The 54,893-nt window shown below is 63.0% G+C and carries 56 protein-coding genes and 1 pseudogene (1 of these 57 running past the window's edge); 32 read left to right on the forward strand and 25 right to left on the reverse strand.

Annotated features, from left to right (window positions below):
• Positions 1–223: 223 nt before the first annotated feature.
• Both queD and norR read right to left on the reverse strand, forming a co-directional pair.
• A complete protein-coding gene (gene queD, locus MnOB_RS20860; RefSeq protein WP_036997744.1) occupies positions 224–580 on the reverse strand; it encodes a 6-carboxytetrahydropterin synthase QueD in 357 nt (118 codons plus the stop codon).
• A gap of 117 nt (positions 581–697) precedes the next feature.
• Positions 698–2,248 (reverse strand): nitric oxide reductase transcriptional regulator NorR, encoded by a 1,551-nt coding sequence (norR, locus tag MnOB_RS20865; RefSeq protein WP_077526133.1) that lies wholly within the window; start codon positions 2,246–2,248, stop codon positions 698–700.
• A gap of 150 nt (positions 2,249–2,398) precedes the next feature.
• On the opposite strand from norR, the gene hmpA reads away from it, so the two are divergent.
• Genes hmpA through MnOB_RS20880 form a run of 3 tightly spaced genes read left to right on the forward strand, consistent with a single transcriptional unit; the run spans position 2,399 to position 5,071 of the window.
• A complete protein-coding gene (gene hmpA, locus MnOB_RS20870; RefSeq protein ID WP_077526134.1) occupies positions 2,399–3,580 on the forward strand; it encodes an NO-inducible flavohemoprotein in 1,182 nt (393 codons plus the stop codon).
• 56 nt (positions 3,581–3,636) lie between these two features.
• Positions 3,637–3,894 (forward strand): transmembrane sensor/regulator PpyR, encoded by a 258-nt coding sequence (locus tag MnOB_RS20875; RefSeq protein ID WP_077526135.1) that lies wholly within the window; start codon positions 3,637–3,639, stop codon positions 3,892–3,894.
• On the forward strand, positions 3,881–5,071 hold the full coding sequence (locus MnOB_RS20880) for an NnrS family protein (RefSeq protein WP_077526136.1): 1,191 nt from the start codon (positions 3,881–3,883) through the stop codon (positions 5,069–5,071). The genes MnOB_RS20875 and MnOB_RS20880 overlap by 14 nt, the downstream gene beginning before the upstream one ends.
• Here MnOB_RS20880 and MnOB_RS20885 read toward each other — a convergent pair.
• Together MnOB_RS20885 and MnOB_RS20890 are read right to left on the reverse strand one after the other, a co-directional pair.
• Positions 5,023–5,919: a hypothetical protein gene (locus MnOB_RS20885; protein WP_077526137.1), complete on the reverse strand. Its 897-nt coding sequence runs from the start codon at positions 5,917–5,919 to the stop codon at positions 5,023–5,025. The genes MnOB_RS20880 and MnOB_RS20885 overlap by 49 nt on opposite strands.
• 32 nt (positions 5,920–5,951) lie before the next feature.
• Positions 5,952–7,031: a patatin-like phospholipase domain-containing protein gene (locus MnOB_RS20890; RefSeq protein WP_077526138.1), complete on the reverse strand. Its 1,080-nt coding sequence runs from the start codon at positions 7,029–7,031 to the stop codon at positions 5,952–5,954.
• A gap of 170 nt (positions 7,032–7,201) precedes the next feature.
• On the opposite strand from MnOB_RS20890, the gene MnOB_RS20895 reads away from it, so the two are divergent.
• The 4 genes from MnOB_RS20895 to MnOB_RS20910 are packed head-to-tail and all read left to right on the forward strand — an operon-like array spanning position 7,202 to position 9,811.
• Positions 7,202–7,510, forward strand: a complete 309-nt coding sequence (locus MnOB_RS20895; RefSeq protein WP_077526139.1) for a PepSY domain-containing protein — start codon at positions 7,202–7,204, stop codon at positions 7,508–7,510.
• Positions 7,510–7,824, forward strand: coding sequence for a PepSY domain-containing protein (locus tag MnOB_RS20900; protein WP_077526140.1), 315 nt, complete (start codon positions 7,510–7,512; stop codon positions 7,822–7,824). Before MnOB_RS20895 ends, MnOB_RS20900 begins: the two co-directional genes overlap by 1 nt.
• On the forward strand, positions 7,824–8,492 hold the full coding sequence (locus MnOB_RS20905; protein ID WP_077526141.1) for a response regulator transcription factor: 669 nt from the start codon (positions 7,824–7,826) through the stop codon (positions 8,490–8,492). The genes MnOB_RS20900 and MnOB_RS20905 overlap by 1 nt, the downstream gene beginning before the upstream one ends.
• A complete protein-coding gene (locus MnOB_RS20910; protein ID WP_077526142.1) occupies positions 8,489–9,811 on the forward strand; it encodes a sensor histidine kinase in 1,323 nt (440 codons plus the stop codon). Before MnOB_RS20905 ends, MnOB_RS20910 begins: the two co-directional genes overlap by 4 nt.
• Positions 9,812–9,958: 147 nt before the next feature.
• On the opposite strand, the gene MnOB_RS20915 is transcribed toward MnOB_RS20910, so the two are convergent.
• Positions 9,959–11,593 (reverse strand): methyl-accepting chemotaxis protein, encoded by a 1,635-nt coding sequence (locus MnOB_RS20915; RefSeq protein WP_077526143.1) that lies wholly within the window; start codon positions 11,591–11,593, stop codon positions 9,959–9,961.
• Between the two features lie 273 nt (positions 11,594–11,866).
• On the opposite strand from MnOB_RS20915, the gene MnOB_RS20920 reads away from it, so the two are divergent.
• Positions 11,867–12,697, forward strand: coding sequence for an undecaprenyl-diphosphate phosphatase (locus MnOB_RS20920; RefSeq protein ID WP_077526144.1), 831 nt, complete (start codon positions 11,867–11,869; stop codon positions 12,695–12,697).
• A gap of 49 nt (positions 12,698–12,746) precedes the next feature.
• On the opposite strand, the gene MnOB_RS20925 is transcribed toward MnOB_RS20920, so the two are convergent.
• Together MnOB_RS20925 and MnOB_RS20930 are read right to left on the reverse strand one after the other, a co-directional pair.
• Positions 12,747–14,099 carry a heavy metal sensor histidine kinase gene (locus tag MnOB_RS20925; RefSeq protein WP_077526145.1) on the reverse strand — a complete coding sequence of 451 codons (1,353 nt, stop codon included), beginning with the start codon at positions 14,097–14,099 and terminating at the stop codon, positions 12,747–12,749.
• Positions 14,099–14,779: a heavy metal response regulator transcription factor gene (locus MnOB_RS20930; protein ID WP_077526146.1), complete on the reverse strand. Its 681-nt coding sequence runs from the start codon at positions 14,777–14,779 to the stop codon at positions 14,099–14,101. Before MnOB_RS20930 ends, MnOB_RS20925 begins: the two co-directional genes overlap by 1 nt.
• A 164-nt stretch (positions 14,780–14,943) precedes the next feature.
• On the opposite strand from MnOB_RS20930, the gene queF reads away from it, so the two are divergent.
• Positions 14,944–15,777, forward strand: coding sequence for an NADPH-dependent 7-cyano-7-deazaguanine reductase QueF (gene queF, locus MnOB_RS20935; protein ID WP_077526147.1), 834 nt, complete (start codon positions 14,944–14,946; stop codon positions 15,775–15,777).
• Between the two features lie 43 nt (positions 15,778–15,820).
• Here queF and MnOB_RS20940 read toward each other — a convergent pair whose 3' ends face one another.
• The 3 genes from MnOB_RS20940 to MnOB_RS20950 all read right to left on the reverse strand — a co-directional run bounded on the left by MnOB_RS20940 (position 15,821) and on the right by MnOB_RS20950 (position 17,432).
• Positions 15,821–16,084 carry a DUF4404 family protein gene (locus MnOB_RS20940; protein ID WP_077526148.1) on the reverse strand — a complete coding sequence of 88 codons (264 nt, stop codon included), beginning with the start codon at positions 16,082–16,084 and terminating at the stop codon, positions 15,821–15,823.
• Between the two features lie 132 nt (positions 16,085–16,216).
• Positions 16,217–16,957, reverse strand: coding sequence for an HAD superfamily inactivated hydrolase PcrP (locus MnOB_RS20945; protein WP_077526149.1), 741 nt, complete (start codon positions 16,955–16,957; stop codon positions 16,217–16,219).
• Positions 16,958–17,012: 55 nt separating this feature from the next.
• Entirely contained in the window at positions 17,013–17,432 is a 420-nt protein-coding gene (locus tag MnOB_RS20950; RefSeq protein ID WP_077526150.1) for an acyl-CoA thioesterase, read from the reverse strand.
• Between the two features lie 105 nt (positions 17,433–17,537).
• Here MnOB_RS20950 and MnOB_RS20955 point away from each other — a divergent pair, with 105 nt between their 5' ends.
• Positions 17,538–18,239, forward strand: a complete 702-nt coding sequence (locus MnOB_RS20955) for an MlaA family lipoprotein (protein ID WP_077526151.1) — start codon at positions 17,538–17,540, stop codon at positions 18,237–18,239.
• A gap of 70 nt (positions 18,240–18,309) precedes the next feature.
• Here MnOB_RS20955 and MnOB_RS20960 read toward each other — a convergent pair whose 3' ends face one another.
• Positions 18,310–18,609, reverse strand: coding sequence for a PilZ domain-containing protein (locus MnOB_RS20960; RefSeq protein ID WP_077526152.1), 300 nt, complete (start codon positions 18,607–18,609; stop codon positions 18,310–18,312).
• 216 nt (positions 18,610–18,825) lie between these two features.
• Here MnOB_RS20960 and rssB point away from each other — a divergent pair, with 216 nt between their 5' ends.
• Together rssB and rssC are read left to right on the forward strand one after the other, a co-directional pair.
• On the forward strand, positions 18,826–20,010 hold the full coding sequence (gene rssB / locus MnOB_RS20965) for a two-component system response regulator RssB (RefSeq protein WP_077526153.1): 1,185 nt from the start codon (positions 18,826–18,828) through the stop codon (positions 20,008–20,010).
• Positions 20,007–20,489 carry an anti-sigma factor antagonist RssC gene (rssC, locus tag MnOB_RS20970; protein ID WP_077526154.1) on the forward strand — a complete coding sequence of 161 codons (483 nt, stop codon included), beginning with the start codon at positions 20,007–20,009 and terminating at the stop codon, positions 20,487–20,489. The genes rssB and rssC overlap by 4 nt, the downstream gene beginning before the upstream one ends.
• 65 nt (positions 20,490–20,554) lie before the next feature.
• Here rssC and tal read toward each other — a convergent pair whose 3' ends face one another.
• On the reverse strand, positions 20,555–21,481 hold the full coding sequence (gene tal, locus MnOB_RS20975) for a transaldolase (protein ID WP_077526155.1): 927 nt from the start codon (positions 21,479–21,481) through the stop codon (positions 20,555–20,557).
• 285 nt (positions 21,482–21,766) lie between these two features.
• Between tal and MnOB_RS20980 the strand changes: the two genes are divergently transcribed.
• Positions 21,767–22,153 (forward strand): helix-turn-helix domain-containing protein, encoded by a 387-nt coding sequence (locus MnOB_RS20980; RefSeq protein ID WP_077526230.1) that lies wholly within the window; start codon positions 21,767–21,769, stop codon positions 22,151–22,153.
• On the opposite strand, the gene dusA is transcribed toward MnOB_RS20980, so the two are convergent.
• From dusA to MnOB_RS28905, 3 genes are all read right to left on the reverse strand, one after another.
• Entirely contained in the window at positions 22,123–23,133 is a 1,011-nt protein-coding gene (gene dusA / locus MnOB_RS20985; RefSeq protein ID WP_077526156.1) for a tRNA dihydrouridine(20/20a) synthase DusA, read from the reverse strand. The genes MnOB_RS20980 and dusA overlap by 31 nt on opposite strands.
• A 296-nt stretch (positions 23,134–23,429) precedes the next feature.
• On the reverse strand, positions 23,430–23,618 hold the full coding sequence (locus MnOB_RS28660; protein WP_107504112.1) for a YgiT-type zinc finger protein: 189 nt from the start codon (positions 23,616–23,618) through the stop codon (positions 23,430–23,432).
• Positions 23,584–23,760 carry a helix-turn-helix domain-containing protein gene (locus tag MnOB_RS28905; protein ID WP_158713840.1) on the reverse strand — a complete coding sequence of 59 codons (177 nt, stop codon included), beginning with the start codon at positions 23,758–23,760 and terminating at the stop codon, positions 23,584–23,586. Before MnOB_RS28905 ends, MnOB_RS28660 begins: the two co-directional genes overlap by 35 nt.
• Before the next feature lie 875 nt (positions 23,761–24,635).
• Between MnOB_RS28905 and MnOB_RS28910 the strand changes: the two genes are divergently transcribed.
• From MnOB_RS28910 to MnOB_RS21020, 5 genes are all read left to right on the forward strand, one after another.
• The gene (locus tag MnOB_RS28910) at positions 24,636–25,988 is read left to right on the forward strand and encodes a YncE family protein (RefSeq protein WP_158713841.1); all 1,353 of its coding nucleotides are present in this window, start codon (positions 24,636–24,638) and stop codon (positions 25,986–25,988) included.
• Positions 25,989–26,529: 541 nt separating this feature from the next.
• Positions 26,530–27,459, forward strand: a complete 930-nt coding sequence (locus tag MnOB_RS21005; RefSeq protein ID WP_077526161.1) for a malate dehydrogenase — start codon at positions 26,530–26,532, stop codon at positions 27,457–27,459.
• Between the two features lie 22 nt (positions 27,460–27,481).
• Positions 27,482–27,823: a YciI family protein gene (locus MnOB_RS21010; protein WP_077526162.1), complete on the forward strand. Its 342-nt coding sequence runs from the start codon at positions 27,482–27,484 to the stop codon at positions 27,821–27,823.
• Positions 27,824–28,096: 273 nt separating this feature from the next.
• Positions 28,097–28,846, forward strand: coding sequence for a tetratricopeptide repeat protein (locus MnOB_RS21015; RefSeq protein WP_077526163.1), 750 nt, complete (start codon positions 28,097–28,099; stop codon positions 28,844–28,846).
• A gap of 98 nt (positions 28,847–28,944) precedes the next feature.
• On the forward strand, positions 28,945–29,553 hold the full coding sequence (locus tag MnOB_RS21020) for a flavin reductase family protein (RefSeq protein ID WP_077526164.1): 609 nt from the start codon (positions 28,945–28,947) through the stop codon (positions 29,551–29,553).
• 128 nt (positions 29,554–29,681) lie between these two features.
• Here MnOB_RS21020 and MnOB_RS21025 read toward each other — a convergent pair whose 3' ends face one another.
• On the reverse strand, positions 29,682–32,369 hold the full coding sequence (locus MnOB_RS21025) for a cation-transporting P-type ATPase (protein ID WP_077526165.1): 2,688 nt from the start codon (positions 32,367–32,369) through the stop codon (positions 29,682–29,684).
• A 261-nt stretch (positions 32,370–32,630) separates the two neighbouring features.
• Between MnOB_RS21025 and MnOB_RS29825 the strand changes: the two genes are divergently transcribed.
• From MnOB_RS29825 to MnOB_RS21070, 8 genes are all read left to right on the forward strand, one after another.
• Positions 32,631–34,595 carry a HAMP domain-containing methyl-accepting chemotaxis protein gene (locus tag MnOB_RS29825; protein ID WP_077526167.1) on the forward strand — a complete coding sequence of 655 codons (1,965 nt, stop codon included), beginning with the start codon at positions 32,631–32,633 and terminating at the stop codon, positions 34,593–34,595.
• A 90-nt stretch (positions 34,596–34,685) separates the two neighbouring features.
• Complete coding sequence (locus tag MnOB_RS21040) at positions 34,686–35,306, forward strand: glutathione S-transferase family protein (RefSeq protein WP_077526168.1); 621 nt, start codon at positions 34,686–34,688, stop codon at positions 35,304–35,306.
• Between the two features lie 114 nt (positions 35,307–35,420).
• Positions 35,421–36,353: an ABC transporter ATP-binding protein gene (locus tag MnOB_RS21045; RefSeq protein WP_077526169.1), complete on the forward strand. Its 933-nt coding sequence runs from the start codon at positions 35,421–35,423 to the stop codon at positions 36,351–36,353.
• Entirely contained in the window at positions 36,350–37,129 is a 780-nt protein-coding gene (locus MnOB_RS21050) for an ABC transporter permease (protein WP_077526170.1), read from the forward strand. The genes MnOB_RS21045 and MnOB_RS21050 overlap by 4 nt, the downstream gene beginning before the upstream one ends.
• Before the next feature lie 115 nt (positions 37,130–37,244).
• On the forward strand, positions 37,245–38,261 hold the full coding sequence (locus MnOB_RS21055) for an efflux RND transporter periplasmic adaptor subunit (protein WP_077526171.1): 1,017 nt from the start codon (positions 37,245–37,247) through the stop codon (positions 38,259–38,261).
• Complete coding sequence (locus MnOB_RS21060; RefSeq protein ID WP_077526172.1) at positions 38,258–41,317, forward strand: efflux RND transporter permease subunit; 3,060 nt, start codon at positions 38,258–38,260, stop codon at positions 41,315–41,317. The genes MnOB_RS21055 and MnOB_RS21060 overlap by 4 nt, the downstream gene beginning before the upstream one ends.
• Before the next feature lie 366 nt (positions 41,318–41,683).
• A complete protein-coding gene (locus MnOB_RS21065) occupies positions 41,684–42,616 on the forward strand; it encodes an esterase/lipase family protein (protein ID WP_199824577.1) in 933 nt (310 codons plus the stop codon).
• A 15-nt stretch (positions 42,617–42,631) separates the two neighbouring features.
• Positions 42,632–43,468: a lipase secretion chaperone gene (locus MnOB_RS21070; protein ID WP_077526174.1), complete on the forward strand. Its 837-nt coding sequence runs from the start codon at positions 42,632–42,634 to the stop codon at positions 43,466–43,468.
• A 200-nt stretch (positions 43,469–43,668) separates the two neighbouring features.
• Here the strand turns inward: MnOB_RS21070 and MnOB_RS21075 are convergent, their stop codons facing one another.
• The 5 genes from MnOB_RS21075 to MnOB_RS21095 form a co-directional block, all read right to left on the reverse strand.
• Positions 43,669–44,226 carry a putative glycolipid-binding domain-containing protein gene (locus tag MnOB_RS21075; RefSeq protein WP_077526175.1) on the reverse strand — a complete coding sequence of 186 codons (558 nt, stop codon included), beginning with the start codon at positions 44,224–44,226 and terminating at the stop codon, positions 43,669–43,671.
• Between the two features lie 4 nt (positions 44,227–44,230).
• Positions 44,231–44,542 (reverse strand): DUF2834 domain-containing protein, encoded by a 312-nt coding sequence (locus tag MnOB_RS21080; protein WP_077526176.1) that lies wholly within the window; start codon positions 44,540–44,542, stop codon positions 44,231–44,233.
• Between the two features lie 27 nt (positions 44,543–44,569).
• On the reverse strand, positions 44,570–44,917 hold the full coding sequence (locus tag MnOB_RS21085) for an MmcQ/YjbR family DNA-binding protein (RefSeq protein WP_077526177.1): 348 nt from the start codon (positions 44,915–44,917) through the stop codon (positions 44,570–44,572).
• Positions 44,918–44,931: 14 nt separating this feature from the next.
• Complete coding sequence (locus MnOB_RS21090; protein WP_077526178.1) at positions 44,932–46,113, reverse strand: MFS transporter; 1,182 nt, start codon at positions 46,111–46,113, stop codon at positions 44,932–44,934.
• A 98-nt stretch (positions 46,114–46,211) separates the two neighbouring features.
• A complete protein-coding gene (locus MnOB_RS21095; protein WP_077526179.1) occupies positions 46,212–47,120 on the reverse strand; it encodes a LysR substrate-binding domain-containing protein in 909 nt (302 codons plus the stop codon).
• Between the two features lie 211 nt (positions 47,121–47,331).
• On the opposite strand from MnOB_RS21095, the gene MnOB_RS21100 reads away from it, so the two are divergent.
• Together MnOB_RS21100 and MnOB_RS21105 are read left to right on the forward strand one after the other, a co-directional pair.
• The gene (locus MnOB_RS21100) at positions 47,332–47,838 is read left to right on the forward strand and encodes a DUF1993 domain-containing protein (RefSeq protein ID WP_077526180.1); all 507 of its coding nucleotides are present in this window, start codon (positions 47,332–47,334) and stop codon (positions 47,836–47,838) included.
• 229 nt (positions 47,839–48,067) lie between these two features.
• A complete protein-coding gene (locus MnOB_RS21105; protein WP_077526181.1) occupies positions 48,068–48,676 on the forward strand; it encodes an FMN-dependent NADH-azoreductase in 609 nt (202 codons plus the stop codon).
• Positions 48,677–48,872: 196 nt separating this feature from the next.
• Here the strand turns inward: MnOB_RS21105 and MnOB_RS21110 are convergent, their stop codons facing one another.
• Positions 48,873–50,462, reverse strand: coding sequence for an ABC-F family ATPase (locus MnOB_RS21110; RefSeq protein ID WP_077526182.1), 1,590 nt, complete (start codon positions 50,460–50,462; stop codon positions 48,873–48,875).
• A gap of 20 nt (positions 50,463–50,482) precedes the next feature.
• A pseudogene (locus tag MnOB_RS29320) lies at positions 50,483–50,692 on the reverse strand (site-specific integrase); the annotation flags it as partial.
• Positions 50,693–50,963: 271 nt separating this feature from the next.
• On the opposite strand from MnOB_RS29320, the gene MnOB_RS21120 reads away from it, so the two are divergent.
• Both MnOB_RS21120 and MnOB_RS21125 read left to right on the forward strand, forming a co-directional pair.
• Positions 50,964–51,149 (forward strand): hypothetical protein, encoded by a 186-nt coding sequence (locus tag MnOB_RS21120; RefSeq protein ID WP_077526183.1) that lies wholly within the window; start codon positions 50,964–50,966, stop codon positions 51,147–51,149.
• A gap of 86 nt (positions 51,150–51,235) precedes the next feature.
• The gene (locus MnOB_RS21125) at positions 51,236–51,535 is read left to right on the forward strand and encodes a hypothetical protein (protein WP_077526184.1); all 300 of its coding nucleotides are present in this window, start codon (positions 51,236–51,238) and stop codon (positions 51,533–51,535) included.
• A gap of 77 nt (positions 51,536–51,612) precedes the next feature.
• On the opposite strand, the gene MnOB_RS21130 is transcribed toward MnOB_RS21125, so the two are convergent.
• Complete coding sequence (locus tag MnOB_RS21130; RefSeq protein WP_028627186.1) at positions 51,613–51,891, reverse strand: peptidylprolyl isomerase; 279 nt, start codon at positions 51,889–51,891, stop codon at positions 51,613–51,615.
• Positions 51,892–52,007: 116 nt separating this feature from the next.
• Here MnOB_RS21130 and MnOB_RS21135 point away from each other — a divergent pair, with 116 nt between their 5' ends.
• Complete coding sequence (locus tag MnOB_RS21135) at positions 52,008–53,213, forward strand: PilT/PilU family type 4a pilus ATPase (RefSeq protein WP_199824573.1); 1,206 nt, start codon at positions 52,008–52,010, stop codon at positions 53,211–53,213.
• A 219-nt stretch (positions 53,214–53,432) separates the two neighbouring features.
• Positions 53,433–54,029 (forward strand): DJ-1/PfpI family protein, encoded by a 597-nt coding sequence (locus MnOB_RS21140; protein ID WP_077526185.1) that lies wholly within the window; start codon positions 53,433–53,435, stop codon positions 54,027–54,029.
• A 171-nt stretch (positions 54,030–54,200) separates the two neighbouring features.
• Here the strand turns inward: MnOB_RS21140 and MnOB_RS21145 are convergent, their stop codons facing one another.
• Positions 54,201–54,893, reverse strand: the end of a protein-coding gene (locus tag MnOB_RS21145) for an acetoacetate--CoA ligase (protein WP_077526186.1). Its footprint extends 1,263 nt past the window's final position; 693 of the gene's 1,956 nt are visible here — the last part of the coding sequence; its start codon lies off the right edge, out of view; it ends in the stop codon at positions 54,201–54,203.

Consider the following 54,893-nt stretch of genomic DNA (forward strand, 5'->3'; position numbering starts at 1 on the left):
ATCGCCGATGGTAGTGTGGAGCTTCTCCATGTGAGAGTAGGTCATCGTCAAGCTTCTATCCCAAACCCCCGAATCGTGAAAACGGTTCGGGGGTTTGTCTTTGTACGCGGGAATTATCGAGGCGTGTCCAAGCGAGCCACTCGAGCCGCTTGAAGCAAAAGCACGAAATACACGCCCATGAAAAAGGCCACCTATAAGGTGGCCTTTTTGCATTCTGGATCAGTCAGTCGCCGCGGTACTCGCAGCCACTGGTGCAGGTCTCATGGATGCGAATGCGGGAGAGTTCCGGCAGCAGGGGCTTCAGTTCCTGCCAGATCCACTTGGCGAGAACTTCGCTAGTGGGGTTTTCCAGGCCGGGGATTTCATTGAGGTAGTTGTGATCGAGCTGCTCGTAGAGCGGCTTGAAGATTGCCTTGAGCTCGGAGAAGTCACGAATCCAGCCGGTGTAGGGATCGGGCTCGCCTTCGATATAGATAGCCACACGGAAAGAGTGGCCGTGAAGGCGACCGCACTTGTGGCCAGCGGGCACGTGAGGAAGCCGGTGCGCGGCTTCGAATATGAATTCCTTGAAAATTTCCACAGAAGTAACGCTCTTGAAGTGACGGCCAGAGACCTGGCCAAAGCAGGAAAGCCTCGATTTTAACAGCTCTCCGACCACCTGACCGAAAAGACAGGCGCTGTCGGACGAGCTAGCCCTTCATTTGATTCCCAGCCGCTTGGCTAGGCGCAGCAGGTTGGCTCGATCCAGCCCCAGTTCGCGGGCTGCCGCGGCCCAGTTCTGCTGTTGGCTCTCCAGGCTGGCCATGATCAGCCGACGTTGGTACTGATCAACCGCTTCGCGCAGATCGCCTACCGCTGCAATGGCGGGGGCTTCTACCGCGTTGCTGGCCACAATCGGCTGGCTGCTCGGCAGTGCGAGATCGCTGGCCGTCAGAGTGAGGATGCGTGGTCGCTCGACGCAAGCGGCCAGCGCCTTGAGGGCGGCGCGTCCGATCAGGTGCTCAAGCTCTCGCACGTTTCCGGGCCAGTCATAACCAAGCAAGGCTGCCTGGGCATCCTGGCTCAGGCGCAGGCTGCGCAGCCCCAGCCTCGCGCGATTCTCTTCGAGGAAGAAACCTGTCAGCAGCAGCACATCGCGACCACGCTCGCGAAGCGGAGGGACGCGTAAGGGATAGACGCTGAGCCGGTGATAGAGGTCGGCCCGGAAACGACCGGCGCGCACTTCCTCCGCCAGGTCGCGATTGGTGGCGGCAATGACGCGCACGTTGACTCGGTGCTCCCTGTCCGAGCCCACGCGTTGCAACTGTCCGCTCTGCAGCACGCGCAGCAGCTTGGCCTGGATCGCCAAGGGCAGTTCGCCCACCTCATCGAGGAACAGCGTGCCTTCGTCGGCCAGTTCGAACTTGCCCTTGCGATCATTCACCGCGCCGGAGAACGCGCCGCGAACATGGCCGAAGAGTTCGCTCTCCACCAGGGTGTCGGGTAGGGCCGCGCAGTTGAGGCTGATCAGCGGATGTCGGGAGCGCAGTGAGCGACCGTGGATGGACTGGGCCACCAGCTCCTTGCCGACACCGGTTTCGCCGCTGATCAGCACCGTGAGTTCGCTGCCGCCCACCAGCTTGATCTCTTCTACCAGGGCCTTGTGTGCCGCGCTCTGGCCGATCATTTCCTGCGAGCGGACCTGGCCAGCCGCCTGGCGATAGACCTCCGCCAGCTGTTGTTCGTCCTGGGCGCGGCGGGTGAGGGTTTCCATGCGCTCGGTGGCTTTCACCGTTGCAGCGGCCAGACTGGCGAAGCCTTCGAGCACTTCCAGATCCTGCCCGTCGAACCGCGATGGGTCCATGGCATCCAGAGTCAGCACACCCCAAGGGCGGTCATCCAGGTAAAGCGGGCAGCCCATGCAATCGTGGACTTCCAGATGCTCCTGATGCCCCTCCACCAGACCGTCGTAGGGATCGGGCAGGCCGCAGTCAGCGGCGAAGCGGGTAACGCCGCGGTTATCCATCAGAGCCTGTAGACGAGGGTGCTCGGAAACTTTGAAGCGTCGCCCCAGGGTGTCCTGGCTGAGGCCGTCCACCGCCATTGGTACCAATTGATCACCGTCCAGGCGGAGCAGGGCAGTGGCGTCACAAGGCAACAGTCCGCGCAGGGCTTCGAGGAGGCGTCGATAGCGTTCGCGCTCGGGAAGCTCCCGGGACAGATCGCTGACGAGGGGAATCAGCGTCTGTAGGAAAGGATGGGTTGTCATTATGACTCCTGCATGTCGATATGACTCGTCTGGAAGTGTAGTCAAAAAAACACATAAAAATATAACTTATTGATTTTAAAGGGTTAAAAAGTTGGCACGAAAGCTGGAATAGGAAAGGCAGAAAGACACAACCCAGATAGCGGAGTCCATATGCTCACCAGCCAACAACGTGCCATCGTCAAATCCACCGTTCCCCTGCTGGAGACTGGCGGAGAAGCGCTCACCAGTCACTTCTACAAGATCATGCTGGGTGAGTTCTCTGAAGTGCGCCCGCTGTTCAACCAGGCGCATCAGGCCAGCGGTGATCAACCGCGCGCACTCGCCAACGGCGTGCTGATGTATGCCCGTCACATCGACCAGCTCGAGGCACTCGGCCCGCTGGTAGGCAAGATCATCAACAAGCACGTGGCCCTGCAGGTGCTGCCGGAGCATTATCCGATCGTGGGTAGCTGCCTGCTGCGCGCCATCCGTGAGGTACTCGGCGCCGAAGTGGCGACTGATGAAGTCATCGAAGCCTGGGCCGCTGCTTACCAGCAACTGGCCGACCTGCTGATCGGTGCCGAAGAGGAAATCTACTCCGCCAGCGAAGCCGCCCCCGGTGGCTGGCGTGGCGCCCGCTGGTTCCGCCTGGCACGCAAGGAAGCGGAAAGCGCAGAAATCACTTCCTTCTACTTCGCCCCGGAAGATGGCGGCGAGCTGATGGAGTTCATCCCCGGCCAGTACATCGGCCTGCGCCTCAATCTGGATGGCGAAGAAGTGCGCCGCAACTACTCGCTGTCCGCTCTCGGCAACGGCCGCGAGTACCGCATCAGCGTCAAGCGCGAGCAGGGTGGCCGGGTGTCCAACTATCTGCACGACCAGTTCCACGTGGGTGACCGCATCGAACTGTTCGCCCCGGCTGGCGACTTCGTCCTTCGCCCGAGCAGCAAGCCGCTGGTGCTGATCACCGCCGGCGTGGGCATTACCCCGGCACTGGCCATGCTGGAAGCTGCAGAGGAAAGCGGCCGGCCGATTCATTTCATCCACTGCGCACGCAATGGCGCCGTGCATGCCTTCCGCGACTGGATTGACGCGAAGGTAGCCGCCATCCCGCAGCTCAACCGCTTCTTCTGCTACAGCGAGCCCCATGCTGCTGACCAGCCCGATGCGACCGGCTTCCTCAGCCGCGAGCAACTGGGTGACTGGCTGCCTGCCGAGCGCGACGTGGATGCGTACTTCCTTGGGCCGAAAGGTTTCATGACCCAGGTGAAGAAGCACCTGCGCGATCTGGGCGTACCCGAGCGCCAATGCCACTACGAGTTCTTTGGACCGGCTGGCGCCCTGGAGGCCTGACCCCAGCCGCCCGGCGCCAAGGCGGCGCCGGGCCTTCAACCGAGGAGTGCAAGATCATGATCAGTCTGTTCGGATGCCCCCCGCGTTTGCTGCAACTGTCTCATCTGTTCCTCTGGGCCGGCTTGCTCCAACTCGTGCTGGGCATCGCCGGCGCTTACTACCTCGAGGCTCACCTCGGGCTGCTGACGCTCCTAGGCGCCCACGGAATGGTCATTCTCGGGCCGACCCTGATCAAGCTCGGCTACGTCATGCGCCTGACCGCGCAATATCAAATGCGCAAGGAAGAGCGAGGGCTGGCCTATGCAATTGCTTGATGCTTCCCGCGAACTGGCGATCCGGCCGCTCTGGCGCCTCGGCTTCCGCCCCTTCTTTCTCTTCGGTACGGCTTTCGCCCTGGTGGCCGTGCTTATCTGGCTCCTGGCGCTCCATGGCCAGACCCACGCATGGCAGCCAACCGGCGGCTGGCTCGCCTGGCACCGGCACGAAATGGTGTTCGGTTTTGGTGGCGCCATCATCGCGGGCTTCCTGCTGACCGCCGTACAGAACTGGACCGGTAATCCCGGTTTGCGCGGGCCTGCCCTGGCCGCCTTGGCGATGCTCTGGTTGGCCGCGCGACTGGCATGGCTAATGGGTGCGCCGGTGGCGCTGGTGATTGCCCTCGAGCTGACGTTTCTGCCTGCTGTCGCCTTCGTGATGGGACGCAGTCTCTGGCGTGTGCGCCAGCGCAACAACTACCCGGTGGTAGTGGTGCTGACCTTGCTCGCGATTGCCGATGCGCTGGCGCTCTGGGGACTTGCGAGCGGCAGCGATGCACTTCAGCGCCAGGGTGTGCTGACCGCGCTCTGGCTCATCGCAGCGTTGATGGGGTTGATCGGTGGTCGAGTGATTCCCTTCTTCACCCAGCGTGGACTGGGGCGTGTCCAGCAAGTGAAGGCGTGGCCATGGCTGGACTGGAGCATGTTGCTGGGCGGCGTTCTGCTGGCTGCAAGCTTCGCTGTCGGCATGGGGCTGCAGCCAGATCCGTGGCTCGCCATTCCCTGTTTAGTCCTGGGCTTGGGAAATCTACTGCGCCTCGTGCGCTGGTACGACGGCGGAATCTGGCGGGTCGTTCTGCTCTGGCCGTTGCACCTGGCTTTCGCCTGGTTGGCTGTGGCGCCATTGGGATTGGCCGCCTGGCACCTGGGCATTCTGGGCAATCCGAGCCTGGCCCAGCACGCATTGGGTGTTGGCGCGATGGGGGGATTGATCCTGGCGATGATCGCTCGGGTGAGCCTGGGACACAGTGGCCGGCCGCTGGAACCGTCACGCGTGATGGGGTTGGCCTTCGCCTTGCTCAACCTGGGAGCGCTCGCCCGTGTGATCCTGGTGCCGCTGGCCGGGTCCGCAGCACTCTGGCTGGCCGCGCTTTGCTGGATAATCGCCTTTGCCTTGTTCCTCAGGTACTACGCGGTGCTGCTGTGTACGCCGAGGCTCGACGGCAGACCGGGTTGATCCGGTTCCGGAGTCATATACGGGGCCGGGCAAGCATTCAACATGTCGCGCAGGTGGCGAGCGATGTAGTCCTGGAATCGCGCGTCGTTCCAGTACTCCAGGTGGCTCAAGGGCGTATGGCGGCGGAACCACGAACCCACCGCCAACGGCCGATCTTCATGCACCACCGCGGCATAGCCCTGAACCGGCCGCAGCGGGTAGCCGAGCAAGTCCGCCGGTGCATAGACGTTCAGCCAGCGGGCGGCCCGTGTCAGGCGTTCGTCGAGGCAGTGACCCGGAAAGCGGATCGGCTGTACCGGATCGTAGGCGAAGGTGAAAAGCGGGATGTTGCAGCCGAAGGTGACCAGGCAGGCCAGGGTCTCCATGGCGAGGAAAGGATCACGCGGGCAGCTCGGGGTGGCGTTGAGCTTCTGCTGGTCCCAGATGTAGTTGGAGATGATGTGCCCGCCCAGCGAATGGGCCAGCACCACCAGCGGGGTGTTCGGCTCGACCTTGGCGCGCAGTGCGTTGAGTCCGTTGCGCATGCACTGGTGGACCTGCTCGTAGGTGTTGTCGTACGCCTGGCTGACTTTGCGGTAGCCGCCGGCATCACCAAGGAAGAGGGTGACCATGCGACGCATCCAGCGCCAGCGCACCGGTTCCTGTTCGAGCTTCTCCAGGTAGGCGAGCTCGCGTTTGTCTAGCACATTCGCCCAGTAGAGCGACTGGAACGCGACATCCTCGGCCTCGACGCCCAGTCGCTTGCGCAACCCGGCGATCAGTCCTTGGGCAAAGGCGTGCTGCCCCTCGAGGTTCCGCGCGTCCTGCTGATTGCCGATGCCATGGATGATGGCCACCGCGAGTTTCATCCCTGTACTCCTTTCGCTCCGTGCGTCTCAGGTCAGAGGTCCTGTAAGCGCTCCCCGAGTTTCCCGCTGTCCGCCAGTTCGAGGAACTCGTCGCCTAGTCGCTGGCTTTCGGCCATGGCCTTGCGCCAATAGCGTTCGCGTCCGGCATCGTCGCCGAGATAGCGCTTGAAGTCCTTGCGATCTGGCAGTTTGCCATGAGGCAGCGTGGCCAGGTACTCGCGCGATGGAGAAATCAGCAGCACGTCCTGCAGCCGCTCCGCATCGCCCTTGCGCCAGGGCAGGCCCTTGTCGAACCAACCGGGCACCACCTTGTCGGTGAAATGCGGATAGAGGACCACGCCGCCCGGGTTGTAGGGCAGGTCCAGGTGATAGTCGAGCAGGCCGCCATCGCGGTAGGTGCCCGGTCCGGCGCCCGGGATGTCGCGTACGCCTTCCATCACCATGGGGATTGAGCCCGAAGCGAGGAGGGCATGGCGCAGGTTGCTCGTGTCCAGCGTGTGGTACCGCGAGGGGAAATCCGACAGCGCTGCCAGCGGTGGTGCCTGGCGCGCATCGTGGAGAATGACCCGCTCGAAGTGCCGGGCCAGGTGCGGACGGCCCAGCAGGTTGCTGCCGATCACCGATGACAGCCCCAGCCCCAGTGCACCGCGACGGTCATGGGCAAGCAGGCCATGGCTTTTAACCACCACCACGTTCAGGCGGTAATTGGTGTTGGCCAGTACCTGGGCGTCCTGACCCTGGAGCAGGTCGTCCAGCATCAGACCGCAGAGGCGGCTGACTTCCGCCATGCTCACGCCCTTTGGAAAGCGCTGGCTGGTATAGAGCTCCCCCAGTCGGCGGATGCCGTCGGCGGCGTCCGGGAGGCAGGCGCTGGCAAAACGCCAGGAACCGATGGAGGCGCCGATCAGCGCGCGTTCGCGCGGTTCACGCGGCAGCCAGTCGCCGAACAGCGCCAGGTCCAGGCCCTGGATACCCAGCGCCTTGGGTCCGCCTGCCGCACCCGGCAGGATGCCTACATCGGCCGGCTTGAGGCCCTGCCCACGAATGTGTGCCTGGGCGCGGCGTCCGGCGCGCAGGGTGAGGGCGGGGAACTTGATCTGGATGGCGCTCATGCGGGGCTCCTGAAAGCAAGGCAGCGATTATAGTGGCGACCCCGTCAAGGCCAAGCTTCTTCAGGCTATGAATGATCCTTCCCAAGTCTTAATGCGAATTCAGCTTCAATTAAGTCGTCCCCGGTATCTTGAACCCATCGAAAGCACACATTCCTCCGAGGATATAACCCATGAAGAAGCTTGCCGCCCTGTTCACCCTTGCTACTCTCGCCGCCACTGCCGGTATTGCCCAGGCGCGTGACCTCGGCCCGGATGAGGCCCTGAAGCTGCGTGACGCCGGCACCATCCAGTCGTTCGAGAAACTTAATGCCGCAGCGCTGGCCAAGCACGCCGGCGGCACCATCAACGAAACCGAGCTGGAAGAGGAATACGGCCGCTACATCTACCAGGTCGAGCTGCGCGACGCCCAGGGCGTGCAATGGGACCTGGAGCTTGATGCCACCAATGGCCAGATCCTCAAGGATCACCAGGACGACTGATGCGCTGGATCCTTCGCTACAGTGGGATCATCGCCCTGATCCTGGCCGTCTTCGCCCTTGAGGCGATGGCCAGGGACCTGGATCAGGACGAGGCCCTCCGGCTTCGTGAAGAGGGTGTCATCCTGCCCCTCGACCAACTGTTGCGCAGCGCCCTGGGGAATTACCCCGGGGCGCGCCTGCTGGAGGCCGAGCTGGAAGAGGAAGATGACGTCTACATTTACGAGGTCGAACTGGTCACTGCCGATGGCACGGTGCGTGAGCTGGAACTGGACGCCCGCGACGGGCGCATTCTGAAGGACGAGGAAGACGACTGATGCGGTTGTTGCTGGTAGAGGACCATGTACCCCTGGCCGATGAGCTGACCACCAGCCTCGGTCGCCAAGGCTATGCAGTGGACTGGCTGGCCGACGGCCGCGACGCCTTGCACCAGGGGGCCAGCGAGCCCTATGACCTGATCATCCTGGACCTCGGCCTGCCCGGTAAGCCCGGGCTCGAGGTCTTGCAGGAATGGCGCGCGGGCGGTCTGTCTACTCCGGTGCTGGTGCTCACTGCCCGTGGTTCCTGGGCTGAGCGCATCGATGGCCTCAAGGCCGGCGCAGACGACTACCTGACCAAACCTTTCCATCCCGAAGAGCTGGCCCTGCGTATCCAGGCCTTGCTGCGGCGTGCCCACGGGCTGGCGAATCAGCCGCAACTGGAAGCCGCAGGCCTGCAACTGGATGAAGGGCGTCAGTGCGTCAGCCGCAATGGCGAGGAGGTACAGCTCACCGCTGCCGAATTCCGGCTGCTGCGCTACTTCATGCTGCACCCCGGCCAACTGCTCTCGAAGAGCCACCTGGCCGAGCATCTGTACGACGGCGAGACCGAGCGGGATTCCAATGTGATCGAGGTGCATGTCAATCACCTGCGACGCAAGCTCGGCCGCGAAGTCATCGAGACGCGACGAGGTCAGGGCTATCGCTTCACCGGTGAGGGCCGATGAGGTCGATCCAGCGCCGACTCAGCCTTGGGTTGATCGGCGTGCTGGTGGTGGTGGGGCTGGTCCTGGCGCAGACCAGCCTCTGGTTGTTCGACCTGGGACTGCGACGTTATCTGGCCGAAGGGCTGCGTACCGAGGCCGAGCTCCTGCTGGGTTCGCTGGTGCGTGGCCAGACCGGCATTCAGCTTGACGAGAAGCGGCTCAACCCAGCCCATCAGCAGCCTTATTCCGGCCGCTACTTCATCATCGAACTGGATGACGAACCCTGGCGTTCGCGCTCGCTTTGGGATGCCGAGCTATCCATGCCGCCAAGCAAGGGGCTGGCCGAAGGGTTGCTGCCAGGACCCAACGATCAGGAATTGCTGGCCTGGCGCGGAGATTACCGCCGCTTCGGTCGCCAGGTACGAATCGTCGTCGCCCAGGACTACACGCCCGTGTTGGAAAGCTTTCGCCGCGTGCGCTGGATGGGGCTGGCCCTCGGCGTAGCCGGATTGCTGCTGATCCTCGGCTTGCAGCGCATTACCGTGCGCCGGGCCTTGCGTCCGCTGGAGGAGGTTCGCCAGCAGATCGCCCAACTGCAGCAGGGGCAGCGCAGCGAGCTGGATAGCCAGGTGCCGGCGGAGCTGGAGCCCCTGGTAACGCAGATCAACCGGCTGCTCAGTCACACCGAAGACACCCTCAAGCGCTCGCGCAACGCCCTGGGCAACCTCGGCCATGCGTTGAAGACGCCACTGGCAGTGCTGGTCAGTCTGGCCAACCGGGAAGAGCTGCGCGACCAGCCGGAGCTGCGCGCGATCCTGCGCGAACAGCTGGAGCAGATCGAGCAGCGCCTGGCCCGAGAGCTGGGACGTGCACGTCTCGCGGGCGAGGCCTTGCCTGGAGCACATTTCGATTGCGCCGAAGAACTACCAGGCCTGTTCTCCACCCTGGCAATGATCCACGACCGTGGGCTGGACCTGGACTGGGACGTTCCTGAAGGGCTGCGCCTGCCCTGGGATCGGGAAGACCTTTTGGAGCTGCTGGGCAACCTGCTGGATAACGCCTGCAAATGGGCGGAAACCCAGGTCAACCTGACGATCCGTGGCGGGGCGGACGGTTACAACCTGATGGTGGACGATGACGGCCCGGGCATTGCCGAAGACAAGCGTGAGGAAGTCATCGGCCGTGGTGCGCGCCTTGACGAGCAGGTTGCAGGACACGGCCTGGGGCTCGGCATCGTGCGGGACATCGTCGAATCCTGGAACGGCCGCTTGAGCCTGCAGGAAAGCCCGCTGGGTGGATTGCGGGTACGCATCGAACTCCCTGCAACAATGACGCCGTAGAGGCGTTGCTCCTGTAGGGGCGATTTCAATCGCCAAGCGGACAGAAGGTTCGCCCTGTCCAACCGATGGGGCAGCTGCGCTGCCCTTGGCGAATGAATTCGCCCCTACATGGATTGCAGGTCATCGCATCAGCGCAACCAGCAGCGGCTATACGCGGAATTGTCCCAGCAGTTGGTTAAGCTGCTCGGCCAGTTGCCCCAGGCGCTGGCTGGCGCCTGTGGTCTGTTCGGCCGCGCTGGCGCTGTCGTGGGCCAGGCCGGCAGCCTGGGTGACATTCTGGTTGATGTCTTCCACCACGTGGGATTGCTGCAACGTGGCGCTGGCGATGGAGGCGTTGAGCCCCGTCAGGGTGCGCAGCACCTGGGCGATCTGCGCCAGGCTCTCGCCGGCCTGGCTGGCCTGATCCACCGTGGCGCGGGAAGCCCGGCTGCTTTCGTCGATCACCTGGACCGCCGCCTCGGAGTTCTGCTGCAGGCGTTCGATCATGGTCTGGATTTCTGCCGTCGACTTCTGGGTCCGCTGGGCCAACAGGCGGACTTCATCGGCCACCACGGCAAAGCCACGGCCCTGCTCGCCGGCCCGAGCGGCCTCGATGGCGGCGTTCAGTGCCAGCAGGTTGGTCTGCTCGGCAATGGAGCGGATCACTTCCAGCACGCTGCCGATCTGGGCGCTTTCCTGGGCCAGCGTCTGGATGACGTCCACCGCCTTGGTGATGGTGGTGGAGAGCTGGTCGATCTGCCGCAGGCTGCTGTCGATGTTGTCATGCCCCTGGCGCGCCTGCTCCTCGGCGTGGCGCACTTCACTGGCGGCATGCTCGGCGTTCTTCGCCACGTCCTGCACGCCGTAAGTGACTTCGTTGATGGCGGTGGCCACCTGCTCCATTTGCAGGGATTGCTGCTCGCTCTGGCGCAGCCCGTTGCTGGCGATACCATCCAGGTTGCTGGCGGCCTGGTCGAGGGCGTTGGCCGCGTCCAGGGACTGGCGAATCACGGTCCGCAGCTTCCCGGTAAAGGCATTGAAATGGCTCCCCAGGGCGGTGATTTCGTCGCGGCCGTGGGTGTCCAGGCTGCTGGTGAGATCGCCCTCGCCGCTGGCAATAGCGGACATGGCGGATACCACTTCGTTCAGCGGCCGGGTGATGCTGCGGGCGATGACGACGACCAGCAGCGCCATGACGATGGCAATGGCCAATCCCACCAGCGAGGCGCGCATGGCCTGGGCACGGAACTCCACCTGCATGTCGTCGATGTAGATGCCCGAGCCGATCATCCAGCCCCAGGGTGCGAACAGCTGCACGTAGGAAACCTTCGGCACCGGGTCGCTGGCGCCTGGCTTGGGCCAGCGGTACTCGACGAAGCCTGCGCCCTGAGTCTTGGCGACGCGCACCATCTCATTGAACAGGGGCTTGCCGTCCGGGTCCTTGTAACCCGAGAGGTCCTGGCCCTCCAGCTTGGCGTTGGCCGGGTGCATGATCATGCGCGGCGTCAGGTCGTTGATCCAGAAGTAGTCGCCCCTGTCATAACGCAGGACGCGAACCGCTTGCATCGCTTGTTTCTGTGCTTCTTCGCGGGGCAGGGTGCCCGCGGCTTCCTGCGCCTGGTAGTACTGCAGCACGCCCACCGCGGTCTCGACCACGTGGCGGGTCTTCTGCTCCTTGCCCTGGTAGAGGTCGTCGTAGATTTGCTGCAGCATCAGCACGCCGAGGGTGACCAGCATGAATACCGCGACGATGAGGATCAGCCAGAGGCGACGACTGATCGGCAGGTTGCGCAAGCTGTGCATGGGGCGGGAACTCCTGGTTTCTTGTTATTGGATTTCGTGCCTGAAGCAGAACAGTCCGTGTAGCGGATCTCAATCAGCCTTTAGCCGCGATTTCCATTTGGCTCTCTGTTAGCATTTCGGCGCTTCGGGGCAAAGCTGAAGGCTCGTTCGTCCCCGGAACCCGTACGCCAGCGCCCGGTCTCATCGCCGGAACCGCACGCTTGCGGCACCCGCTACCGGCACATACGTAATGAAAAGGCCGCCAGAAGAGCGCGCCTTGAGGGGAGATTTTCAATGGATTTGTGGACGGCCATGCAGGCCATCATTCTGGGGATTGTCGAAGGCCTGACGGAGTTCCTGCCGATCTCCAGCACCGGCCACCAGATCGTGGTCGCGGACCTGCTGGGTTTCACCGGTGAACGGGCCATCGCCTTCAATATCATCATCCAGCTGGCGGCCATCCTCGCCGTGGTCTGGGAGTACCGGCGCAAGATTCTCGATGTCGTCGTCGGCCTGCCGACCCAGCGGAGCGCCCAGCGATTCACCCTCAACCTGCTGGTGGCCTTCTTCCCGGCCGTGATCCTGGGTGTGGCGCTCTCCGACATCATCCACCACTACCTGTTCAACCCCATCACGGTGGCTTCGGCCCTGGTGGTCGGCGGCGTGGTCATCCTCTGGGCGGAGCGGCGCCAGCATCGCGTTGAGGCCGAATCGGTGGATGAGATGACCTGGAAGCACGCCCTCAAGGTCGGCTGCGCCCAGTGCCTGGCGCTGGTGCCAGGTACCTCGCGCTCGGGCGCAACCATCATCGGCGGCCTGCTCTTCGGCCTGTCGCGCAAGGCGGCGACTGAGTTCTCCTTCTTCCTCGCCATGCCCACCATGGTCGGCGCGGCGGTCTACTCGGGCTACAAGTATCGTGACCTGTTCCAGCCGAGCGACCTGCCGGTGTTCGCCCTGGGCTCCGTGGTGTCGTTCATTTTCGCCATGATCGCCGTACGTAGCCTGCTGAAATTCATCGGCAGCCACAGCTACGCGGCGTTCGCCTGGTACCGCATCGGCTTCGGCCTGCTGATCCTGGCGACCTGGCAGTTGGGGCTGATCGACTGGTCTACCGCACAGCCCTGATTGGTTTGATGCATCGGGAAGGCGCGCCACATGGCGCGCCTTCTGCGTTTCAGGGGGTTGGAAATTCGAGGATGAAGCGCGTCCAGCCGTTGGCGGATTCACAGCGGATTTCGCCGCCGTGGGCGCGCACGATGGAGCGGGTGATGGCCAGACCGAGGCCGGCATGCTCGCGGCCTTCGCGTTTTCGTGCGGGGTCGGCACGGAAGAATCGGTCGAACAGGCGCGGCAGCAGTTCAGGGGGAATGCCTTCGCCGCTGTTGGCCACGGTCAGGCGCAACCCATGGGGGGCGCTGGCCAGTTCCAGTTCGATGCGGCCGCCTGGCGGGGTGAAGCGCAGGGCATTGTCCAGCAGGTTGGAAAGGGCGCGGCGCAGCATTTCCCGGTCGGCATTCAGCTGTCCCGTGCCACGGCGATGCATGGTCACCCGGGACTCCTCGGCGAGGGGGCTGAAGTAGTCCAGCAGTGCGTCCAGTTCGCCGCCCAGGTCCAGTGTCTTCTGGTCGGTGGCCAACAAGCCGTGTTCGGCCTTCGCCAGGAACAGCATGTCGCTGACCATCTGCGCCAGGCGCTGGAGCTCCTCCAGGTTGGAATGCAGCGTCTCGCGGTACTCATCCGCCGGGCGATCCTGGCTGAGAATCACCTGGGTCTGCGTCAGCAGGTTGGACAGCGGTGTACGCAGCTCATGGGCGATATCGGCGGAGAAGGCCGAGAGCCGCTGGAAGGTGTCGTCCAGGCGCGCCAGCATGGCGTTGAATGCGCGTACCAGCTCCACCAGTTCCGGCGGGACCTGATCGTCTGCCAGCCGCGCGGTCAGGGAACTGGCCGACACCCCGGCGGCCACTTCGGCCATGCGGTGCAAAGGGCGCAGGCCGCTACGTGCGGCCCAGGCGCCCAACAGAGCCGTGGCCAGGGCGGAAAGTCCCACGGTGAGCCAGATCAGCCGCTGCATGCGTTCGAGGAAGTGCTGGTGATGGGTGATATCCAATGCCAGCGACAGGCGCGGCGAGTCCGGGTCATCTGGTCGCACGGGCGCGCTGTACACCCGGTAGTCGATGCCATCCTGCTGCCAGTCATGCAGCCCGTCACGCCCCGGTGCGCGCAGGCCGTCCGCGCTGTTGAACCAGTAACGGCCGTCGCGACCCTCCAGACGCAAGGTAAGGTCCGGATGCAGGCGCAATTCTGCCTGCAAGGCGTCCAGCCGGGTCGCCAGTGCGTCGGGGTCGTTCACGTCGCTGACCAGGGCGCGAAACGCGGTCATGCGAATTTCCAGCAACTGCTGGTCGAGTTCGACGAAGTGCGCTTCGCTGGCGCGGCTGAAGAGGACGCCGGCAATCAGCGAAACGGCGGCCGTGCATGCGGCGAAGAGCAGGCCCAGGCGGGCGGTGAGGGAGAGTCCGCGCATCAGCCTTCGCGCGCCTCCAGCACGTAACCCATGCCGCGCACGGTATGGATCAGCTTGGTGGGGAAGTCGTCATCGAGCTTTGCCCGCAGTCGGCGGACGGCGACTTCGATGACGTTGGTGTCGCTGTCGAAATGCATGTCCCAGACTTCGGCCGCAATCAGCGTCTTGGGCAGGACCTCGCCCTGACGGCGCAGGAGGAATTCCAACAGGGCGAACTCCTTGGTCGTCAGATCGATGCGCCGACCACTGCGCTCGACCCTTCGACTCAGCAGGTCCAGGCGCAGGTCGGCGAATTCCAGGCTGGTTTCCTGTGGGGCGCTGGCGCCGCGGCGGAGCAGGGTGCGCACACGGGCGAGGAGCTCGGCGAACGCAAAGGGCTTGATCAGGTAATCGTCGGCGCCCAGTTCCAGGCCGTGGACGCGCTCGTCCACCGCGTCCCGCGCGGTCAGAAACAACACCGGCACCTGCAGGCCGGCCTGGCGCAGGCTGCGCAGTACCTGCCAGCCGTCGAGGCCGGGAAGCATCACGTCGAGGACGATCAGGTCATAGCTCCCCGCAAGTGCCAGGTCGCGGCCTTCCAGCCCGTTGGTGACGAGGTCCGCGGTCAGGCCGGCCTCAATCATGCCCTGGCGCAGGAACTGGCCGGTCTTGGGTTCGTCTTCGACTATCAGTAGCTTCATGGTGGGCTCGTCGCTTGGGCTGCCGCGTTATACCGCGCCTTTGGACGCGCGGGGGCAAGCTGACAAAGTTGTAATGCAGAAGCGCCGTTGGTGCCTTGGATTTTTCAGCAACCGCGCGGCTGTATACAATTGCGCGATTTCCGCACTTTCAGGTCAACCCGCCCATGCAACACCCCGCCGAACACTCGCCGCTGGGCAAATCCAGCGAGTACGTGAGCACCTACAGTCCTGAACTGTTGTTTCCGATCTCCCGCGTGACCAAGTGGACCGAGCTGGGCTTGACTGCCGCGACCCTGCCGTATCAGGGCGTGGATTTCTGGAACTGCTACGAGCTGTCCTGGCTGACGCTGTCCGGCAAGCCGGTCGTGGCGATCGGCGAGTTCGCCATCCCCGCCGATTCGCCCAATATCATCGAGTCCAAGTCGTTCAAGCTGTACCTCAATTCTCTGAACCAGTCCGTCTTTGCCAATGCCTCCGAGCTCGAGCAGGTACTGGCGCGGGATTTGAGCGCGGCGGCGGGCGCTCCGGTGGCCGTACGCGTGCGCAGCCTGGTCGAGGTGGAGGCCGAAGGTGTCGCGGTTTCGCCGGGTGTCTGCATCGACGAGCTGGATATCACCGTCGACCGTTACGAACACCCGCAGCCCGAGCTGCTGCGCGCCGAAGCTGGTCAGCAGGTGGACGAGGCGCTTCACAGTCATCTGCTGAAGTCCAACTGCCCGGTCACTGGCCAGCCGGACTGGGGCACGGTGGTGGTGGAATATCGCGGATCGAAACGGCTGGATCACGCCAGCTTCCTGGCCTACCTGGTGAGCTTCCGCCAGCATGCCGACTTCCATGAGCAGTGCGTGGAGCGCATCTTCCTTGACCTCAAGCGGCTGCTGGCGCCGGAAATGCTGAGCGTTCATGCGCGATATGTGCGCCGTGGCGGCCTGGACATCAATCCTTATCGCAGCACCCATCCGGTACAGACTGACAATCGCCGCCTGGTGAGGCAGTGACGAAAACCCCGACGCGAAGTCGGGGTTTTGTTTTGTGGTGGGGCTAGATGCCCATGTTCGCGAGACTTTGCATGATGTTGCGCAAGGTCCCGGCAAGGGTGGGGTGACGGGTTTCGAAGCGCTCGACGGCCAGGTTGACGCCGTCCACCAGATTGGCGTCCGGCGCCATGGCAGCATCCTGTGCCAAGCGCAGTTCAATTTCCTGCATCAACTCGATCAGCGATGCGCGTTCCTCCGCATCCAGCGGCGGTTCCTGGGCCAACTGGTCGCGCAGTTGTTGCAGTTGCTGCTGCAGGCGTTCAGGCATGTCTTTCTCCCTTTGCGAATGTCTCAGGAGTGGACCCTCTGAGGAGTTCAAAGGTCCCTCATGCCTTAGAGATTAATCCAGGCAGGGCGGACCTGCCTGATTCGGATCAAGTCTGAAACAAAAGTGCGAAGGTCAGGGTTTCTCGCCCTTGTCTCGCCGGTAGGCGAGGTCTGCGAGGCAGGGCGCCAGCTCGCCCAGGTGGTCGATCACCGAATGGGCGCCGAGGCGATACAACTCCAGCGTTGCGGTGGCACGCAGACGGTCGCGCTCTGCGCTATCAAGGGCTTGCCAGTCCGCCGGTGCCAGCCCGCACAAGGGGCCGCTGGCCGCGAGGCCGATGGTCCAGAGCCCGGCGTTCAATCCCGCCTCCAGGAGACGTGGATTGGCGCTCACCAGCACACAGCCATCGAGGCGCGGAACTCCAAGCCCTGCCAGCGCTTGCCAGCAACTGTCGGGTGCCGGCCAGGGGCGCGCGCCATCGGTTTCGCTGCCCTTCACCCAGGCGGGGAGGGGCGCGGCCAGACGCCAGCTGGTCGGAGCGGGTAGCTCGTCGAGCCAGGCACAGGGCACTCCATTGCTGTCCACTAGGGCAGCCAGCTCGTCGAGGTCAGTGACGGCTTCGGCATGCTCCCCGGCGGCGTCCAGTAGCAGTTGCTGGAAATCCTGGTACAGCGTTTCGCTGGCTGGCGCTCCCAACGCATGGTCGAGGGCGGCCCGTGGCGAAAGGCTGGCAGCTTCGAACAGGCGCACGGGCGGGCAGTCCGGCAGCAGCCGGCCCAGGGCGAGGGGAAGGGTGCGGGCACCGAAGTCCACGAGACAGCCGGAGAGGCCGAAGAGGAGGGCGGTGAAGGCGGGCGGTTGGCTTTGGGGCATCTGCGTCATCCTGACGAGGTCTGGCGCAGGCTAGCTGGCCCGGATGACAGCGAGGTTACTGCCGCTTGCCTGCCCCCATGGCCAGGCGCAGGTCATCTGGCACCGGTACCGATCTGTCGGTTGCATGATCGATCCAGACCAACTTGCAGTAACCCTCGCCATAGAGCGTCGCCGGGTCTTCCAGCGTGCTCAGGCGATGCTCCACCACCAGGCTACTATTGCCCACGGCACCGGCGTAGAGCTCGATCACCACGGTGGCCGGATGCACCACGGGCTTGAGGTACGTATGCAGCGTCTGCAACACGACGGGGCCTTGCGGCACGTTGTTCATCTCGATGCCCAGATCCTTGAACCAGGCGACCCGAGCTTCTTCCAGGTACTGGATGTACAGGGTGTTGTTGACGTGTCCGTAGCTGTCCATGTCACCCCAGCGAACGGGGATGTGAGCAACATGAAGCAAGGTTTTCTCAGGCATGCTAGCAGTTCGCTATGCTGTCCAAACGAGGCGATGGCCTTATACTGCGCGCCTTCTTAGGGCGGCGGCGGGCCGCCACACTACTTTTCTCAAGGAGAGTCTGCAATGCAATTGATCGGCGCTCGGTGGCTCGATCGTCTGGGCCGCGTACTGGCTTGTGTCGCGCTGGCTGTAGTGCCAGTCGCTGCGAACGCCGCGGAGGAAGATCCTTGGGAGGGCTTCAACCGCGCAATGTTCCGCTTCAACGACACCCTCGACACCTATGCGCTGAAACCGGTTGCCAAGGGCTATCAGGCCGTGACGCCGCAGTTCCTCGAAGATGGCATCCATAACGTCTTCAACAACGTCGGTGATGTCGGCAACCTGGCCAACGACCTGTTCCAGGCCAAGTTCCACAATGCTGGTGTCGATACCAGCCGCCTGGTGTTCAACACCACCTTCGGCGTGCTGGGCTTCTTCGACGTGGCCACGAAGATGGGCCTTCAGCGCAACGATGAAGACTTCGGCCAGACCCTCGGCTACTGGGGCGTGGGCAGCGGTCCCTACCTGGTCATCCCGTTCCTCGGTCCGAGCACCGTGCGCGATGCCGGCGGCAAGGTTCCGGATGGGTTCCTCGAACCGTACCCCTACATCGACCATGTGCCGACCCGTAACGTCACCCGCGCCGTCGACGTGGTGGATACCCGCGCCAATCTCCTGTCCGCTGAAAAGCTGATCAGCGGCGACAAGTACATCTTCATTCGCAACGCCTACCTGCAGAACCGCGAGTTCAAGGTCAAGGACGGCGAAGTCGAGGACGATTTCTGAGTCTCGGCCAGAATCAGCGGCACAAGAAAGGCGACCCCGGGGTCGCCTTTTTCGTTTCCGGCTGTTGCGCCTAACGTAGATCCAGGATGGCCAGCCCGAGAATGAGACTACCTTTCGTGCCCTCGCCGACCCGAACCACTTCGGCGTCGGCTTCCAGTCCTTTGAGGGAACTGTGCTCGGAAGGAATGAGTACCCGAACGCGATCTCCCACGCTGAGTTCGGCACTCACTTCGAGCTGCATGCCGCTGCTGGAAAGGTCCAGACAACGGGCGGGGGACTGTTGCCCGGCGTGCTCCAGGATGGCTTTGCTCTGCACCTGCATCCTGATGAAATCGCGCTTTTCGCTGTAGTTGCGGTCGTCCAGGCTCACGCGCTGATCCTCCTGTCGTCATGGCGTGGGGTCGAACCCCTTATAACTTCCAGCGATTTTGGGTGCAAAGGCAGAGTTCGACTCGCGGCGCAAGCTTGAATCGCCCTGCGGATGGGAGTACCGTCTGCGCCGTAAAGCGAACCCCCGTACTCGTGCTCGGGCCTTAGGTCGGGTGCTACAACAACCCATCCCTGGCGCCGTTTGCCTGGATACTCCATGCACAATCCCAGTGCCAAGCTGCTGATTATTGATGACGACGAGGTAGTACGCGCAAGCCTCGCGGCCTATCTGGAAGACAGTGGATTCAGCGTTCGGCAGGCCAGCAACGGCCTGCAAGGGCTGCAGGTTTTCGAGCAGGAGCGCCCGGATCTGGTGATCTGCGACCTGCGCATGCCCCAGGTCGATGGCCTGGAGCTGATCCGTCGCATTTCCGAGCTGGAAGCAGAAACCCCGGTTATTGTGGTCTCCGGCGCCGGCGTCATGAGCGATGCGGTCGAAGCCCTGCGCCTGGGGGCTGCGGATTACCTGATCAAACCCCTGGAAGACCTGGCTGTTCTCGAGCACTCGGTGCGCCGTGCCCTCGATCGCGCACTCCTGCGCCTCGAAAACCGTCGTTACCGCGAGAAGCTGGAGTCGGCCAACCGCGAACTGCAAGCCAGCCTGCACTTGCTGCAGGAGGACCAGAACGCCGGGCGTCAGGTACAGATGAACATGCTGCCGGTGACGCCCTGGGAAGTGGATGGGCTGCGTTTTGCCCACCAGATCATTCCGTCGCTGTACCTTTCTGGAGACTTCGTCGACTACTTCCGCGTGGATGAACGCCGGGTGGCGTTCTACCTGGCGGACGTGTCGGGCCATGGTGCTTCCTCGGCATTCGTGACCGTGCTGCTCAAGTTCATGACGACGCGCCTGCTTTACGAGTCCCGGCGCAATGGCATGTTGCCCGAGTTCAAACCTTCCGAGGTGTTGGGGCACATCAACCGTGGCCTGATCAACACCAAGCTGGGCAAGCACGTGACCATGCTGGGTGGCGTGATCGACGAGGAAATTGGCCAACTGACCTACAGCATTGGCGGGCATCTACCGTTGCCGGTGCTCTACAGCGAGGGCAAGGCCACCTACCTGGCCGGCAAGGGCCTGCCAGTGGGGCTGTTCGAAGAGGCGAGCTATGATGACCGAGTCATCGACCTGCCGTCGTCTTTCAGCCTGACCTTGCTCTCCGACGGGATCCTGGACCTTTTGCCAGGGGATACCCTCAAAGATAAAGAAGCCGCGCTGCCAGAGATGGTGTGTGAGGCAGGTGGCAGTCTGGATGGCTTGCGACAAGTATTTGGGCTGGCCAGCCTGGGCGAGATGCCGGATGATATCGCCTTGCTGGTGTTGAGCAGGAACCTTGCATGAGTACCGGTAAAATCCAGTTTGCCGAGCAGGAAGGGACATTCGTCCTGAAGTTCGTCGGAGAAATCCGCCTGACCCTGTGTTCGGCCCTGGATGCGACCATTGAAAAGATCTTCTCGGCGCTGAATTTCTCGGCGATCGTGATCGATCTGACCGAAACCCAAAGCATCGACAGCACCACGCTCGGCCTGTTGGCCAAGCTGTCGATCCTTTCGCGGCAGAAGGTGGGGCTGTTGCCCACGGTAGTGACCACCCATCCCGATATCACTCGGCTGCTGCAGTCGATGGGGTTCGACCAGGTGTTCAACATCGTCGGGACGCCAGTGCCTTGCCCGGAATGTCTGGAGGACCTGCCTCCGCAGGATCAGACCGAGGATGTGGTCCGCACCAAAGTGCTGGAAGCCCACCGCATTCTCATGGGGCTAAACGAATCCAACCGTGAAGCCTTCCACGACCTGGTCAGCGCTCTCGAACGCAGCTGATCCGTCGTTTCTTTTCCCGCAAATGAAAACGCGCGCAGCCCGCAAAGGCTGCGCGCGTTCGCGTTTCAGCGGCGCGAGGCGAGCAGGGCTTCCAGCTTCTCCTGGTCGCGTGCGAACAAGCGGATACCTTCGGCCAGTTTCTCGGTGGCCATGGCATCTTCGTTGAACTGCCAGCGGAAAGCCGTTTCGTCCAGCACAACGCGGGCTTCTGCGTCGTTTCCCGGCGCCAGGTTGCGTTCGAGTGCACCCTGATCATCCGCCAGCTTCTGCAGCAGTTCGGGACTGATAGTCAGGCGGTCGCAACCTGCCAGGGCCTCGATTTGGCCCAGGTTGCGGAAGCTCGCCCCCATTACCACGGTCCGGTAGCCATTGGCTTTGTAGTAGCGGTAGATGCGCGAGACGGACTGTACGCCCGGATCCTCGTCGCCAACGTAGTCGCGGCCTTCGGCTTTCTTGTACCAGTCGTAGATGCGGCCGACAAAGGGGGAAATCAGGAATACGCCCGCATCGGCACAGGCGGCTGCCTGGGCGAAATTGAACAGCAGCGTCAGGTTGGTCTGGATGCCCATGCGCTCCAGCTGTTCGGCGGCACGAATGCCTTCCCAGGTGGACGCGATCTTGATCAGCACGCGTTCACGGCCGATGCCGGCCTCCTCGTACAGGCCGATCAGACGTTCGGCTCGACGCAGGGTGGCATCGGTATCAAATGAGAGACGGGCATCCACTTCGGTGGAGATGCGGCCCGGAATCACCTTGAGGATTTCCTGGCCGACGGCTACGCCAAAGCGGTCGCAAGCCAGGCCCAGGTCAGCGCCGGCTGCGGCGACTGCGTTGTCCAGAAAGTCGGCGTAACGCGGCATGGCGGCGGCTTTCAGCAGCAGTGAAGGGTTCGTGGTCGCGTCGACCGGCTTCAGGCGGGCGATCGCATCCAGGTCGCCGGTGTCGGCAACGACGGTGGTGTACTGCTTGAGTTGGTCCAGCTTGGAGGTCATGGCGAAACCTTGTCGTGGCGGATGGACTGACCTTACCCGAGCCGCAAGGGCTGCTCAACGGGGGTGTAAGGGCTTTTTCACAGGCTATCGACCTGCCCATATCAACAGACTCGGAAAAGGGGGCTACAGGTTCCCGAGCGAAAAAGATTTCGCATTTTTATTGCGGTTTTTTCGCGCTCGTCCGTCTTCTTCTATAAGACCCCGAAATTTTCGGGAAACAGGCCGGCAGGAGATTCGGCCAGAGGTTCTGCATTACGCAGGCCATTGATCAACAGGGAGATATTCATGCGAGTACACGCCTTGCTCCGGGCCAAGCCTATTGTCCCGCAGCACATCAGCCTGCAGGTCGAGAGGACTCTCCCGAGCCTTGAACAACGCCAATTGCGGCAGATGCTGCAGCAGGCGGGGCTGAAGACCAGCATGCCGCGCCTCAAGGTGCTGGAGATGCTCTGCCAGGCTTCCCTCGAAGACAGTGACATTTCTAGTCGGCTTCTCCACGAGCGCCTGGTTGACGCGGGCGAACCGCTGTCGCTGGTCAGCGTTCGCCAGGTGCTGGGAAGGATGGTGGACAGTGGCCTGGTGGCCGCCCGGGGCAGCAGCCGCTATTGCCTGGCGCCGGCCTGGGAAGCCGCGATCTCGGCTCAGCGACCGCGCAGCAGCTCGGCGGCCTGATCCAGCAGCGCCAGAGGGTCGGCGGTCTTGTGCACGTCGACCGACAGCAACTGGCGGAAGCGCCGGGCACCAGGGAACCCCTGGCCCAGACCAAGGACATGGCGGGTGATGTGGTGCATCACTCCGCCTTCCTGGATGTGGCGCTCGATGTAGGGACGCATGGCCTCGAGAGCCTCCGCGCGACTGATCTGCGGGGCCGCGCCGCCGAACAGCGCGGCATCCACCTCTGCGAGCAAGTACGGGTTGTGATAAGCCTCGCGACCCAGCATCACGCCATCGAAGGTCTCAAGGTGGCTGCAACATTCATCCAGTGTCTTGATCCCACCATTGAGGATGATTTCGAGGTCCGGGAAGTCCTGTTTCAGCTGTGCGGCCACGTCATAGCGCAGCGGCGGGATGTCGCGGTTTTCCTTCGGTGAGAGGCCTTCCAGGATGGCAATGCGTGCATGCACGGTGAAACTGCGGCAACCGGCATCGCGCACCTGGCCGACGAAGTCGCAAAGCTCGTCGTAGCTGTCACGGCCATTGATGCCGATCCGGTGCTTCACCGTGACCGGAATATCTACCGCATCCAGCATCGCCTTCACACAATCGGCCACCAGCGCGGGATGCCCCATCAGGCAGGCGCCGATCATGTTGTTCTGCACGCGGTCGCTGGGGCAGCCGACGTTCAGGTTCACTTCGTCATAGCCCGCCTCCTGGGCCATCTTCGCGCAGGCAGCCAGGTCCGCCGGCCCACTGCCGCCCAACTGCAGCGCCAGCGGATGCTCCGCCTCGTCGTGACGCAGGAAACGCTCATGGTCACCATGCAACAGCGCACCAGTAGTCACCATCTCGGTGTAGAGCAGGGCATGCCGGGAGAGTTGGCGCAGGAAGAAACGACAGTGCCTATCAGTCCAGTCCATCATCGGCGCAACGGAGAAGCGGCGGGACAGGGCAGGGCGCGTGGTTTGGGGCTGGAGGGCGTCTAGAGCGGTCATTCGAAAACGTCTGATTTGAACCTGTTTGGGCCCCTTTCCGACTATTCCCGCAGACCCAGTGCCAACTTTTAGCACTGGGTTCATGGGATTTAGCACTGCAGGAAAGAATGGGCACGATCACACGGCGGAAGAACAAGAGCGGAGAGGTGATGTACACCGCTCAAATCAGGCTGCGCCGGCAAGGGCGCATAGTCTATCAGGAAACCCAATCCTTCGATTTCAAGCAGACAGCCCGCGCCTGGTTGCTTCGAAATGGGTTTGAGTTGTTTACGTACTGCCTCGGCCAGTTCCAGGTTTCAGGGGTGAACATTGATCTGTTGCCGGGCCAGCTTCATCGCGAGCATGACTCGTTTGGATTCCGCTGGACCTGTAAAGGACTCACCGCATGTGCTGCACCAATCCGCCTCTACGTTGGGGATGGTGGCGGGGCCCGTGCCTGGCATTGAGGGCTTAGGCCACCGGGAAGAACACGCTTGGCTCCACATGGAAGCGCTTTGACAGCGCCTGGATATCCGCGCTGCTCAGGGTGCGTTTGCCATTGAGGGTGCGGGAAACCACGGACTTGTCTCCGAGCTCTGGCAGGTCGGAGCCGGTGAGGTGGTTCTGCTCCATCAGGAACTTCAGCATCTGCACGCCGGTGATGGCCTCCCCGCCGGCATTGAACTCGGCGAACTGGGGGGCGGTGTCCTCAAGATCATAGAGCGAGGGGGCTAGTTCCCGGATGGTAAAGGGGCAAGCAAGAACCGCAAGCCAAGGGCACTGGTTTCTACAGAGAGCTAACCATCAAGATGGCCATGGAAGTATTCACCTAGACAGAACTCGTGCCCGCGCTATTGGGCGTGATAATTGGCTCCGGAATTACATGGAGAATGATGCACTGGTTCGATAGACGGTGGAATGCTGCAGAGCTTTATGCTCAGTTCTGCAGTTCCGAAATGGAACGCGCCCGGCACGATGCGGGATGTTTCCTTATGCGTAATGTTGCTGAGGATGAACCTGTATCCTTTGAAGATATGCGCTCGGAAGTGTTTAGCGAAGAACATTTCTAATGTCACTGGTTTAATTGGTTTTTGGGAGAGAGCAGAGGGCTACATTGCCTTTCGTTACGTTGATCGCGCTTTCACACACTCGTTGCTCTCCAACTTCTTTCAAATCCAAGTGCGCCAATGCCTGCGGAGCTTCTGTGCGATTTGCGAGGCACAAGACGCTCCTCCCTATTGCCGCTGGATTACCAAAATTAGGAAACTGGAATCTCGTTGGGATGCGCGCGTGGACGAGGAAACGGCTGGTTGACTTCAGTTTCCAGCGGATGGTTTGGCAAGGATAGAGTTAAGAAAGTAAATCTTTCCCATTTTTCGATGTCCCCTTTTTCCTGCCTTTTTCCCTGATTCTGCAAAGAACTCTTGGAGATTTCTGATATCGCCATTGTGTTCAATTGAGTAGTGGGTTCGATCTACACTCTATTCGCCTTTTAGTTATGAGGCGCAAAGAGGGCAAGAAAAATGAACAATATATGCCGAAATTGTCTAGCTGTCCCGTTACTCGCGCTAGCCTTTATGGGTGAGGTGGAAGCACGAACGCTGGGTGTAACCACCGATCGCCTATCAAGTCAGGCAATAGTGTTTGATGCTGATACAAACACTGTCATCGGTACTGTGCCAATCAATGGAAGTCCCCTTGATGTTGTTATTGAACCAAGACAGGGTAAGGCCTTTGTCTCTGATATCTTCCGGATATGGGTCATTGACCTGACCGCCTCGCCACCAAGGCTTGCAGGTGGAACCAACCCGATACCGGTGGGCACGTTTCCGCTCGATCTGGCGCTGAGCGCGGATGGTCGTTTCCTGCTGGCGTCTCCCAGTGGATCACCGTTTCCGATTTCAGTAGTGGATACCGCGACCCAGACTGAGCTCAATACCTTTGGCTCACCCACCTTGGATGCCTCGGCAGTAGCAGTCTGCAATAACGGATCCGTACTGGTGGCTGGGTTCAATCAAAACAGCTTCCGGCGCCTGACCCTGAGTGCCAACGGTGTGCTGACGGATACGGGAGATTCACAAAGTTACCTACAACCGTACAACGTGATCTGCACGTCGAACTCGGCTTTCGGCATAACCGTATTTGCTACTAATCAGATTGCTTCTGCTTCCACAACCGGATTGGCATTATTGTCTGCGCTGAATACCACTGGGTTGCTGTCCATTTCCCTGGTGACCAATCCTGCCGAGACCGTGGTTTACGCCCGCTCTGCCGATGGAGGGTTTGTGGATGCCTTTGGTTTCAGCCCGACTACCGGCCTGTTAGGTGCAAGACTTTTCATCATTCCGGTGGCGCCCATCAGCGATTTTCTCGGAGTTGAAAGCTTGGCCATGTCGCCGGATGGCTCACGCTTGTATGTCCCTGAGCTGCAATCGGTGGGGGTCTATGACGCGAACAGCGGTGCGCTGATTCGGACGATCACCGATCCCGCACTTTTCCAGCCGATGGGGATAGCGATTGCCGAGATTGCTATTACGCCGATCAAAATCGATGTCGTGCCGGGCAAGAAGGTCAACGAGGTTAACCTCAAGAGCAATGGTCCGCTCGGTGTTGCCATCCTGGCCGACAAAACTCTACGCGCCAGCGATATTGATGTAGCCAGCGTCAGGCTCGGGCGCAATGGCGCGAAGGAATTGCACCAACGGGCGCACCTGGAGGATGTCGACAACGACAAGGATCTTGATCTGTTGCTGCACTTCGACATTCAGGCAGTAGGCTTTATCTGTGGCGACACTGCCGTGACGTTGACGGCGAAAACCAAGGCTGGTCAGCAGCTAACCGGTTCCGACTTGGTGAAAACGGTTGGGTGCCGATAGGCCCTATTGTAAAAGCGCTGCGCAGGCTTTCTCTCAAGGTCTGCGCAGACACTGGAGAAAAGAGGAGTCTTCTCTGCTCTTGCTGTCATCGCCGCTGGCTTCGTAGACAGACCCGCAAGCCTGCTTTGGGTATGGCCGCTTGTGATGCGTGCTGCCGGATATGGAGGGCAAGACCGTGCGGGTTGGCCGACCGGGAAAAAGGAACCGGCGGATCACGTGATCCCGCACACAACCTACGACCCCGCCAAGACCGGCGACAGTGCCGGCTTGGAGGTGGTGGTGCCAAAATCGCCGGCATGCGGTGATGAAGGAGGGCCGCCGCCGGCGCTGCTTCCTTGGTCATCAGCTCAGGAAGCCACTTCCTGTCCCTCTGGCCCGGACCAGGTCGACCAGAGCCCAGCAAATGTCGGCAGGGGAGATGGGCTGGGGCCAGCGCTGCCCATTAACGACGGCTTCGGCCACCTTCGGGTGGCCGTTTTGCATTAGCGGGTAATACTTCTCTGCAAAGGTGGGCGTGTCGCGCGCTGCCGGGAGGTGTGAGGTGAACAAGCTATCAATTGTGGGTGTCGGGATGGTGGGTGAGGCGGCGGCTCAGATCATCGCCCGGGAAGAGTTCTGTCGTGAGTTGATGATGATTGATGTGCAGGGTGACTTGGCAAAGGGCAAGGCGCTGGACGTCTGGCAGGCGGCCGTTGAGTCAGGTTCTGACACCCGGGTTTACGGCGGGTCCAATGCCGAATTGCTGCAGGATTCTGACCTGGTGGTGATTACGGCAGGTGTGCCCCGCAAGCCTGGCCAGTCGCGCCAGGATGTATTGAGCATCAATCTGCCAATTATCGACGGCATCATGCTGGATATTAATCGTCATGCTCCGGCGGCGACGGTGTTGGTGGTGTCGAACCCGGTCGACGTGCTGACCTATCGGGCTTGGAGTCTAAGTGGGCTGGGACGCGACAAGGTGTTCGGGCAGGCGGGGGTGCTGGATACAGCGCGCATGAAGTGTTTCATTGCCGAGGAGACAGGGTTTTCTGCTCGGGATATTACGGCGCTGGTGCTGGGAGGGCATGGCGATAGCATGGTGCCGCTGATGCGCTACTGTGCGGTCGGTTCGGTGCCGCTATCTCACTTCCTGTCCAGTCAGCAGATAGAGCGGATTGTGGAGCGCACACGCCAGGGTGGCGGCGAGATTCTGGGTTTGAAGAAGGTGGGGAGCGCCTGCGATGCGCCGGGCGTGGCAATAGCACAGATGGTGGATGCCATCGCCAATGGGCGAAACAGCATTTTGCCGACGGTCGCGATCCTCGAGGGCGAGTACGGGCGAAAAGATATTGCCATGGGCGTCCCTTGTGTGCTGGCAGATGAGGGGGTTGTGCGGGTGATCGAGTTGCCTCTGGATGCGCAGGAGCAGGCGATGTTCGACCGCTCTGCAGATCAGGTGGCGCGCGATATTGCTGAAATGAAAGCTTTGTGAGCGGGCCAGAAGAAAACACACCATGGCCAAATACCTGATCTCCTTCCCCAGCGCGGCGATGGTCGTGCCCGAAAGTGAGTTGGAGGAGGTGGGCCGCGACGCGCATGCCGTGATCGACGAGGCGAAGGCCGCCGGCGTCTACGTCTTCGCTGGCGGCATCGACGAAAATGTGCCGCCCGCGCTCGTCTCAGCTGACGGCACGGTCGCCGATGGCGGCTACCCGTGGGCGCCCCCGCTTGACGGCGGCTTCACTGTGCTCGAACTGCCTTCGCGCGAAGAGGCCGTTGCATGGGCCGCGCGTATTGCAAAGGCCTGCCGCTGCGATCAGGAGTTGCGCGTCTTCGGGTTCGCCCCGGAGTCCTGACGGTGGTCGGTGCGGCCTAGCAGTTCGTCCAAGCCGACGCCGTTTCGCGGCGCGGCTTAACTCACCTCTCTGCAGCTGGCGATCCAGCAGGAGCTGTCGCAAGACACACTGGATTTGTATGCAGAGAGGAGGTGTTTTCTCTGATTTTCAGGAACGCTATCGGAAAAAGGTGCTTTCGGCCGTTCGCGGGGGCAGCCGGGAACTTCAGGGGGTTGGTCAGGGTCGGATTTCGCCGCGATCTTCCACCCATGACTCCAGGTGAGAGCACCCTCGATGCAAGCCAAGTCCCTCTTGTCGATCCTGACGCTCTCCCTTTGTACGGCCGCTGCGCTGCCGGCTTATTCGGCGGATCGTCGGGTAGCTCAACCGAACAACGGTGCTTCGGCCGCCCTGCTGGAGGCTGCTTCACTGCAACTGGAGTTCGGTGAGGTGGAGCAGGCTGACGATACGTTGGAGCGTGCCTTGCGGATCGAGCCGAACAATCCGGCGACTTTGCATTACCTGGGGCAGGTTCGCTTCCAGCAGGGGCAGTACGCGCAGGCCGTCGCGCTGGCCATGCGTTCCAATGCGCGGGTGGGCAATGATCCCGGGCTGCGCGAGCGCAATTTCCAGTTGATCGAGTCGGCCCGGCAGGCGATGGGACCGGGTGTATCGACTGGGTCCGAGGTGGAAGTGGAGCGGGATGAAGAGGCCGAGGTCCGCGTCGGCCTCGACCAGGACGTGCAGGCGCGGCAGGTGGCCGGTATTGCCGCCGGTGGGCTGGCGGCGCCAGCGGAGGGCGAATTCCTGGCCGATTCGCAGGCGGGCGATTGGCAAGGCCGAGGTGACGGTGGCCTCCAGGCTGCGTCGTACGGCAACCCGCCGGCCGATGATGAGGTGCGTATTCCTCGTGGACACATGCCGCCGCCGGGGCAGTGCCGGATCTGGTTCCCGGATCGGCCCGCGGGTCAGCAGCCGGCTCCTGGCAAATGCAAGAAGCTGCAGGGAAGGATTCCCCCAGGGGCTTATCTGCTGCGTGGCTGACGCCGGGCGCGAGAGCTTCGCCAGCACCCAAGGCGTCTGTGTCGCCGCTCCCACCGGCAGGGCATAATCGCCGTTTTCTCCCTGCTGGAGTCTCATTCATGCAGCTCGATTTCTCCAAGCTGGCACCGCTGGATGCCTACCGTTGGCTGGCCTCCACCATTACGCCGCGCCCTATCGCCTGGGTTTCCACCCTGTCGAAGGAGGGTGTGAGCAACCTGGCGCCGTTCAGCTTCTTCCAGGTCATCAGCGATGATCCGGCGACCTTGCTGGTGAACATCAATACGCGCGGCGACGGCCAGCTCAAGGACACCCTGCGCAACGTGCAGGAAACCGGCGAACTGGTGATCCAGCTGGTTTCCTTCGAGCAGGCGGAAGCGATGAATGCCAGCGCAGCCTGGCTGCCCCACGGCGTGAGTGAGTTCGAGACCTGTGGCATCGCCATCGAGCCCTCCGTGCGTGTGCGGGCACCGCGGGTGCTCGGCGCGCCGGTTTCCTTCGAGTGCCGTGTGGCCGAGATCCAGCCCTATCCGCGTGGCAATCCCAACTGCCACCTGGTTTTCGCCGAGGTGCTGCTGGCACACATCGATGACGCGGTGCTGACCGAAGCGGGCCGGGTGGATCCGCAGCGTCTGGATCTGGTGGGGCGTCTGGGCGGTAGTGCCTACACCCGCACCCGCGAGACTTTCAACATGGTGCGGCCGACCTGAGCCGCACCTTCATCGCTACCAGTAGCGCGTGGCCAGCTCGCGCCCCTGGCCGGTGGACGTAAGCCGGCGCTGCGAATCGATGTTCCGCAGCGCCGCCGTAAGCGATCCATGCCTCGGGGTCTTGGCGACTACTTTACCCGTGAGCCTTTTCTGCCAGCGATATAGTGGCGCACCCACTTGTCGGCCTCCACGACCGCGCAAGTCGCCACGGCCGTCCCGAGGCACCAGCTCCAGCCTTCCACGCTCATGCTGTTGGTACCGAACAGCTGCTGCAACGCCGGCACGTAAGTGAACGCCAGTTGCAGCAGCACCATCAGGCCCACCATGCCCCAGACCATCGGGTTGTCCTTGAAGCTGAAACTCGCCGGGCCGTTCAGTCTCCGACTGCTGAACAGATAGCCGATCTCGCCGAATACCAGGGCGTTCACCGCCAGGGTGCGACTGGCCTCCATGCTCCAGCCCAGCTGCTGGGTGTAGATGAACAGGCCCAGGCTGGCCAGGGTCAGCAGTACCGAAACCAGCAGGATCAGCCAGAGCAGCTCGCCGGACAACAGCGGCGCCTTTGGGTCCCTCGGCGGGCGCGCCATGAGGTTGTCCTCGGCCGGCTCGAAGGCCAGTGCCAATGCCAGGGTGACGGCGGTGATCATGTTCACCCAGAGGATTTGCAGCGGCGTGATGGGGAGCGTCAGGCCGAGCAGGATGGCGGTCAGCAGGACGATCGCCTGGGCGCCGTTGGTGGGAAGGATGAAGAGAATGGACTTCTTCAGGTTGTCGTAGACGGTGCGACCTTCCTCCACCGCATGGGCGATGGTGGCGAAGTTATCGTCGGCCAGCACCATCTGAGCCGCCTCCTTGGCGGCCTCGGTACCCTTGATGCCCATGGCGATGCCGATGTCGGCGCGCTTGAGGGCTGGGGAGTCGTTGACTCCGTCGCCGGTCATGGCGACCCGCTCGCCGATTGCCTGCAAGCGCTCCACCAGGCGCAGCTTGTGGCTCGGGCTGGTGCGGGCGAATACGCTGGTTTCCTTCAGCAGGGCATCGAGTTCGGCGTCGGTCAGGTCATCCAGGTCGGCTCCGGTCAGCGGGTTGCCTGCCGGCAGGCCCAGGCGCTCGGCGATTGCCGCGGCCGTGGCGGCATGGTCGCCGGTGATCATCTTCACGTGGATGCCCGCGCTGTGGCATTCCTCGATGGCGAGGATGGCTTCCTCGCGCGGCGGGTCCATCATGCCCACCAGTCCCAGCAGCACGAAGCCGTTGTCCAGGTCGGCGTGGTCGAGTTCGTGCTGGCCGCTACCGGCAGTGCGGCGGGCGAGGCCAATCATGCGCAGGCCGGAGGCGGCGCCTTCGCCCAGCACGTCGTCCCAGATCCGCGGGTCCAGCGGCTCGGCTGCGCCGTCGCGCCATTGCCAATCGCAGACTTCCAGCAACCGCTCGGGCGCACCCACCAGGTAGATCACGCCCTGGCCGCTGTCGTCGCGGTGCAGGCTGGCCAGATAGCGGCGCTCGGAGCTGAAGGGGATGGCGTCGACCCTGGGACGAAGCGAGGCTTCCTCATCCGAGTCGAGCTGCAGCTTGCCGGCCAGGGTGAGCAAGGCGGCTTCGGTGGGGTCGCCGGTGATGCACCACTGGCTGCCCACCTCGCACAGGCTGGCGCTGTTGGCGAGCAGGCCGGCGCGAGCCAGTTCGTGCAGGTCATGGGCCAGGTCGAGAGTGGGGCTGACGTCGCCTTCGGGCGCGTATCCCACCCCCGAGACTTCGTAGCGGCGGGCGGCGGTGTAGACGCGCTGCACCGTCATCTCGTTGCGGGTCAGGGTGCCGGTCTTGTCGGAGCAGACCACGGTCACCGCGCCCAGACTTTCCACGGCTGGCAGGCGACGGATGATCGAGTTGCGGCGGGCCATGCGCTGCACGCCCAGGGCCAGGATGATGGTCAGCACCGCCGGCAGGCCCTCGGGGATGGCGGCCACGGCCAGGCCTACCGCAGCCATCAGCATGTCGTCGGCGCTGTAGCCGCGCAGCAGGATGCCGAAGATGAAGGTGGCGGCCGCCAATACGAGGATGATCAGAGTGAGCTGGCGGGCGAAGCGCGCCATGTCCGCCAGCAGCGGCGTCTGCAACTGCTCCACTGAACCCAGCAGGTGGCTGATGCGGCCCAGCTCGGTCGCGCCGGCGGTGGCGACCACCAGACCGACGCCGCTGCCGGCGCTGACCAGGGTGCCGGAGTAGGCCATGCTGTGGCGGTCGCCCAGGCTGGCATCTGGGGTCACCGGTTGGCTGGTCTTGTCGGAGGGGAGGGATTCGCCGGTGAGCGCCGCTTCCTCGATGCGCAGGTCGCGGGTTTCCAGCAGGCGCAGGTCCGCCGGTACGCGGTCGCCGGCCTCCAACAGTACCAGGTCGCCCGGCACCAGCTCCTCGGCGGGGATCTGCCGAACTTCGCCGCCGCGCTTCACCCGGCTGTCCAGGGTCAACAGTTTCTGGATGGCGCGCATGGCCGATTCGGCCTTGCCTTCCTGGATGAAACCCACCACGGCATTGATCAGCACCACACCGAAGATCACCGCGCTGTCCAGCAATTCGCCCAGGGCCAGGGTGACCAGGGTGGAGGCCAGCAGCACATAGATGAGCAGGTTGTGGAATTGCAGCAGGAAGCGCTTCAGGGGCCCTGCGCCGGCCCGTTCGGGGAGACGGTTGGGACCGAAACTGGCCAGGCGACGTTCCGCTTCCTCCATGTCCAGCCCGGTTGGCCTGCTGTCCAGCTGCTGCAGGCTGGCTTCGGCGGTCTCGGCGTGCCAATGGGTAGCTGATGGGGCGGTCATGGGGTCCTCCTTGGCGAATCCTGAGTCAAGCCTAGTTTCCCGGCGGGAGTCCTTTATTGGCCTGGGTCAGTTCCTGGTTTTTTGTAGGAAGAATAGAAAGCTATCCAGAAACGACCTCCAGTTAGCCAAAAACAGCACGGCCCGTGGGAAGGCAGGATTGTGGCTTGTCGCCACCATGCGCCAGCTCCTATGGTCGCCCCTTCGGGGAAGCGGATAGCAGATCGCGTCCATGCGGTTGTCGCCTTGCGGGGAGGTAGGAGCATGTGGACTGTCTTGCAACGCAGGCTGGCGAGCCTGAGCACTGCCAACAAGTTGATGCTGGGGTTCGGCGTCGTCCTGGCGCTGACCCTGGTGGTGGCGGCCACTGGCTTCACCGCCTTGCGCGCGGTCGACGGCAGGGCGCTTTTGCTGGAGGAAATGCGCGCCATCAGCAGCGATGTGCTGGTGATTCGGCGCACGGAAAAAGACTACGCCCTGACCGCCGACGCCAAGCATGCCGAGACGCTGCGCCAGCAGGCCGAGGCCATAGCCGCCCGCAGCGAGGCGCTGGCCGTGCAGCTTTCCGGTCCCGGTCGCGAGGCCCTGGGTGAAGTGACCCAGGCCATGGCCGAATACCGCCAGGCATTCGACCGCTACGTGGAACTCACCGACAACCAGCGCCTGGCGCTCGACGCGGCCAACTGGCTGGTGGTCAGCGCATCCAACAGCCTCGACGTGTTGCAGAGCGGCCTGAACGAGGATGGTGTCGACCTGCTGAAGAGCTCCCAGGGCGCACAGGGCGGTGACCTGGTAACTCAGGGTGGGCAGATCGGTCGTGTCTACCAGCTACTTCTGCAGGCGCTCAACCAGGCCCGCTTGCGCCTGGAACAGAGCCGGGGCACGGAAGAAGCCAGCGCCCCGCAGATCCAGGAAGCGCTGGACGCGCAGAAGCTCGCCGCCGAGTTGCGCGACGCCATGCAGGACCCCGGCTACGCCGCCGTACTTACCGAAGTCATCGGCAACGTCGACTCCTTCAACGAACGCCTCAAGGACTACACCGCCACCCTGGCCCAGCAGCGTCAGGAGTACGCGCACCTGGCCGCCCAGGCGGACCGCGTGGTGCAGGCTGTGGAACGGGCCTATGAACTGCAGAAGGCCGACATGCGTACCCAGCAGGCATCCAGCTCGCTGCTGATCCTGTTGGCGGCGGCCCTGGCCCTGGTGATCGGCCTGGCCGCCACGGTGCTGATCAGCCTGCTGATCGTCCGGCCGTTGCGCCGCGTCATTGGGTTGGCCCGGCAGATTGCCGAGGGCGATCTCAGCGCCAGCATCGAGGTGCAGCGGCGTGACGAGATCGGCCAGTTGATGGAGGCCATGGCCGGCATGTCCGGCAATCTGCGGGACATGGTGGGTCGCCTGCAGGGCGGGGTGGCACAGATTTCCGCTTCGGCCCAGTCGCTGTCCAGCGTCACCGAGCAGACCCGCGTGGGCGTGAATGGCCAGCGGGAAGAAACCGACCAGGTGGCCACGGCGATGAGCCAGATGGCTGCCACCGTGCAGGAGGTGGCGCGCAACGCCGAGGCTGCAGCCAGCTCCACCGAGGCGGCGGACAACCGTGTCAGCAGTGGCAACCAGGTGGTGCGCCAGACCCTTGAGCGCGTCAACCAGTTGGCCCACGCCATGGAGGAAACCACGTCCAGCATCCAGCGCCTCAGCCAGGACACGCAGAGCATCGGCACCGTGCTGGATGTCATCAAGAGCGTCGCCGAGCAGACCAACCTGCTGGCGCTGAACGCCGCCATCGAAGCGGCGCGCGCAGGCGAGCAGGGCCGTGGTTTTGCCGTCGTGGCGGACGAAGTGCGGGCGCTGGCGCGACGGACCCAGCAGTCCACTGCCGAGATCGAACGGCTGATCGCCACCTTGCGTGAGGGTGTGCGCAGCTCGGTGGAGCACATGCAGCAGAGCGAAAACCTGGTGGGCCTGACGGTGCAGGACGCCAACCTGACCGAAGAGGCACTGGCCGGAATCGCCGAAGCGGTGACCCTGATCCATCAGATGAACCAGCAGATCGCCGCGGCGGCCGAACAGCAAAGTGCCGTGGCCGAGGAGATCAATCGCAGCGTCACCAGCATTCGCGATATTGCCGATCAGTCGGCCGTGGCCATGGATGAAACCGCAACCTCCAGCGTCCAGCTCGCCCGCCTGGGGCAGGAGCTGCAAGGGATGGCCGGCCACTTCCGGCTTTGAGCCCCGCGCAAGTCTGGAGGATTCGGCATTCCGTCACCCGGCATCGCGCCCTAGAATGGTGCCCCTGTCCAACCGGCCTGGAGTGTCGCAATGCTGAAGATCTGGGGGCGAATCAATTCCACCAACGTGCGCAAGGCGCTCTGGTGTGCCGAGGAAGTCGGCGTCGCCTATGAACAGCTGGACGCCGGTGGCGCCTTCGGCCTGGTCAATGAGCCGACGTATCGCGAGCGCAACCCCAACGGCCTGGTGCCGATGATCGAAGATGGCGACCTGGTGCTCTGGGAGTCCAACGCCATCGTCCGCTACCTGGCCGCGCGCTATGCCGCCGGCAGCCTCTACCCGGAGTCGCCGATGGCGCGCGCCGAAGGGGACAAGTGGATGGACTGGGCCACCTCCAGCTTCGCCACGCCGTTTCGCGACCTGTTCTGGGGCACCCTGCGCACGCCGCCGGCCGAACGCAATCATGCAGCGATCGAGGCGGCACTGACCCGCTGCGGTCAACTACTCGCCATTCCCGAGCGGGCCCTGGCCGAGCGTCCCTACCTGTCAGGTGAACGCTTTGCCATGGGTGATATTCCCCTGGGCTGCTTTGCCTATGCCTGGTTCGAGATGCCGGTCCTGCGCCCTGAGCTGCCCAACCTCGAAGCCTGGTACGAGCGTCTGAAAGCCCGGCCGGCCTATCGAAAGGCGGTGATGACGGCACTTACGTGATCCGGCTCGCCGATCCGGCTCCAGGAACCTAGGCTGATGTGCAGCGTTTAACAGTTGAATTTGCTGGCAATCAGCCTTATCTAGCCCCTTCCTTCTGAAGCAGACGAATCCATCATGAGCTCCGCTCTGACCATCCGGCAGTTGACCAAGACCTACGGCAATGGCTTCCAGGCCCTCAAGGGCATCGACCTGGACGTGGCCGAAGGTGATTTCTTCGCCTTGCTCGGCCCCAACGGCGCGGGCAAGTCCACCACCATCGGCATCCTGTCCACCCTGGTGAACAAGACCAGCGGCAGCGTCAGTGTCTTCGGCAATGACCTGGATAAATCGCCCTATGCGCTCAAGCGCTGCCTCGGCGTGGTGCCCCAGGAATTCAACTTCAACCAGTTCGAGAAGGTGTTCGACATCGTCGTCACCCAGGCGGGCTACTACGGCATTCCGGCGCACATCGCCAAGGAGCGCGCCGAGCAGTACCTGACTCAGCTCGGCCTGTGGGAGAAGCGCAACTCGGCTTCCCGCGAGTTGTCCGGCGGCATGAAGCGCCGCCTGATGATCGCCCGCGCGCTGGTCCACCAGCCGCGCCTGTTGATCCTCGACGAACCCACCGCCGGCGTGGATATCGAGCTGCGCCGTTCCATGTGGAGCTTCCTCACCGAGCTCAACGAGCAGGGCATCACCATCATCCTCACCACGCACTATCTGGAGGAGGCTGAGCAGCTCTGCCGCAACATCGGCATCATCGACCACGGCCGCATCGTCGAGAACACCAGCATGAAGGAGCTCCTGAAGAAGCTGCACAAGGAGACGTTCCTGCTGGACCTCAAGGAGCCCCTGGAAGTGGTACCGCAGCTCAATGGCTACCCCGCCGAGCTGGTGGATGACCACACCCTGGAAGTGCAGGTGGAGAAGACCCAGGGCCTGACCGAGCTGTTCCGTCAGCTGGCCGCCCTGAACGTCGATGTGCTGAGCATGCGTAACAAGTCCAATCGCCTCGAGGAGCTGTTCGTGTCCCTGGTGGAGAAAAACCTGGCGAAGGTGGCCGTATGAGTTCGGAATTGCGCGCCAACCTGGTCGCCCTGGAAACCATCGTCTACCGCGAAGTCCGCCGTTTCACGCGCATCTGGCCGCAGACGTTGCTGCCCCCGGCCATCACCATGGCCCTGTACTTCGTCATCTTCGGAAACCTGATAGGCAAGCAGATCGGCGCCATGGGCGGCTTCAGCTACATGGACTACATCGTCCCCGGCCTGATCATGATGTCGGTCATCACCAACTCCTACAGCAACGTGGTGTCGAGCTTCTTCGGCAGCAAGTTCCAGCGTTCGGTGGAGGAGCTGCTGGTATCGCCGGTGTCGCCGCACACCATCCTGCTCGGCTATACCATCGGCGGCGTGCTGCGCGGGCTGGCGGTGGGGCTGATCGTTACCTTCCTGTCGCTGTTCTTCACCAAGCTCACGGTGCACCACATCGGGGTGACCGCGCTGGTGGTGCTGCTGACTGCCACCATCTTCTCCCTCGGTGGCTTCATCAACGCCGTGTACGCGCGCAACTTCGACGACATCTCGATTGTCCCGACCTTCGTGCTGACCCCGCTGACCTACCTCGGTGGGGTGTTCTACTCGATCAACCTGCTGCCGCCGTTCTGGCAGGCGGTTTCCCTGGGCAACCCGATCCTGCACATGGTCAATGCCTTCCGCTACGGCATCCTCGGTGTGTCCGACATCAACATTGGCGTTGCCATCGTGCTGATGCTGATCACCATGGCCATCCTCTACGTCGCCTGCATCCGCCTGCTGGTGAGCGGGCGCGGGATGCGCCAGTAAGCCGGGAAACATAGCGACACAGACTGGCGTTATCCTCTGTAATGACGCCCGTGGAAGTCTGCCGAAACAGTCGGCAGACTTCCTTCCCCCCTTTCCCTTGCCGCAGAGGCCCCGGATGACGTTCCCTCGCACCGCCTGGCTGTTGTTCGGGGCGCTCGCCTCGTTGTCCGCCGTCGCCCAGGAGGCGCCGCTGGTGGAAGTAGCCGAGCCGCAACGGGCGCTGGTGCGTGATGAACTGGTGACCTTCGGTTCCCTGCGTTCGGATGAGTCGGTGATGATCCGCCCGGAAATCGAGGGAAGGGTGGCCCGCCTGCATTTTCGCGAGGGCGAGATGGTCAAGGGCGGCGAACTGCTGATCAGCCTGGACGACGCCATCGCCCGCGCTGAGCTGGCTCAGGCCCAGGCCAATCTCGACCTGGCGGAAAAGAGCTACGAGCGGGCCAAAATGCTGTTCTCCCGTGGCGCCAGCAACGCCCAGGCGCAGGACGAATCCCAATCCCAGCAACAGGCCGCCCGCGCCAGCCTGGCCCTGGCCCAGGCGCGCCTCGACAAGACCCAGATCCGCGCGCCCTACGACGGCACGCTCGGCCTGCGCCAGGTCAGCGTCGGCGACTACCTCAGCGCCGGCCAGGACATGGTCAACCTGGAGGTACTGGACCCGCTGAAGGTGGATTTCCGCATACCGCAGAAAGCGGTCAGCCAGGTGCGCATCGGCCAACCGGTGGAACTCAGCCTGGATGCGTATCCGGGCGAGCGTTTCCGGGGCGAGATCATCGCGCTCAATCCGCGCCTGGATGAAGTGGGACGCAGCCAGGCAATTCGCGCGCAGGTCGGCAACCGGGACCATCGCCTCAAGCCCGGCCAGTTCGTCAAAGTGTCGGTGATCCTCGCCGAGCGTCCGCAGGCGTTGCTGATCCCCGAGGAAGCGGTGATGCCTGTGGGGCAGCAGTTGTTCGTCAATCTGGTGGTGGGCGGCAAGGTGGAGCGGCGCGCCATCAAGATCGGCCAGCGCCTGCGCGGCAAGGCCGAGGTTCGTGAAGGCCTGCAGGGTAACGAGCAGGTGATTACCGCGGGCTGGCAGAAGGTCAGTCCCGGACTGGAGGTCCGCACCGTAGCGCGAGGTGGGGCATGACCCTCTCTGATGTGTGCATCCGCAGGCCGGTATTCGCCACCGTCCTGTCGCTGATCCTGGTCCTGCTCGGGCTGCTGGCCTACCAGCGCCTGGCGGTGCGGGAATATCCCAACATCGACGTGCCCATCGTCACCGTCAACGTCATCTACCCCGGCGCCAGCCCGGAGATCATGGAGTCCCAGGTGGCGCAGCCCATCGAGGACGTGCTCTCCGGCATCGAGGGGCTGGATTTCGTGGCGTCCATCAGTCGCTCGGAAAATACCCAGATCACCGCGCAATTCCGCCTCGGCACCAATGCCGACGAAGCCGCCAATGACGTGCGCGACCGCCTGGGCCGGGTGCGTGGACTGCTTCCAGACGAGATCAACGAACCCATCGTGCAGAAGGTCGAGGCCGACGCGCAGCCGGTGATCTGGATCGCCTTCTACAGCGAGCAGCATTCGGCGATGGAGATCACCGACGTGCTGGAGCGGGTGATCCGCGACCGCGTGCAGACCATCCCCGGCGTATCCGAGGTGCAGGTTCGCGGCGCCCGGCGCTTCGCCATGCGCATCTGGCTGGACCCGGAAAAGCTCGCCGCCCATGACCTCACCGTGCAGGACGTGGAAGACGCGCTGCGCCGGCAGAACGTGGAGATTCCGGCCGGGCGCATCGAGTCTGTGCAGCGCGAGTTCAGCGTGCTGTCGGAAACCGATCTGCGCACACCCGAGGAATTCAACGACCTGATCCTCAACGACCAGCGAGGCTATCTGCTGCGGCTGGCCGACGTCGGTCACGCCGAGATCGGCGCGGCGGACGTACGCAGCATCGTGCGCTTCAATGGCCGCGCGGCGGTCTCCCTGGGGCTGGTCAAGCAGGCCACGGCCAACCCGCTGGAAATCTCCGATGGCCTCAATGCCGCGTTGCCGGAACTGCGGACGTTGCTACCCGACGGCATGAAAATGACCATCGCCAACGACAACTCGCTGTTCATCCGCGAGTCCATCGACAACGTCTACACCACCATTTGGGAAGCGGTGGTGCTGGTGATCCTGATCATCTTCCTGTTCCTGCGCTCCCTGCGCGCGACCCTGATTCCGCTGGTGACTATTCCTGTGTCGCTGATCGGCGCCTTCAGCCTCATGGTGCTGCTGGGCTTCTCCATCAATACCCTGACGTTGCTGGCCATGGTGCTCGCCATCGGTCTGGTGGTGGACGACGCCATCGTCGTGCTGGAGAACATCCACCGGCACATAGAGGAGGGCATGTCGCCGATCCAGGCCGCCTACAAGGGCAGTCGGGAAATCGCCTTCGCGGTGATCGCCATGACCCTGACCCTGGCCGCCGTGTACGCCCCCATCGGCTTCATGCAGGGCACCTCGGGCAAACTCTTCACCGAATTTTCCTGGACACTCGCCGGCGCGGTGCTGGTGTCGGGCTTCGTCGCGTTGACCCTGTCGCCCATGATGTGCGGGCAGTTGCTCAAGCCCCATGCCGAGCAGAAGCACGGCCGCCTCTACAACCTGGTGGAGTCCTTCCTCCATGCGCTGACCTACAGCTACCGCCACCTGCTGGAACGGATGCTGCGTGCCTGGATGCTGATCATCCTGCTGCTGGCGGGCATCCTGGTGTTCTGCCTGATCCTGTTCAGCGGCCTGCGTAGCGAACTGGCGCCCACCGAGGACACCGGCACCATAGTCGGCTCGATCAACGGCCCCGATGGCGCCACCATCGAATACACCAGCCGCTACGCGAAGTTGCTGGAAGAGGCCTACAAATCGATCCCCGAAGCCAATCGCTACATGGTGGTGGTGGGCTTCCCCACCGTGGCCCAGGGCCTGTCCTTCCTCAAGCTGGAGGATTGGGACTCCCGTGGCCGCAGCCAGTTCGAGATTCGCGACGAGCTCCTGCCCAAGCTGCGTGACATACCCGGCGTGCGCGCCTTCCCGATCAACCGGCCACCGCTCGGGCAGAGCGCGCGCAACCAGCCGGTCAACTTCGTCATCCGTTCCTCGCTGGAGTACAGCGAGCTGCAGAAGTACGTCGACCAGCTGATGGAGCGGGTGCGCGACAACCCGGCGCTGGAAAGCCTGGACAGCGACCTCAAACTCAACTCGCCGCAGCTCAAGGTCACGGTCAACCGCGAGCAGGCGGTGGCAGTGGGCACGGACACCGCCGCGATTGGCCGCAGCCTGGAAAGCCTGTTCGGCAGTCGCCAGGTCACCCGCTTCAAGCAGAATGGCGAGCAGTACGACGTGCTGGTGCAGCTGGCCAACGTCGACCGCAGCAATCCGGACGACCTCAATCGCGTCTACGTCCGCGGCCGCAACGACAGCATGGTGCAACTGGCCAACCTGATCGATGTGCGGGAAACCGTGGCGCCTCGCGAACTCAACCACTTCAACCAGCTGCGCGCGGTGACGGTGACGGCGAACGTCGGCTCCGGCTACACCCTCGGCGAGGCGCTGGATTATCTGGAAGAGGCGGCGCGCGCGGTGTTCCCGTCGGACACCCAGTTCGACTACACCGGCACCTCGCGGGACTTCAAGGATTCCAGCACCGGCGTCGCGCTGATCTTCGCCCTGGCGCTGGTGTTCATCTACCTGGTGCTGGCGGCGCAGTTCGAGAGCTTCATCGATCCGCTGATCATCCTCTTCAGCGTGCCGCTCTCCATGGCTGGCGCCTTGCTGGCGCTGACCCTCTTCGGTGGCACCCTGAACATCTACTCGCAGGTGGGGATGGTCACCCTCATCGGCCTGATCACCAAGCACGGCATTCTCATCGTCGAGTTCGCCAACCAGTTGCTGCGCCAGGGCATGGACCTGCATGAGGCGGTGATGGAAGCCTCGGTGAAACGCCTGCGGCCGATCCTGATGACCACCGGCGCCATGGTCCTGGGCTCGGTACCGCTCGCCATCGCCTCGGGCGCTGGCGCGGAAAGCCGTCAACAGATCGGCATGGTGATAGTCGGTGGCCTGCTGGTGGGCACCTTCTTCACGCTCTTCGTGGTGCCGACGCTCTACCAGCAAGTGCGCCGCTGGAAGCCGATTCACAAGCTGGAAGCGGCGACGGCCTGATGGGCATTCGGCTGTTCTTCAAGGGACCGTCTCGCTTCGCAGGATAAGCGCTTGCGAACAGACGCCAGTGTCTGGCTCTCACCTATGCGAAACATGAAACGACAGCATTGAAAACTGCCGTTTCATGTAACTCATCGCGCCCCCCGTCCTGATCGCGAACATGTCGAACTCTTTACCCCCTTGTTTGGAGGGGGGAGGGTCGCACCTGAATCAAATACCTTGCTGAAATGATTGCCAGAACGAACTTCAGCAAAGGAGGTACTCGCGACCAGGCCACCAACTAAAAACTGCATTCCAGAACTACAAAAATAAAAAACCAGAGGGAATGAAATGAATAAGCATGTTGGCAAGCTGCTTGGCGCCGCAATGCTCACCGCCGTCACCATCACCGCCGCCCTGCCGCTGTCTGCGCAGGCCGCATGTTTCAGCCTCACCGGTCAGTGCGGCTATACGAAAACCCAATACCCGATCGTGCTGGTACATGGTGCGCTCGGTTTCGACAAGATCGGCTTGCTCGATTACTGGTATGGCATCCCTGATCAGTTACGCGCCTATGACGGCGCCGACGTCTATCTGACGCAAGTGTCCGCCTCCAACAGCCATGAAGTGCGCGGCGAACAGTTGCTGCTTCAGGTCCAGCAAATTCTCGCAGTCACCGGCAAGTCCAAGGTCAATCTCATCGGCCACAGCCAGGGCAGCCCGACCGCGCGCTATGTCGCCTCGGTGCGACCGGACCTGGTGGCTTCAGTCACCAGCGTGCACGGGGCCAACGGCAAGGGGGAGGCCGTAGATGCGATTCTCGGCATTACACCTCCGGGAATGGCCGGCGATGCCGTGCAGTCGCTATCCAATGGCCTCACGCAATTGATCGGCATTCTCTCGAACGACGGCGGCTTGCCACAAAACTCTGCAGCCTCGCTTCAATCCCTGAGCACCGCCGGCTCGTTGGCATTCAACGCCGCGCATCCAGAAGGCATCCCGACCACCGAATGCGGCGAAGGGGCTTATCAGGTCAATGGCGTGAAGTACTTTTCCTGGGGAGGTGCGCAGGCGTACACCAACACCGCCGATGCCATCGATCCAACCCTGGCATTGGTATCGCTGGTCTTCCGGGGAGCGAAGAACGATGGCCTCGTCAGTAGCTGCGCCCAGCATCTGGGCAAAGTCATTCGCGATGATTACGGCATGAACCATATGGATGCGATTAACCATACGGCGGGCCTCGTGAACCTCTTCGAGACCAACCCGATCACGCTGTATCGGCAACACGCAAATCGTCTGAAGAATGCGGGTCTGTAGCGGCAAAAGATCGGCATGAAGAAAACAAAAGCAGTGTGTGCGGGACTGGGAGCGGTGGCCGTCATGGCCGCCGTTCTTGTCCAGATGTCGCTTTTCCGGCAAGGCGACGAAACGCCCAAGGCAGGCGATGCCAATTCGTCTTCCTTCGTGCGTTCCATGGATGGCACCCAGCCCGATGGCGACTTGCGTAGCGACGGCGATGCGCTGGTCGTCGATAGCGGCTTGCGCCTGTTGTTCGAGTACTTCATGGCGGCAGTGGGCGAAGCGAGCCTCGACCAGATCCGAGCCGAAATCGAGCGCGAGATCGACAGGCGGCTCAAGCCTGGTCCGGCAGCCGAAGCCAAGCGCCTGCTGGGATGCTATTTCGATTACAAGAGGGCGCTGGTGGACGTTGAAAAACGCATTCAGGCGCAGGGTAATTCGCTGGAAGATATGCGGGCTCGCGTGGAAGCGATGCGGCAGACGCGGGCTCGCTTTTTCAGCCCAAAGGAAGTGCGAGGCTTGTTTGGCGACGAGGACGCCTTCAACGCGGATGCACTGGCGCGGCTGGAAATCCTGCAGGACCAGACGCTCTCCGACGCGCAAAAACAACAGAAACTGGCCGCACTGGAGGCTGCGCTCGTACCGGAAGTGCGGGAAGCCAAGGAAGCGCCGTTGCAGATACTCAAGCTGGAAGCCGCGGTGAGCAAGATGCGCGAGCAAGGGGCGAGCGATGACGAGGTTTACCGCATACGGGCAGCGACACTGAGCCCGGAGGCGGCGGATCGCCTGGCACAACTGGACCGGGAGCGGGCGAACGTCACCAGCAAGCCAGTTGATGAGAAAGGCGACATCCCACCTGAGGAACGCTGAGCGAGTGACGCCGAACCTCCGGACTTCCGCCGATCCACAAGCTGGAAGTGGCGACGGCGTGACATGCGGGGTATTGGTTTTCGCTGTAGGGGCGAATTCATTCGCCAAGGGTAGCGAAGCTGCCCCCGGTGCCTCCGGCGGGCAGACCTTCGGCCTGCTTGGCGATTGAAATCGCCCCTACAAGTTCGTGTCCCGCCCCGTCACAACCGCTGGAAGAACAGCGGATAGCGATTCACCAGCCCATCCTCGTCCAGGGTCAGCACGGCCTCGAAGCCATTGCCATCGAGGTTCTGGTAGAGATAGCGGGTCTGGTCGAGGCGCGTATAGGCCTGGCGCATGCGCCGCACGGACAGTTGCGGCGCTTCGATGAACACCACTTCGATTTCCCGGCGTTCGCCAGGGTTGAGGAACAGTCGCCAGATGCTTGGGCTGTTGGTGAAGGGCGTGGGCCAGAGGTCCAGATCGAGGCTGCCGGACAGTTCGGGCAGCTTCTGGCCGTTGCCATCGAACCAGTGCAGCCCGTCCCGCCGCAGCGTCAGGTTGCGGGTGCCGCGCCCATCGCGGACCGTGGCATTGAAGGTGCGGGGCTCCCAGCCTTTGTCGTACTCCAGTGTGTAATTCAGGCGGTAGCAGGCACCGTCGTCATCGAAGGCCAGCATGCCGCTGTCCACCCGTCGCCCCTCCAGGCGGAAGTCTTCCAGGCCCTGGGCGGGGGCGCGGCTGTTCCAGAGGTGGGCCCAGAGGGCAGTGGTTCTCATCGGCTCATGCCTCGTGGCGTCGTGGTGTGCGCAAGACCAGATAGAGCAGCGGCCCGATGGACGCGAACACCGCAGTCAACAGGTAGAAGGGTAGCAAGTAGGCTAGGCCACGGCCCTGGCGGCGGTTGTCCTGGTACATCCAGATGCCGATCAGCGCGCAGGCGAGGTAAAGGTCGATCACCACCTGGGCGGTATCGGGGCGGCCCATCAACTGGGCGCCGAATTCGAGCAGGGGCTGTTCGCTGATGGCCATCACCCAGAGGGTGTAGCCACCGAAGAGGACCAGGGCGACCAGCGCGAAGAGACGAATGGACATGAGACTTTCCTTGTCGTTTTGGGGGTGTTAGTCCAGCAGCAGCCCCACTTGCCGGATCTTCGGCAGCCGCGCCACCACCAGCTGGTGGGAGCGGGTGATCAGCTCGCGCAGTTCGCCGTCACTCATGGGGTAGGGACGCTGCATGGCGATCCAGTGGGCCCGTGCAAGGTAGGGCGCGGGAATGATGCCGGGGCGGTCGACGTAGCCGAGGAAGAGGTCCTTGTCGACTTTGAAGGTGAGGCCGTCGCCCAAGAAATCGAGGATGGCGAACATCTTGTTGCCGGCGATGGAGAACACCCGGTTGCTGCCCCATTTGAGGTCCTCGCGGGCACCGGGAAGTTGCAGGCAGAAAGCGGCGACTTGATCGGGGGTCATGGATTCCTGCTCCGTCAGGTTCTGGATTCGCTGCGCAGCAGCCAGTAACTCATCAGCATGCCGGTCACCGCCATCAGTGCCGCCACCAGGAAGATCACGGCGAAACCTGCGCCGCCGGCGATGGCGCCCATCAGCGGGCCGGCGATGCCCAGGGCCAGGTCGAAGAATACCGCGTAGGCACCCAGCGCCGAACTGCGGCTGGCGGCGGGAATGCGCGTGACCGCTTCGACGCCAAGGGCAGGGTAGACCAGCGACAGGCCGAAGCCCGTCAGTGCTGCGCCGGCCAGGGCCAGCCAGGGCGTCGGCGCCGCCCAGAGCAGGAACAGTCCGAGGCTTTCCACGGCCAGGCAGATGATGGCGACGCGGTAACCGCCCAGGTGCTTGATGCTGTTGACGAACAGCAGTCGCGCACCGATGAAGGCGCAGCCGAATGCGGTCAGGCACCAGGCCGCGCCATCCCAACCGACGCTTGCGTAATAGAGGGTGATGAAAGTGGCCAGGGTGCCGAAGCCAATGGACCCCAGGGCCAGCGCTGTGCCGTTGGGGGCGATGCGCAGGAACACGTTGCGGAACGGCAGTCGCTCACCATGGACGATGGGCGACGGCCGCTTGGGCCAGGCCAGCAGCAGGGCAACGGCACAGAGCACAGCCATCAGTCCACCGATGCTCCACAGGCCCAGCCAGTCCACCAGCACCACGCCCAGCGGGGCGCCAATGGCCACTGCGCCGTAGGAGGCGATGCCGTTGAAGGAGATCACCCGCGCCATATTCTCCGCGCCCACCAGCCCCACGCCCCAACTGATGGAGCCGGTGCCTACCAGACCCTGGCCGATGCCCAGCATCACCCGTCCGCCGAGCAGGAGCGCCAGGCTCAACAGAGGGAGTTGCGCCAGCGAGGTGGAGAGCAGCGTCAGTACCCCGGAAAGGCCACAGCAGGCCATGCCGTACATGACCGCGCGCTTGGCGCCCAACCTGTCGGCGAGGCTGCCAGACATGGGGCGGGAGAGGAGGGTGGCGAGGTACTGCACGCTGATGACGATCCCCGCCATCACCGAGCCGTAGCCCATGTCGTTGTGCACATAGCCGGGCAGCACCGCTATAGGCAGGCCGACGCAGAAGAAGCTGATGAATGTGAAGAAAACGACGGTGATGATCTGCAACGTGGAGGAGGACGCGGACGGCCGTAGCGTGCTCATGGCAGAACCTGGAATCGGCAAGGGGAAAGACGCCGCCCATCATCCCTGAGTCCCGGCGGCAAAGAAAGCTGGCTAATGGTTGTCTTGCTTACCAGGCTTCAGATCACCGTCCCCTGATGACGGGAGAAGGCTTCCGTGAGGTGTTCGATCCAGGCCCGAACCGCCGGCAACAGGCCGCGCCTGTGGGTGTAGACCGCCTGCAGGTGGCCACCCGGCATATGCCAGTCCGGCAGCAGGCGCACCATGCTGCCGTCGCGCAGTTCGGCCTCGCAGTTCATCTGCGGCAGCATGCTGAAGCCCAGGCCCGCCAGCACCGCATGCTTGCGCACATCGAAATCCTCGATGCCCAGGCGCGCCTCCAGAACCACCTCACGGCGATTGCCCTGGGCGTCCCGCAGGTAGTGATGGATACGCCGGTCGGCTTCCACGCCGCCCAGGGCCGGCAGCAGCTGGAGGTCGTCAGGGACGAGGATGTTCCTGCCTTCAACCAGGCTGGGGGCGGCTACCAGGAAGGCCTGCGCCGGTCTCAGGACGCGGGCGATCAGCGTGGGGTCTTCATCACCTTCCTCGCGTACCCGCAGGGCCACGTCCACACCTTCTTCGCGCAGGTCCACCCGGCGATTGGTCAGGATCATGTCCAACTGCACGAGGGGATATTGCTGGAGGAAGTCGGTGATCATCGGCCGCAGCATCGCGTGCGCGAGTTCGGTTGGGCAGGACACGCGCAAGCGGCCCCGTGGTTCGACCGTGAGGCTGGCGACCACTTCCTCGGCCTGCTCGGCTTCCAGCAGCATCGCCTGGCAATGGCGCAGGAAGCGCTCGCCGACATCGGTCAGGGCCATCTTGCGGGTCGTGCGCTGCAGCAACCGGGCATCCAGACGGGTTTCCAGCTCGGCAATTCGCCGCGACAGGCGTGACTTCGGCACACCGAGCAAGCGCGCGGCAGCGGAGAAACCGCCGTGCTCCACCACCTTGGCGAAATAGAAGAGATCGTTGAGGTCCTGCATGATCGGGATTGTTCCATGTGGGATACGAAAATATGGCATTGGCGCCCGAGTCGGTGCCATCGTTTTCGCTGGCGGTACGATCGTTCCGGGCAGCCTTTAGACCCGACCGCCAGGGTCTGACCCGGTCACTGCGTCTGCATGCTCGTTGCCGGGCGGCCGGCCAGGCGCTATACCTGAGCCTCTCAATCCACCCGAAAACGGAGCGATCACCATGTCCTTGTCCATGTACGAGGCGTCCATCCCGGTCCTGGCACGCATGCTCGGCAACCTGTCCAACATCCTCAAGAAAGCTGAGGCCAACGCCCAGGCGCGCGGCATCGATCCCAAGGTGTTCATCGAATCGCGCCTGGCGCCCGACATGTACGCCCTGGCCCGCCAGGTGCAGGTCGCCAGCGATATGGCCAAGGGCTGCGCCGCGCGTCTGGCGGGTGTCGAAGTGCCGAGCTGGGCCGACACCGAAACCACCTTCGAGGAACTGCAGGCGCGCATTGCCAAGACCCAGATGTTCATCAAGGACATCGACGCCGGCAAACTCGACGGCAGTGAAGACCGCACTGTGGTGTTGAAAATGCGCAGCGGCGATATGAGCTTCAGTGGCCGCGATTACCTGCTCGGCTTTGCGCTGCCGAACTTCTATTTCCACATCACGACCGCCTACGCGATCCTCCGCCACAACGGCGTGGACGTGGGCAAGCTGGATTTCCTCGGCGGAGTCTGAGCCCCTTGCCGGAGTAGGGTGGATAGCGCTTTTTCTATCCACCATCGCGGTTCGACCAAACCTTCAAGGGTGGATCGGTGAAGCGTGATCCACCCTTGAAGGCAAATTTCGTCCTATGGATGGGACGCTGAATCACAAAATCCCTGACTAATCAGCGTTTATCGACATGGATAGGATTACCTCCATTCCGATCGGCCGTCGCCGGTCGCCCAACTGAGGGTACCCATCCATGAAACTCCTGCACCTCGATTCCAGCATCCTCGGCGACGCCTCCGCCTCCCGCCAACTGAGCCGCGACGTGGTCGCTGCCTGGGAAGCCGCCGAGCCGGACGCTCAGGTCATCTACCGCGACCTGGCCAGCGACGCCATCAGCCACCTGTCCGCCCTGACCCTGGTCGCCGGTGGCACCCCGGCTGAACTGCGCGACGCCGCGCAGAAGCACGAAGCCGAGCTGGGCGAAACCACCCTGAATGAATTCCTCGCGGCCGACGCCATCGTCATCGGTGCGCCGATGTACAACTTCACCATCCCGACTCAGCTGAAAGCCTGGATCGACCGTATCGCCGTCGCCGGCAAGACCTTCCGCTACACCGAGAACGGTCCGGAAGGCCTGGCAGGCGGCAAGAAGGTAGTGATCGTTTCCACCGCTGGCGGTATCCACGCCGGCCAGGCCTCTGGCCAGGCCCACGAGGATTACCTCAAGCTGGTGCTGAACTTCCTCGGCGTGACCGATATCGAGATCGTCCGTGCCGAAGGCCTGGCCTACGGCGAAGAGCCGCGCGCCAACGCCTTCAGCGCCGCCCAGCAGCAGATTGGTGAGCTGTTCGCCACCGCCTGATTCCGCTGGCCGGAAAACACAAAGCCCCGCAATTGCGGGGCTTTGTCGTTTGCAGCGATGCAGCGATTCCTTGTAGGGGCGAATTCATTCGCCAAGGGCGGCGAAGCTGCCCCGTCAGATATTGAAGGCCGAACCTGTGGTCCGGTTGGCGAATGAATTCGCCCCTACAAATACAGCCTTCATATCCGAGAACGGCTCAGACAATCACACCCTGGCTACGCAGGTAATCGTCATAGGTGCCGCTGAAGTCGGTCACGCCGTTCTCGTCCAGTTCGATGATGCGGGTGGCCAGCGAGCCGACGAACTCGCGGTCGTGGCTGACGAAGATCAGGGTGCCCGGATAGTTCTCCAGCGCCAGGTTCAGCGCCTCGATGGATTCCATGTCCAGGTGGTTGGTGGGTTCGTCCATCACCAGCACGTTGGGCTTCTTCAGGATCAGCTTGCCGAACAGCATGCGGCCCTGCTCGCCACCGGAGATGACCTTCACCGACTTGAGGATCTCGTCGTTGGAGAACAGCATGCGGCCGAGGGTGCCGCGCACCAGCTGTTCGCCGCCCTGGGTCCACTGGCCCATCCAGTCGAACAGGGTGATGTCGTCTTCGAAGTCATGGGCGTGGTCCTGGGCGTAGTAGCCGAGGTCCGCGCTTTCGGTCCATTTCACGCTGCCGGAGTCCGGGGTCATCTCACCGACCAGGGTACGCAGCAGGGTGGTCTTGCCGATGCCGTTCGGGCCGATGATGGCGACGCGCTCGCCAGCCTCGATCTGCAGGTCCAGGCCCTTGAACAGTTTCTTGCCCTCGAAGCCCTTGGCCAGCTTCTCCACGGTCACCGCCTGGCGGTGCAGCTTCTTGTGCTGGTCGAAGCGGATGAAGGGGCTGACACGGCTGGACGGCTTGACCTCGGCCAGTTGGATCTTGTCGATCTGCTTGGCGCGCGAGGTGGCCTGCTTGGCTTTCGAGGCGTTGGCGGAGAAGCGGCTGACGAAGGTCTGCAGCTCGGCAATCTGCGCTTTCTTCTTGGCGTTGTCGGCCAGGAGTTGCTCGCGGGACTGGGTCGCGGCGGTCATGTACTCGTCGTAGTTGCCCGGGAACAGACGCAGCTCGCCGTAATCCAGGTCCGCCATGTGGGTGCACACGCTGTTCAGGAAGTGGCGATCGTGGGAAATGATGATCATGGTGCTGTTACGCGCCGTGAGGATGTTTTCCAGCCAGCGGATGGTGTTGATGTCCAGGTGGTTGGTCGGCTCGTCCAGCAGCAGCACATCCGGGTCCGAGAACAGCGCCTGGGCCAGCAAAACGCGCAGCTTCCAGCCGGGGGCGACTTCGCTCATCGGACCGAAATGCTGGCTGAGCGGGATGCCCAGACCGAGCAGCAGCTCGCCGGCGCGGGATTCGGCGGTGTAGCCATCCATCTCGGCGAATTCGGTCTCCAGCTCGGCCACGGCCATGCCGTCGTCCTCGCTCATTTCCGGCAGCGAATAGATGCGGTCACGCTCGGCCTTGACCCGCCACAGCTCGCCATGGCCCATGATCACGGTGTCGATCACGCTGAATTCTTCGTACGCGAACTGATCCTGGCGCAGCTTGCCGAGGCGCACGTTGGGCTCCAGCATCACCTGGCCGCCAGAAGGCTCCAGATCACTGCCGAGGATTTTCATGAAGGTCGACTTGCCGCAGCCGTTGGCGCCGATCAGGCCGTAGCGGTTGCCGTTGCCGAACTTGACGGAAACGTTCTCGAACAGCGGCTTGGGGCCGAACTGCATGGTGATGTTAGCGGTGGAGATCAAGGGAATTACCTATCAATAACTTACGAATTGGCGCCTTCGGCTGATACCGAACCGATACCGATATTCAACTTTGTGAGTTCGCTCCAGTCGGAGCAGAAGTTGATCCAGCGGGCATACGTCGACAGCAACAACTGACCGCTGGGGCCAGGCTACTGGGATATGAAGGCGGGGTTCATGCCGGACATTGCGCAGATTGTCGCATAGGTGTGACGGCAATTACATGACGGTCGGTCGTTGAACCGGGGGAACGCCTGAAGGATGCCGGCCTACCGATGAGTGGAACGCCTTTGCCAACTCCATGAAATAGGGCGCTGCACGGGCAGTTCTCGCCGCTGTCGCAGAACCGTCAACTTCCGGCGCTAGCCTGACGTCGCTTCCACGGCATTTTCTGATGCGGCAGCGCATCTCCACACCCTCGCGGTGCAGGCCAACTCGATCAGTTGGCCTTTTTTCTGCCTGCCGCCTTTGCCGTGGTTCCACCAGGTCACGCGGGAGTCATCCATGGAAATCTCGATCCAGCAGGTCAATCGGGGCGGCAGGCACGAGTGGCTGGTGGAAACCCTCGGCATGAAGGTCCCGTTCCGCGACCGGGCTTCGGCATTGGCGTTCGCGGTCCGGCTGCAGGAGCGGGTAGAGGCGCCGCACATGTTGCCGAGCCCGGAAAAGCGGGAGGGTGTGGAAGGCTGATGCGGGCGCGCTGTCGTTTTCAGCTATTGCCTGCAAGGCGTCCGTTGCGGCAAGAATGTGCCCTCAGGACCAGCAGGAGATGGCATGTGAAAAAGACTCTGTTCTTCGGCGCTCTGGCTTTGCAAACCTTCGCCCTGGCGGCAGTGGCGGGGGAATGGCCGCAAGGTGGCAGCGAAAAATTCACCCAGGAATGCGTCGTCAGCGCGGCCCGGCAAGTCCCGCAGGACAAGGCGGTCGCCTATTGCAAGTGCTCCAGCGGCATGATGCAGGAAGCCTTCACGACCCAGCAGCTGACGGGGGTTACCGAGGGGCGTAAACCGACCAATGAAGAATTGTCGGTCCTGACCGATATCTCGCGCTCCTGCGCCAGCGAAACGCTGAAATGAACCGGTAACCAGCGCGTCATATCCGTTCCCTAGAATGGGCACTGCGCCACGGACGGTGCCCATCTCCCCGCATTCCCTCACTCCCTGAAGAAAACCTGCACCAAGTGATAGCCGAACTGGCTCTTCACCGGGCCATGAATGACGCGCACGGGTTTCTTGAAGATCACCTGATCGATCACTCGCACCATCTGTCCGGGGCGCACCTCGCCCAGGTCGCCGCCGCGCTTGGCGGAGGGGCAGATGGAGTGCTTCTTGGCCAGGGTGGCGAAGTCTTCGCCCTTATCCAGGCGTTTCTTCAGCTGTTCGGCTTCCGCCTCGGTCTTGACCAGAATATGGCGGGCAAGGGCCTTGGCCATGGGAATTCCTCTTGGACTGTGGAGCGGTTCATTGTGCCAGCATGGGCGGTCGCCATACAGTTGCTCCCCTGTGATCCGCCACGCGGATGCCTTCACACTTGACTGGACGCAACTCCATGGACCTCTCCGCGATGCTGAAAATCCTGGCCAGCCAGGATGGTTCCGACCTCTACCTGTCCACGGGCGCGCCGCCCTGTGCCAAGTTCAACGGCCTGTTGCGGCCGCTCAGCAATGAGCCCTTGAAGGCCGGTGACGTGGCCAGGATCGCCGAATCGATCATGGACCCGGAACAGCGCGCCGAGTTCGACCGCGAACTGGAGATGAACCTGGCCATCTCGCTGCCGAACATCGGCCGCTTCCGCATCAACATCTTCCGCCAGCGCAACGAGGTGTCCATCGTCGCGCGGAACATCAAGCTGGATATCCCGCGCTTCGAAGACCTCAAGTTGCCCGAAGTGCTGCTCAAGATGGTGATGGAGAAGCGCGGCCTGGTGCTCTTCGTCGGTGGCACCGGCTCCGGTAAGTCCACCTCGCTGGCGGCGCTGATCGACTATCGCAATCGCAACACCGGCGGCCACATCATCACAATCGAGGACCCGGTGGAATACGTGCACCGGCACAAGAAGTCCATCATCAACCAGCGCGAAGTGGGGGTGGACACCCGCAGCTTCCACGCCGCGCTGAAGAACACCCTGCGCCAGGCGCCGGACGTGATCCTGATCGGCGAAATCCGCGACCGCGAGACCATGGAACATGCGCTGGCCTTCGCCGACACCGGCCACCTGGCCATCTCCACGCTGCACGCCAACAACGCCAACCAGGCGCTCGACCGCATCATCAACTTCTTCCCGGAAGAGCGTCGCCCGCAGCTGCTCAACGACCTGGGCAACAACCTCAAGGCCTTCGTCTCCCAGCGCCTGGTACGCACCCAGGACGGCAAGCGCCGGGCGGCGGTGGAAGTGCTGCTGGGCACTTCCACCATCAGCGACCTGATCAAGCGCGGCGAATTCCACTCCATCAAGGAAATCATGGAGAAGTCCCGCGGCCTGGGCATGCAGACCTTCGACCAGGCGCTGTTCGACCTGGTGGTGGAGGGCGCCATTCCCGAAGAGGAGGCGATCAAGAACGCCGACTCGGCGAACAACCTGCGCCTGAAGCTCAAGCTCTATCGCGATGGGCCCGCAGCGGCTCCCGCGCCAGCTGCGGCCGCACCTGCGCCGGTCGCGGCTCCGAGTGCCACCCAGGATGCCGCCAGCTGGGGCCTGGAGCTGAAGCTGGAAGACCTCGAAGAAGAGGGGCCGGAGGAGCCGGGACTGAGGTAAGGCTCTTCCTTGTAGGGGCGATTTCAATCGCCAAGGGCGGCGAAGCTGCCCCCTTGGCACCCACCGGCCGAACCTGCGGTCTGGTTGGCGAATGAATTCGCCCCTACACCCTGTGGTTCGCACGCCTGTACGGCCAAATTTAATTGCGTCTGTACATAGCGACCAGGTCCCGGCGCGCATAAATTCGCCCCATGCACCAAACCGATCCGGGAGGTCGTGATGCGTATCGCCGTACTGACGTTCGAAGGTTTCAACGAGCTGGACTCCTTTGTCGCCGCCGGCCTGCTCAACCGCATGCGCGGCGAAGGCTGGAAGGCGGAAATCACGGCGCCCAGCGAGTGGGTGACCTCGATGAATGGCGTGCGGGTGCAGGCGCAACAGCCGCTGGAGTTCGCCAACAGTGCCGATGTGGTGCTGTTCGGCAGCGGCATCCTGACCCGTGACATCGCCAGGGACCGCAGCATCCTGGATCGCCTGCAACTGGACCCGCAGCGCCAGCTGGTCGGCTCGCAGTGCTCAGGGGCCCTGCTGATGGCCAAGCTCGGGCTCCTGGGCAGCCTGCCGGCCTGCACCGACCTCACCACCAAACCCTGGGTGATCGAGGCGGGCGTGCAGGTACTCGACCAACCGTTCTTCGCCAGCGGTAACCTCGCCACGGCGGGTGGCTGCCTCTCCGCGCCGTACCTGGCGGCCTGGGTGATTGCCAAACTGGCTGGCGAGGATGCCTGTGCCACGGCGCTGCACTATGTGGCGCCAGTGGGCGAGAAAGAGGTTTATGTGGAGCGGGCACTGGGTGTGATTCGGCCGTATCTGTAGGCGCGATGCATGCTTCTGTAGGGGCGATTTCAATCGCCAAGGGCGGCGCAGCTGCCCCCAGGGCTATAGGCCGGACCTTCGGCCCGGTTGGCGAATGAATTCGCCCCTACAGATGTTCGGCCTTCAGGCCGTAGGGTGGGCTATCCCCATGAGGATGTGTGGGCCGCCCCTTCAGCTCCGCAGTTCCGGCAGATCCCGATACAACTCCAGCGCCTGCGGATTGGCCAGTGCATCGGTGTTTTTCACCGGCCTTCCATGCACCACGTTACGCACCGCCAGTTCGACGATCTTGCCGCTCAGGGTGCGGGGGATGTCGGCCACGGCGATGATCTTCGCCGGCACATGGCGCGGGCTGGTGTTGGTGCGAATCACCTGGCGGATGTGTTTGCGAAGGGCGTCGTCCAGCACCACGCCTTCGCGCAGGCGCACGAAGAGCACCACACGCACGTCGCCGTCCCAGTCCTGGCCGATGGCGATGGATTCCAGCACGTCCTCGATTTTCTCCACCTGGCGATAGATCTCCGCCGTGCCGATGCGCACGCCGCCGGGGTTGAGTACGGCGTCCGAACGCCCGTGGATGACCAGGCCGCCGCGCGGGGTTTCTTCGGCGTAGTCGCCATGGGCCCAAACGCCGGGGAAGGTGTCGAAGTAGGCCGCCTTGAACTTCGCGTCGTCCGGGTCGTTCCAGAAGCCCACCGGCATGGACGGGAAGTGTCGCGCGCACACCAGTTCACCTTTCTCGCCGAGCACGCGCTTGCCGTCTTCGTTCCACACCTGCGTGTCCATTCCCAGGCCCTTGCATTGCAGCTCCCCACGCCATACCGGCAGCACCGGATTGCCGAGGGCGAAGCAGGACACGATGTC

Source organism: Metapseudomonas resinovorans (assembly GCF_002003485.1).
GTDB lineage: Bacteria > Pseudomonadota > Gammaproteobacteria > Pseudomonadales > Pseudomonadaceae > Metapseudomonas > Metapseudomonas resinovorans_D.

Bases quoted from the DNA above. Each gene is read 5' to 3' on its own strand.
- MnOB_RS21060 (WP_077526172.1), top strand. From the start codon at position 38,258: ATGACCCTCTCTGATGTGTGCATCCGCAGGCCGGTATTCGCCACCGTC.
- MnOB_RS20880 (WP_077526136.1), top strand. From the start codon at position 3,881: ATGCAATTGCTTGATGCTTCCCGCGAACTGGCGATCCGGCCGCTCTGG.
- MnOB_RS21100 (WP_077526180.1), top strand. From the start codon at position 47,332: ATGTCCTTGTCCATGTACGAGGCGTCCATCCCGGTCCTGGCACGCATG.
- MnOB_RS21050 (WP_077526170.1), top strand. From the start codon at position 36,350: ATGAGTTCGGAATTGCGCGCCAACCTGGTCGCCCTGGAAACCATCGTC.
- MnOB_RS28660 (WP_107504112.1), bottom strand. From the start codon at position 23,618: ATGTGGAGCCAAGCGTGTTCTTCCCGGTGGCCTAAGCCCTCAATGCCA.
- MnOB_RS28910 (WP_158713841.1), top strand. From the start codon at position 24,636: ATGAACAATATATGCCGAAATTGTCTAGCTGTCCCGTTACTCGCGCTA.
- MnOB_RS20885 (WP_077526137.1), bottom strand. From the start codon at position 5,919: ATGAAACTCGCGGTGGCCATCATCCATGGCATCGGCAATCAGCAGGAC.
- MnOB_RS20980 (WP_077526230.1), top strand. From the start codon at position 21,767: ATGCGAGTACACGCCTTGCTCCGGGCCAAGCCTATTGTCCCGCAGCAC.
- MnOB_RS21055 (WP_077526171.1), top strand. From the start codon at position 37,245: ATGACGTTCCCTCGCACCGCCTGGCTGTTGTTCGGGGCGCTCGCCTCG.
- MnOB_RS21105 (WP_077526181.1), top strand. From the start codon at position 48,068: ATGAAACTCCTGCACCTCGATTCCAGCATCCTCGGCGACGCCTCCGCC.
- MnOB_RS28905 (WP_158713840.1), bottom strand. From the start codon at position 23,760: ATGCTGAAGTTCCTGATGGAGCAGAACCACCTCACCGGCTCCGACCTG.
- tal (WP_077526155.1), bottom strand. From the start codon at position 21,481: ATGACCTCCAAGCTGGACCAACTCAAGCAGTACACCACCGTCGTTGCC.
- hmpA (WP_077526134.1), top strand. From the start codon at position 2,399: ATGCTCACCAGCCAACAACGTGCCATCGTCAAATCCACCGTTCCCCTG.
- MnOB_RS21120 (WP_077526183.1), top strand. From the start codon at position 50,964: ATGGAAATCTCGATCCAGCAGGTCAATCGGGGCGGCAGGCACGAGTGG.
- MnOB_RS21135 (WP_199824573.1), top strand. From the start codon at position 52,008: ATGGACCTCTCCGCGATGCTGAAAATCCTGGCCAGCCAGGATGGTTCC.
- MnOB_RS20895 (WP_077526139.1), top strand. From the start codon at position 7,202: ATGAAGAAGCTTGCCGCCCTGTTCACCCTTGCTACTCTCGCCGCCACT.
- MnOB_RS20900 (WP_077526140.1), top strand. From the start codon at position 7,510: ATGCGCTGGATCCTTCGCTACAGTGGGATCATCGCCCTGATCCTGGCC.
- norR (WP_077526133.1), bottom strand. From the start codon at position 2,248: ATGACAACCCATCCTTTCCTACAGACGCTGATTCCCCTCGTCAGCGAT.
- MnOB_RS21080 (WP_077526176.1), bottom strand. From the start codon at position 44,542: ATGTCCATTCGTCTCTTCGCGCTGGTCGCCCTGGTCCTCTTCGGTGGC.
- rssB (WP_077526153.1), top strand. From the start codon at position 18,826: ATGCACAATCCCAGTGCCAAGCTGCTGATTATTGATGACGACGAGGTA.
- MnOB_RS21130 (WP_028627186.1), bottom strand. From the start codon at position 51,891: ATGGCCAAGGCCCTTGCCCGCCATATTCTGGTCAAGACCGAGGCGGAA.
- MnOB_RS21070 (WP_077526174.1), top strand. From the start codon at position 42,632: ATGAAGAAAACAAAAGCAGTGTGTGCGGGACTGGGAGCGGTGGCCGTC.
- MnOB_RS21015 (WP_077526163.1), top strand. From the start codon at position 28,097: ATGCAAGCCAAGTCCCTCTTGTCGATCCTGACGCTCTCCCTTTGTACG.
- rssC (WP_077526154.1), top strand. From the start codon at position 20,007: ATGAGTACCGGTAAAATCCAGTTTGCCGAGCAGGAAGGGACATTCGTC.
- MnOB_RS21020 (WP_077526164.1), top strand. From the start codon at position 28,945: ATGCAGCTCGATTTCTCCAAGCTGGCACCGCTGGATGCCTACCGTTGG.
- MnOB_RS21085 (WP_077526177.1), bottom strand. From the start codon at position 44,917: ATGACCCCCGATCAAGTCGCCGCTTTCTGCCTGCAACTTCCCGGTGCC.
- MnOB_RS20920 (WP_077526144.1), top strand. From the start codon at position 11,867: ATGGATTTGTGGACGGCCATGCAGGCCATCATTCTGGGGATTGTCGAA.
- MnOB_RS21065 (WP_199824577.1), top strand. From the start codon at position 41,684: ATGCTCACCGCCGTCACCATCACCGCCGCCCTGCCGCTGTCTGCGCAG.
- MnOB_RS20915 (WP_077526143.1), bottom strand. From the start codon at position 11,593: ATGCACAGCTTGCGCAACCTGCCGATCAGTCGTCGCCTCTGGCTGATC.
- queF (WP_077526147.1), top strand. From the start codon at position 14,944: ATGCAACACCCCGCCGAACACTCGCCGCTGGGCAAATCCAGCGAGTAC.
- MnOB_RS20905 (WP_077526141.1), top strand. From the start codon at position 7,824: ATGCGGTTGTTGCTGGTAGAGGACCATGTACCCCTGGCCGATGAGCTG.
- MnOB_RS21010 (WP_077526162.1), top strand. From the start codon at position 27,482: ATGGCCAAATACCTGATCTCCTTCCCCAGCGCGGCGATGGTCGTGCCC.
- MnOB_RS20925 (WP_077526145.1), bottom strand. From the start codon at position 14,099: ATGCGCGGACTCTCCCTCACCGCCCGCCTGGGCCTGCTCTTCGCCGCA.
- MnOB_RS21040 (WP_077526168.1), top strand. From the start codon at position 34,686: ATGCTGAAGATCTGGGGGCGAATCAATTCCACCAACGTGCGCAAGGCG.
- MnOB_RS20940 (WP_077526148.1), bottom strand. From the start codon at position 16,084: ATGCCTGAACGCCTGCAGCAGCAACTGCAACAACTGCGCGACCAGTTG.
- MnOB_RS21045 (WP_077526169.1), top strand. From the start codon at position 35,421: ATGAGCTCCGCTCTGACCATCCGGCAGTTGACCAAGACCTACGGCAAT.
- MnOB_RS20890 (WP_077526138.1), bottom strand. From the start codon at position 7,031: ATGAGCGCCATCCAGATCAAGTTCCCCGCCCTCACCCTGCGCGCCGGA.
- MnOB_RS20875 (WP_077526135.1), top strand. From the start codon at position 3,637: ATGATCAGTCTGTTCGGATGCCCCCCGCGTTTGCTGCAACTGTCTCAT.
- MnOB_RS21140 (WP_077526185.1), top strand. From the start codon at position 53,433: ATGCGTATCGCCGTACTGACGTTCGAAGGTTTCAACGAGCTGGACTCC.
- MnOB_RS21025 (WP_077526165.1), bottom strand. From the start codon at position 32,369: ATGACCGCCCCATCAGCTACCCATTGGCACGCCGAGACCGCCGAAGCC.
- MnOB_RS20950 (WP_077526150.1), bottom strand. From the start codon at position 17,432: ATGCCTGAGAAAACCTTGCTTCATGTTGCTCACATCCCCGTTCGCTGG.
- MnOB_RS21075 (WP_077526175.1), bottom strand. From the start codon at position 44,226: ATGAGAACCACTGCCCTCTGGGCCCACCTCTGGAACAGCCGCGCCCCC.
- MnOB_RS21095 (WP_077526179.1), bottom strand. From the start codon at position 47,120: ATGCAGGACCTCAACGATCTCTTCTATTTCGCCAAGGTGGTGGAGCAC.
- MnOB_RS21090 (WP_077526178.1), bottom strand. From the start codon at position 46,113: ATGAGCACGCTACGGCCGTCCGCGTCCTCCTCCACGTTGCAGATCATC.
- MnOB_RS29825 (WP_077526167.1), top strand. From the start codon at position 32,631: ATGTGGACTGTCTTGCAACGCAGGCTGGCGAGCCTGAGCACTGCCAAC.
- MnOB_RS20910 (WP_077526142.1), top strand. From the start codon at position 8,489: ATGAGGTCGATCCAGCGCCGACTCAGCCTTGGGTTGATCGGCGTGCTG.
- dusA (WP_077526156.1), bottom strand. From the start codon at position 23,133: ATGACCGCTCTAGACGCCCTCCAGCCCCAAACCACGCGCCCTGCCCTG.
- MnOB_RS20955 (WP_077526151.1), top strand. From the start codon at position 17,538: ATGCAATTGATCGGCGCTCGGTGGCTCGATCGTCTGGGCCGCGTACTG.
- MnOB_RS20945 (WP_077526149.1), bottom strand. From the start codon at position 16,957: ATGCCCCAAAGCCAACCGCCCGCCTTCACCGCCCTCCTCTTCGGCCTC.
- MnOB_RS20930 (WP_077526146.1), bottom strand. From the start codon at position 14,779: ATGAAGCTACTGATAGTCGAAGACGAACCCAAGACCGGCCAGTTCCTG.